This is a genomic window from Streptosporangium album (genome assembly GCF_014203795.1).
GTDB lineage: Bacteria > Actinomycetota > Actinomycetes > Streptosporangiales > Streptosporangiaceae > Streptosporangium > Streptosporangium album.
The window spans coordinates 4029532-4086761 of record NZ_JACHJU010000001.1; the positions used below are offsets into that span (position 1 = coordinate 4029532).

Annotated in this window: 54 protein-coding genes (2 of these 54 only partly in view); 32 read left to right on the plus strand and 22 right to left on the minus strand. The window is 69.9% G+C overall.

Annotation, left to right across the window (positions count from 1 at the left end):
* Both FHR32_RS19550 and guaA read left to right on the plus strand, forming a co-directional pair.
* Positions 1-46, plus strand: partial view of an amino acid ABC transporter ATP-binding protein gene (locus FHR32_RS19550; protein WP_184756596.1) — the end only. It extends 707 nt beyond the left edge of the window; the window shows 46 of its 753 coding nt (coding positions 708-753); its start codon lies off the left edge, out of view; it ends in the stop codon at positions 44-46.
* 93 nt (positions 47-139) lie between these two features.
* The gene (guaA, locus tag FHR32_RS19555; protein WP_376773340.1) at positions 140-1702 is read left to right on the plus strand and encodes a glutamine-hydrolyzing GMP synthase; all 1563 of its coding nucleotides are present in this window, start codon (positions 140-142) and stop codon (positions 1700-1702) included.
* A gap of 57 nt (positions 1703-1759) precedes the next feature.
* Here guaA and FHR32_RS19560 read toward each other — a convergent pair whose 3' ends face one another.
* Positions 1760-2179, minus strand: a complete 420-nt coding sequence (locus FHR32_RS19560) for a hypothetical protein (RefSeq protein ID WP_246466204.1) — start codon at positions 2177-2179, stop codon at positions 1760-1762.
* Positions 2180-2430: 251 nt separating this feature from the next.
* On the opposite strand from FHR32_RS19560, the gene FHR32_RS19565 reads away from it, so the two are divergent.
* Positions 2431-3690, plus strand: a complete 1260-nt coding sequence (locus FHR32_RS19565; RefSeq protein WP_312882477.1) for an acyltransferase family protein — start codon at positions 2431-2433, stop codon at positions 3688-3690.
* On the opposite strand, the gene FHR32_RS19570 is transcribed toward FHR32_RS19565, so the two are convergent.
* The gene (locus FHR32_RS19570) at positions 3597-4424 is read right to left on the minus strand and encodes a polysaccharide deacetylase family protein (protein ID WP_246466206.1); all 828 of its coding nucleotides are present in this window, start codon (positions 4422-4424) and stop codon (positions 3597-3599) included. The two genes, FHR32_RS19565 and FHR32_RS19570, sit on opposite strands and share 94 nt — an antisense overlap.
* Positions 4425-5065: 641 nt before the next feature.
* Here FHR32_RS19570 and FHR32_RS19575 point away from each other — a divergent pair.
* The 8 genes from FHR32_RS19575 to pseH all read left to right on the plus strand — a co-directional run bounded on the left by FHR32_RS19575 (position 5066) and on the right by pseH (position 9534).
* Entirely contained in the window at positions 5066-5296 is a 231-nt protein-coding gene (locus FHR32_RS19575; RefSeq protein ID WP_184755607.1) for a hypothetical protein, read from the plus strand.
* Between the two features lie 163 nt (positions 5297-5459).
* Positions 5460-5723, plus strand: a complete 264-nt coding sequence (locus FHR32_RS19580; RefSeq protein WP_184755608.1) for a hypothetical protein — start codon at positions 5460-5462, stop codon at positions 5721-5723.
* A gap of 12 nt (positions 5724-5735) precedes the next feature.
* Complete coding sequence (locus tag FHR32_RS19585; protein ID WP_184755609.1) at positions 5736-6659, plus strand: hypothetical protein; 924 nt, start codon at positions 5736-5738, stop codon at positions 6657-6659.
* Positions 6656-7045, plus strand: a complete 390-nt coding sequence (locus tag FHR32_RS19590) for a YbaB/EbfC family nucleoid-associated protein (protein ID WP_184755610.1) — start codon at positions 6656-6658, stop codon at positions 7043-7045. The genes FHR32_RS19585 and FHR32_RS19590 overlap by 4 nt, the downstream gene beginning before the upstream one ends.
* On the plus strand, positions 7038-7427 hold the full coding sequence (locus tag FHR32_RS19595; RefSeq protein ID WP_184755611.1) for a YbaB/EbfC family nucleoid-associated protein: 390 nt from the start codon (positions 7038-7040) through the stop codon (positions 7425-7427). The genes FHR32_RS19590 and FHR32_RS19595 overlap by 8 nt, the downstream gene beginning before the upstream one ends.
* A gap of 300 nt (positions 7428-7727) precedes the next feature.
* Positions 7728-7994 carry an acyl carrier protein gene (locus FHR32_RS19600; RefSeq protein ID WP_184755612.1) on the plus strand — a complete coding sequence of 89 codons (267 nt, stop codon included), beginning with the start codon at positions 7728-7730 and terminating at the stop codon, positions 7992-7994.
* A complete protein-coding gene (locus FHR32_RS19605; RefSeq protein ID WP_184755613.1) occupies positions 7991-9040 on the plus strand; it encodes an HAD-IIIC family phosphatase in 1050 nt (349 codons plus the stop codon). The genes FHR32_RS19600 and FHR32_RS19605 overlap by 4 nt, the downstream gene beginning before the upstream one ends.
* Before the next feature lie 5 nt (positions 9041-9045).
* The gene (gene pseH, locus FHR32_RS19610) at positions 9046-9534 is read left to right on the plus strand and encodes a UDP-4-amino-4,6-dideoxy-N-acetyl-beta-L-altrosamine N-acetyltransferase (protein WP_184755614.1); all 489 of its coding nucleotides are present in this window, start codon (positions 9046-9048) and stop codon (positions 9532-9534) included.
* Positions 9535-9551: 17 nt separating this feature from the next.
* Here pseH and FHR32_RS19615 read toward each other — a convergent pair whose 3' ends face one another.
* Entirely contained in the window at positions 9552-10580 is a 1029-nt protein-coding gene (locus tag FHR32_RS19615) for a PseG/SpsG family protein (protein WP_184755615.1), read from the minus strand.
* Positions 10580-11317, minus strand: a complete 738-nt coding sequence (locus FHR32_RS19620) for a cytidylyltransferase domain-containing protein (RefSeq protein WP_184755616.1) — start codon at positions 11315-11317, stop codon at positions 10580-10582. The genes FHR32_RS19615 and FHR32_RS19620 overlap by 1 nt, the downstream gene beginning before the upstream one ends.
* 104 nt (positions 11318-11421) lie before the next feature.
* On the opposite strand from FHR32_RS19620, the gene pseB reads away from it, so the two are divergent.
* From pseB to FHR32_RS19670, 10 genes are all read left to right on the plus strand, one after another.
* Positions 11422-12405 carry a UDP-N-acetylglucosamine 4,6-dehydratase (inverting) gene (gene pseB / locus FHR32_RS19625; protein ID WP_184755617.1) on the plus strand — a complete coding sequence of 328 codons (984 nt, stop codon included), beginning with the start codon at positions 11422-11424 and terminating at the stop codon, positions 12403-12405.
* On the plus strand, positions 12405-13529 hold the full coding sequence (locus tag FHR32_RS19630; RefSeq protein WP_184755618.1) for a DegT/DnrJ/EryC1/StrS family aminotransferase: 1125 nt from the start codon (positions 12405-12407) through the stop codon (positions 13527-13529). Before pseB ends, FHR32_RS19630 begins: the two co-directional genes overlap by 1 nt.
* A gap of 8 nt (positions 13530-13537) precedes the next feature.
* Positions 13538-14371 (plus strand): hypothetical protein, encoded by an 834-nt coding sequence (locus tag FHR32_RS19635; protein ID WP_246466209.1) that lies wholly within the window; start codon positions 13538-13540, stop codon positions 14369-14371.
* Positions 14361-16202, plus strand: coding sequence for a class I SAM-dependent methyltransferase (locus tag FHR32_RS19640; RefSeq protein WP_184755619.1), 1842 nt, complete (start codon positions 14361-14363; stop codon positions 16200-16202). Before FHR32_RS19635 ends, FHR32_RS19640 begins: the two co-directional genes overlap by 11 nt.
* A 92-nt stretch (positions 16203-16294) precedes the next feature.
* Positions 16295-18145 (plus strand): glycosyltransferase family 2 protein, encoded by a 1851-nt coding sequence (locus FHR32_RS19645; protein WP_184755620.1) that lies wholly within the window; start codon positions 16295-16297, stop codon positions 18143-18145.
* Positions 18135-19175, plus strand: a complete 1041-nt coding sequence (pseI, locus tag FHR32_RS19650) for a pseudaminic acid synthase (protein ID WP_184755621.1) — start codon at positions 18135-18137, stop codon at positions 19173-19175. The genes FHR32_RS19645 and pseI overlap by 11 nt, the downstream gene beginning before the upstream one ends.
* 349 nt (positions 19176-19524) lie before the next feature.
* Positions 19525-22995, plus strand: a complete 3471-nt coding sequence (locus FHR32_RS19655) for a bifunctional glycosyltransferase/CDP-glycerol:glycerophosphate glycerophosphotransferase (protein WP_184755622.1) — start codon at positions 19525-19527, stop codon at positions 22993-22995.
* A 149-nt stretch (positions 22996-23144) separates the two neighbouring features.
* On the plus strand, positions 23145-23975 hold the full coding sequence (locus FHR32_RS19660) for a CDP-alcohol phosphatidyltransferase family protein (RefSeq protein ID WP_246466213.1): 831 nt from the start codon (positions 23145-23147) through the stop codon (positions 23973-23975).
* Between the two features lie 25 nt (positions 23976-24000).
* On the plus strand, positions 24001-25011 hold the full coding sequence (locus tag FHR32_RS19665) for a sulfotransferase family protein (RefSeq protein WP_184755624.1): 1011 nt from the start codon (positions 24001-24003) through the stop codon (positions 25009-25011).
* 2 nt (positions 25012-25013) lie between these two features.
* Positions 25014-26057 carry a sulfotransferase family protein gene (locus tag FHR32_RS19670; protein WP_184755625.1) on the plus strand — a complete coding sequence of 348 codons (1044 nt, stop codon included), beginning with the start codon at positions 25014-25016 and terminating at the stop codon, positions 26055-26057.
* Between the two features lie 56 nt (positions 26058-26113).
* Here the strand turns inward: FHR32_RS19670 and FHR32_RS19675 are convergent, their stop codons facing one another.
* From FHR32_RS19675 to FHR32_RS19735, 13 genes are all read right to left on the minus strand, one after another.
* Complete coding sequence (locus FHR32_RS19675) at positions 26114-27202, minus strand: glycosyltransferase (protein ID WP_184755626.1); 1089 nt, start codon at positions 27200-27202, stop codon at positions 26114-26116.
* 8 nt (positions 27203-27210) lie between these two features.
* Positions 27211-30036, minus strand: a complete 2826-nt coding sequence (locus FHR32_RS46735) for a bifunctional glycosyltransferase/CDP-glycerol:glycerophosphate glycerophosphotransferase (protein WP_184755627.1) — start codon at positions 30034-30036, stop codon at positions 27211-27213.
* Between the two features lie 125 nt (positions 30037-30161).
* Positions 30162-31007 carry an SRPBCC family protein gene (locus tag FHR32_RS19685; protein WP_184755628.1) on the minus strand — a complete coding sequence of 282 codons (846 nt, stop codon included), beginning with the start codon at positions 31005-31007 and terminating at the stop codon, positions 30162-30164.
* A 163-nt stretch (positions 31008-31170) separates the two neighbouring features.
* Complete coding sequence (locus tag FHR32_RS19690; RefSeq protein WP_184755629.1) at positions 31171-32055, minus strand: FAD binding domain-containing protein; 885 nt, start codon at positions 32053-32055, stop codon at positions 31171-31173.
* Entirely contained in the window at positions 32052-34568 is a 2517-nt protein-coding gene (locus FHR32_RS19695) for a xanthine dehydrogenase family protein molybdopterin-binding subunit (RefSeq protein WP_246466215.1), read from the minus strand. The genes FHR32_RS19690 and FHR32_RS19695 overlap by 4 nt, the downstream gene beginning before the upstream one ends.
* Positions 34565-35062, minus strand: coding sequence for a (2Fe-2S)-binding protein (locus FHR32_RS19700; protein WP_184755630.1), 498 nt, complete (start codon positions 35060-35062; stop codon positions 34565-34567). Before FHR32_RS19700 ends, FHR32_RS19695 begins: the two co-directional genes overlap by 4 nt.
* 92 nt (positions 35063-35154) lie before the next feature.
* Entirely contained in the window at positions 35155-35580 is a 426-nt protein-coding gene (locus FHR32_RS19705; RefSeq protein WP_184755631.1) for a nuclear transport factor 2 family protein, read from the minus strand.
* On the minus strand, positions 35577-35768 hold the full coding sequence (locus FHR32_RS19710; protein WP_184755632.1) for a ferredoxin: 192 nt from the start codon (positions 35766-35768) through the stop codon (positions 35577-35579). Before FHR32_RS19710 ends, FHR32_RS19705 begins: the two co-directional genes overlap by 4 nt.
* Positions 35765-36703, minus strand: a complete 939-nt coding sequence (locus FHR32_RS19715) for a pyridoxamine 5'-phosphate oxidase family protein (RefSeq protein WP_184755633.1) — start codon at positions 36701-36703, stop codon at positions 35765-35767. Before FHR32_RS19715 ends, FHR32_RS19710 begins: the two co-directional genes overlap by 4 nt.
* A gap of 4 nt (positions 36704-36707) precedes the next feature.
* Positions 36708-37151: a VOC family protein gene (locus FHR32_RS19720; RefSeq protein ID WP_184755634.1), complete on the minus strand. Its 444-nt coding sequence runs from the start codon at positions 37149-37151 to the stop codon at positions 36708-36710.
* A gap of 249 nt (positions 37152-37400) precedes the next feature.
* Positions 37401-37976, minus strand: a complete 576-nt coding sequence (locus tag FHR32_RS19725; protein ID WP_184755635.1) for a CGNR zinc finger domain-containing protein — start codon at positions 37974-37976, stop codon at positions 37401-37403.
* A gap of 45 nt (positions 37977-38021) precedes the next feature.
* Complete coding sequence (locus FHR32_RS19730) at positions 38022-38228, minus strand: hypothetical protein (RefSeq protein WP_184755636.1); 207 nt, start codon at positions 38226-38228, stop codon at positions 38022-38024.
* Positions 38218-39846: a PspC domain-containing protein gene (locus FHR32_RS19735; RefSeq protein ID WP_184755637.1), complete on the minus strand. Its 1629-nt coding sequence runs from the start codon at positions 39844-39846 to the stop codon at positions 38218-38220. Before FHR32_RS19735 ends, FHR32_RS19730 begins: the two co-directional genes overlap by 11 nt.
* Before the next feature lie 142 nt (positions 39847-39988).
* Between FHR32_RS19735 and FHR32_RS19740 the strand changes: the two genes are divergently transcribed.
* The 6 genes from FHR32_RS19740 to FHR32_RS19765 all read left to right on the plus strand — a co-directional run bounded on the left by FHR32_RS19740 (position 39989) and on the right by FHR32_RS19765 (position 45429).
* The gene (locus FHR32_RS19740; RefSeq protein ID WP_184755638.1) at positions 39989-41203 is read left to right on the plus strand and encodes a PspC domain-containing protein; all 1215 of its coding nucleotides are present in this window, start codon (positions 39989-39991) and stop codon (positions 41201-41203) included.
* Positions 41204-41258: 55 nt separating this feature from the next.
* On the plus strand, positions 41259-41897 hold the full coding sequence (locus FHR32_RS19745) for a response regulator (RefSeq protein WP_184755639.1): 639 nt from the start codon (positions 41259-41261) through the stop codon (positions 41895-41897).
* A 38-nt stretch (positions 41898-41935) separates the two neighbouring features.
* Positions 41936-43405 carry a glutamate-cysteine ligase family protein gene (locus FHR32_RS19750; RefSeq protein ID WP_184755640.1) on the plus strand — a complete coding sequence of 490 codons (1470 nt, stop codon included), beginning with the start codon at positions 41936-41938 and terminating at the stop codon, positions 43403-43405.
* A 52-nt stretch (positions 43406-43457) separates the two neighbouring features.
* Entirely contained in the window at positions 43458-44129 is a 672-nt protein-coding gene (locus tag FHR32_RS19755; RefSeq protein WP_184755641.1) for a neutral zinc metallopeptidase, read from the plus strand.
* A 101-nt stretch (positions 44130-44230) separates the two neighbouring features.
* On the plus strand, positions 44231-44494 hold the full coding sequence (locus FHR32_RS19760) for a WhiB family transcriptional regulator (RefSeq protein WP_184755642.1): 264 nt from the start codon (positions 44231-44233) through the stop codon (positions 44492-44494).
* Between the two features lie 71 nt (positions 44495-44565).
* On the plus strand, positions 44566-45429 hold the full coding sequence (locus tag FHR32_RS19765) for a CPBP family intramembrane glutamic endopeptidase (protein WP_312882483.1): 864 nt from the start codon (positions 44566-44568) through the stop codon (positions 45427-45429).
* A gap of 44 nt (positions 45430-45473) precedes the next feature.
* Here FHR32_RS19765 and FHR32_RS19770 read toward each other — a convergent pair whose 3' ends face one another.
* Positions 45474-46214, minus strand: coding sequence for an ABC transporter permease (locus FHR32_RS19770; RefSeq protein ID WP_184755644.1), 741 nt, complete (start codon positions 46212-46214; stop codon positions 45474-45476).
* A 49-nt stretch (positions 46215-46263) separates the two neighbouring features.
* Positions 46264-46983, minus strand: a complete 720-nt coding sequence (locus tag FHR32_RS19775) for a PIG-L deacetylase family protein (RefSeq protein WP_184755645.1) — start codon at positions 46981-46983, stop codon at positions 46264-46266.
* A 123-nt stretch (positions 46984-47106) separates the two neighbouring features.
* On the opposite strand from FHR32_RS19775, the gene pcrA reads away from it, so the two are divergent.
* Entirely contained in the window at positions 47107-49365 is a 2259-nt protein-coding gene (gene pcrA / locus FHR32_RS19780) for a DNA helicase PcrA (protein WP_376773374.1), read from the plus strand.
* 45 nt (positions 49366-49410) lie between these two features.
* Here pcrA and FHR32_RS19785 read toward each other — a convergent pair whose 3' ends face one another.
* The 3 genes from FHR32_RS19785 to FHR32_RS19795 all read right to left on the minus strand — a co-directional run bounded on the left by FHR32_RS19785 (position 49411) and on the right by FHR32_RS19795 (position 52621).
* On the minus strand, positions 49411-50322 hold the full coding sequence (locus tag FHR32_RS19785) for a hypothetical protein (protein WP_184755646.1): 912 nt from the start codon (positions 50320-50322) through the stop codon (positions 49411-49413).
* A 154-nt stretch (positions 50323-50476) separates the two neighbouring features.
* Positions 50477-51355 (minus strand): hypothetical protein, encoded by an 879-nt coding sequence (locus FHR32_RS19790; protein ID WP_184755647.1) that lies wholly within the window; start codon positions 51353-51355, stop codon positions 50477-50479.
* A 471-nt stretch (positions 51356-51826) separates the two neighbouring features.
* Positions 51827-52621, minus strand: a complete 795-nt coding sequence (locus FHR32_RS19795) for a hypothetical protein (RefSeq protein ID WP_184755648.1) — start codon at positions 52619-52621, stop codon at positions 51827-51829.
* A gap of 239 nt (positions 52622-52860) precedes the next feature.
* Between FHR32_RS19795 and icmB the strand changes: the two genes are divergently transcribed.
* The 4 genes from icmB to FHR32_RS19815 form a co-directional block, all read left to right on the plus strand.
* Positions 52861-53268: a coenzyme B12-dependent isobutyryl CoA mutase small subunit gene (gene icmB, locus FHR32_RS19800; protein WP_184755649.1), complete on the plus strand. Its 408-nt coding sequence runs from the start codon at positions 52861-52863 to the stop codon at positions 53266-53268.
* A gap of 132 nt (positions 53269-53400) precedes the next feature.
* On the plus strand, positions 53401-54582 hold the full coding sequence (sucC, locus tag FHR32_RS19805) for an ADP-forming succinate--CoA ligase subunit beta (RefSeq protein WP_184755650.1): 1182 nt from the start codon (positions 53401-53403) through the stop codon (positions 54580-54582).
* Positions 54582-55457: a succinate--CoA ligase subunit alpha gene (gene sucD / locus FHR32_RS19810; protein WP_184755651.1), complete on the plus strand. Its 876-nt coding sequence runs from the start codon at positions 54582-54584 to the stop codon at positions 55455-55457. Before sucC ends, sucD begins: the two co-directional genes overlap by 1 nt.
* 130 nt (positions 55458-55587) lie before the next feature.
* Positions 55588-57230, plus strand: the 5' portion of a protein-coding gene (locus tag FHR32_RS19815) for a cell division protein PerM (RefSeq protein WP_184755652.1). Its footprint extends 16 nt past the window's final position; the window shows 1643 of its 1659 coding nt (coding positions 1-1643); it begins with the start codon at positions 55588-55590; its stop codon lies beyond the right edge, outside the window.

Genomic DNA, 57230 nt, shown 5'->3' on the forward strand with positions numbered 1-57230 from the left:
CCCGAGCAACCCGCGGACCAGGGCGTTCCTGAGCAGAGTTCTCTGACACCGGCCGGCAGCGGTCCCGTCGCCTCCTTTCCGACTCCGCGTAAGCACGCCGGCAGGCGCCGATAGACTGGATTCACCGCTTGCGTTTCCTTTGGGGGTCTTGGTGTCTGAGTTCGACACGGTCCTGGTCGTCGACTTCGGTGCGCAGTACGCGCAGCTGATCGCGCGACGGGTGCGTGAATGCCACGTCTACTCCGAGATCGTCCCCTCGACGATGCCGGTGGAGGAGATGATGGCCAAGAAGCCCAAGGCCATCATCCTGTCCGGCGGGCCCTCGTCGGTCTACGCCGAAGGCGCCCCCGCCGCGCCCGCCGGCCTGTTCGAGACCGGGGTGCCCACCTTCGGCATCTGCTATGGCTTCCAGGTCATGGCTCAGGCGCTCGGCGGCCAGGTGGCCAGGACCGGCCTCGCCGAGTACGGCGGGACCCAGCTCGACGTGGCCCAGGAAGGCGTGCTCTTCGCCGGCCTGCCGGCCAAGCAGTCGGTCTGGATGTCCCACGGCGACAGCGTCGCCGCCGCCCCCGAGGATTTCCTCGTCACCGCCGCGACCACGCAGACACCGGTCGCCGCCTTCGAGCACCCCGGCAAGGGCTTGTACGGCGTGCAGTTCCATCCCGAGGTCCTGCACTCCGAGCACGGTCAGGCCGTCCTGAAGCACTTCCTCGACGCGGCGGGCTGCCGTCCCTCCTGGACGATGCTCAACATCGTCGAGGACGCGGTGGAGGCGGTCCGCGCCCAGATCGGCCCAGAGGGGCGCGCCATCTGCGCGCTGTCGGGCGGGGTGGACTCCGCGGTCGCCGCCGCGATGGTGCAGCGGGCCATCGGTGAACGTCTGACCTGCGTGTTCGTCGACCACGGACTGCTGCGCAAGGGCGAGGCCGAGCAGGTCGAGCGTGACTTCGTGGCCGTCACCGGAGTGAAGCTCCGCGTGGTGAACGCCCAGGAACGCTTCCTCAAGGCACTCGACGGAGTCGTCGACCCGGAGGAGAAGCGCAAGATCATCGGTCGTGAGTTCATCCGGGTCTTCGAGGACGAGCAGCGCGCCATCCTCGCCGACGGCCCGGTCGACTTCCTCGTTCAGGGCACCCTCTATCCTGACGTGGTCGAGTCCGGGGGCGGCACCGGCACCGCCAACATCAAGTCGCACCACAACGTGGGCGGCCTCCCGGACGACCTGCGGTTCTCGCTGGTGGAGCCGTTGCGAGCGCTTTTCAAGGACGAGGTCCGCCGCGCGGGCGAGGAGCTCGGCCTGCCCCCCGCGATGGTCTGGCGCCAGCCGTTCCCCGGCCCCGGCCTGGGCATCCGCATCATCGGCGCGGTCACGCACGACCGCCTGGAGATCCTCCGCGAGGCGGACGCCATCGCCCGCGAGGAGCTCTCCCGCGCGGGTCTGGACCGGGAGATCTGGCAGTGCCCGGTCGTCCTGCTGGCCGACGTCCGTTCGGTGGGCGTCCAGGGCGACGGCCGCACCTACGGCCATCCGGTCGTCCTGCGTCCGGTCTCCAGCGAGGACGCCATGACCGCCGACTGGTCCCGCGTCCCCTACGACGTGCTCGCCCGCATCTCCACCCGGATCACCAACGAGGTCCGGGAGGTCAACCGCGTGGCCCTCGACGTGACCAGCAAGCCCCCGGGCACCATCGAATGGGAGTAGGAACGACGGCGCGGCCCCGCGGAGCATCCCTCCGCGGGGCCGCGCTGTTCTCCGTCATCACCGGGACGCGCGGAGGCCGAGATACTGCAGGGCGGCGAAGCCGCCGACGGTGACCGCCTGCAGGAGGACCCAGACGGTGCCGAGGGCCGTGACCTCCAGGCCGCCGATCGCGAGTTCGCCGACGCTGACCACGGTCCACAGGGTGTTGAGGACGACGGCGGCCAGGGCGGCGGTCCGGTTGATCGCGGCAGGCCGGGCGGCCAGCCAGATCGCGACGCCGTAGACGGTGAGGAACACGCCGATGCCGTACTGGAGGGTGACAGGCAGGCCGAGCAGGTCGTTGATCGGGCCCGCCAGGGCCAGGTAGGCCAGGCCGTTGACGGTGGTGACGACGGAGTCCAGGCGCAGCGCCAGTCGCAGGAGCCGGTGGGGGTCGGTGGCGGTATTGCCGGTCATGGCGGTGACCTTGTCGGTCATTTCGTCGTCTCCTTGTTTCCTGCGGTTGTTCCTGCAGGTCACAAAGGTACGGAGATCGGCGGAGCGTGGAATCTGTCATCCACCGGTACTTATCGGATCCTCTATAGGTCGGCTCGGGTATGCCCCGCTCTCGGGCGGCGCTGACCGGGCACACGGGCTTCCGGCCTGACGGACGAGGTGGGCGGCAGCCGTATCGGTGTGGATGACGACTGCGCCGGTTTTGCAGTCTCCATACAGGTAGGTTGGGCGGGGTGTCCTCGTCAGTCATCGGTCCCGGATCTTCCACGGTCACGCCCGCCGCCCGGCTGGCCTGGCTGGACGCGCTGCGCGGGATCGCCGCCGTCGCGGTGTTGCTGGAACATCTGCTGCCCTGGTTCATGCCCGCGCTCCGGCCCTACTGGTTCAACCTCGGGATGTACGGCGTCCTGGTGTTCTTCCTGGTCAGCGGCTATATCATCCCGGTCTCGCTGGAAGGTCGCGGCGACGTCCGCGCCTTCTGGATCAGCCGCGTGTTCCGGCTCTACCCGGTCTACCTGCTGGTCGCGGCCTCCGTCCTGCTCATGGCCTTCTGGATGCCGGTCCGCGAGCAGGTGCCCCGCGACCTGTCGTCGGTGTCCGCGCACGTCACGATGCTGCTGGACGTGGTCCACCTCGGCGGGCTGGCCGACACCATGTGGACGCTCTCCTACGAGATGGTCTTCTACCTGGTGGTGACCGCGCTGTTCGTCCGCGGCCTGCACCGCCGGAGCGGCACCTTCGCCGTGGGGTTCGGTGCCGTGGCGGTCGTCGCCGGGCTGACGCTGACCGCGCCGCTGCTCAGCGGCCCCTGGCCCGCCTACGTGTCGGGCGTGCTCTTCCTCGTGGGCATGGCGTGCCTGATCGGCGGCCGGTTCCGGACCACCGCCGCCTACGTCCTCGGCGGCATGTCCGTGGTGTTGCTGCTCTTCGGCAGCTTCGTGCCATGGCTCGGGGCGGCGATCCTCGCGGTGATGTTCGCCGGGACCGCGATCCGTCGCTGGGAGCAGGGGACGGGCGGGCTCTGGCCGGTGGCGGCCGTCACCGTTCTCGTGGCCCTGGCCCCGGTGTGGGCGTCCCAGGCGGGCTGGTGGTGGGTCCAGCCGGGCGTGTGGTTCACCACGATCGCGCTCGCGGGGGCGACGTTCGCGGGCGCGATGGCCCTGCGCCGCCGCCGCCTGCCTCTCTTCCTCGTCCGGCTCGGCCTGATCAGTTACTCGCTCTACCTCCTGCACCACCCGCTGCTGAGGCTCGTCAACGCTCTCGTCGGAGACGTGCGTGCCATGCAGCCGGTGGTGCAGGTGTCGCTGTCAGCGGGTTTCGTCACCGTGGTGATCGGCCTGAGCCGGCTCACCTACCGCTACGTCGAGCTGCCGATGCAGCGGCTGGGCAGGCGGCTGGCTCAGAGACCGTCGGCGGGCGACTCGGCGCTCTCGGCGCCGTCGAGCGGGGTGTCCGACGTCAAGCCGTCGTCCTTCTCGCTGCCGACGGGGTAGATGTCGCCGGCCTTGAGCTCCTTGGCACCGCGCAGGGAGGAGACCGCCACGATGTGGTAGCCCTGCTTCTGCAGCGCGGTCAGCAGTTTCGGCATGACCGTGACGGTCTGCGCGACCCAGTCGTGCATGAGGATGACGCCGTCACGCTTGGCGTTCTTGAGCACCTCGTCGTAGATGGCCTTCTCGTTCTTGGTCGCCCAGTCGCGGGAGCCGCCGTTCCACAGCATGATCGGCATGTTCATCTCGGCCGCGATCGCCTTGACCCGATCGTCCAGCTCGCCGTACGGCGGGCGGATCATGGTCGGCGCCTTGCCGGTGACCTGCTTGACGAGGTCCTGGGTCTTGGTCAGCTCCTCGCGGATCTTGGCCTCGTCCAGCTCGCGCAGGTGCGGGTGGGTGTAGCTGTGGTTGCCGAGGTCGTGTCCCTCGACGGCCATCCGCTTGGCGAAGGCCGGACGCGACTTCACGTACTGACCCTCAAGGAGGAAGGTGGCCTTGGACTTGTACTTCTTGAGGGTGTCGAGCAGCTTGTCGGCGTATTTTCCGGGGCCGTCGTCGAAGGTCAGCGCGATGCACTTGACCTTCGCGCAGTCCACGGGCGCGACCTTGGCGGCGGACTTGGCCTTGTCCGCCGCAGTGGTCTTGGCCGTGGTGGTGGGCTTTGGCTGGTCCGCGCTCCAGGCGGCGGTCGGCGTGGCCATTAAGGCGAGCGCGCAGGGGACGGCCAGCAGCATTCGGGCAGGAGACTTCATGAGGGGAGCTCCGGGTGTTACGAGAGATGCGGGCGGGACAGAAAAAAGCATCCTATCCGGACACTTCGCCCGAAGTAGGGTTGATTGGTTGTCTGCCAGCCGATCTTCAGGCTTCTACCAGCGAGCACACAGGGACGGAAGTTTTCTGACACCTGCGCACCCAGCCCGGATCCGCGCGCCTTGGGCGTTGTCTCGATGTGGGGCTGTGACCGGCGCGGCTCACGGCGCCCCCATGGCCGCGTTACCCGTCCCATCGGATCCTTAAAAGGGGTAGACGAAGCACTGTCGCGCGCTCTTGCCCGGGTGCCCGAAACAACCGGCCCGTTTGGGCTTCGGGGTGACGGTCTACGGACCTCCCCCTGGACCGAACAGGCGAGGTGGGCGCACGTACAACGCACATGGACGTCGACAATGATCGTCCAGTAGATTATGGCCCCGCTCTTAACCGGAGGTTACAAGTATCGAATTGGAGCATGATCGTTGCAGATCGCAACGTACTCATTACATCTCCTCTGTTGCTCGGCGCATTTGCACAGGTAGCGAGGAGACGGCGCGCTCCTGTCGCGGTTCCCCGATCGTCGGCCGACTGTCGCTGAAGCTGTGTCGCCCTATCTGCTGAGCACATGGAAGGTGTATCGCGTGCCCGACGGCATCTCTCCGAGCCCGACATATCCGGACTCATCCGCCAGTCCGTCCCCGAGTGGCTCTGGGGCGTCCAGTCCGTCCCCGAGTGGCTCTGGGGCGTCCAGTCCGTCCCCGAGTCCTTCGACCGGCAGCCCGAGCCCTTCTCCGTCGGATCTCACCCCATGCCCGCACGATCCCCCGTGCCGGATTCGCCCGTGCCTGCCGGATGACGACGAAATAGCGCGTACCCGGCCTATCAACGAAGATCGTGGCCCCAGTCCTCTTTTGGCTGGCTCAAACGACCGGGTTCCGACCCCGGCCCCGTTCGAGCCTGCCCCAGATGGCAAGGATGGCTACGAAGCACGGACCGACAAGATCGTCATATTCGCCAACGTGATGCTTGAGGCCGAGGCGAACGTCGGCAATCTCAAGACCAAGGCCGTCACGGCCGACCACTGGAACCCAGTGCTCGGCGTCCCCCCCCTCCCTGGTGTTTATCTCAGAAAGCTCAACGGCTATATCGAGGAATGGGTCGACGCCGCGGGAACCCTGCAGAAAGTGCTCGGGGACGACGCGCCAAAGCTCATAGGCGTGGCGAAGAGGTACGCCGCCGCCCACAAGGACGCTGAAGAAGCCGTCCATCAGATCAACCCGTGAAGGATGCCCTAGATGTCAAACTCCAGCGATCGCCTACATAGGCGAGCAGCGCGGTTACAAGCTGATGCTGAGAAGGCCAGGGCTGCTGAGCTGGCTGAGAAGGCCAGGGTTGCTGAGCAGGCCAGGGTTGCTCAGCTGGCTGAGCAGGCCAGGGCTGCTGAGCAGGCCAGGGTTGTTCAAGCTCGTTGGTCCATGATGGGCCGGGAACGTGAGTGGAATACAGCTGGCCAGGTCAAGGCTGACCAGGCCAAGGTGGATGCGAAGTTCTTCGATAGATTGTGGAAAGAGCTCACACCTGCTCATCGGAAAGTCTTGAAGGGGCTGACCTATGCCGGCCTTGTCGTAGGCATTCCGATGGTCGGTTACGCCGTTTGGCACGTGGGCGATCCCATCAATTACTTCGATGGCCGGAATACGTGGAACGAAATGCTGAGTGATCTCAAGGACAGCGCCTGGGATGTATGGATCACTTACTTCAGCGAGGTCTCACCGTACTGGATGGGTCACGCGTCCGAAACGGTCCAGCGCTATCTCAGATTCGAGTTGATCGGCATGTTCGACGAGCTCGGCCGTATCGCCGTTGAGATAAGCACCACCATGTCCAGCCTGGCCTGGGATATCACGGATTACAACATTAGTCTCGTCGATCTGATGACGGTTTTCGGCCCCACCCTCATGATAATCATGCCGTTCGCTGGGACTTTGCCCGGCAGGGCCGTCCTGGTGGCGGCCTGCTTCGCGTTCCTTAAATTTCTCTGGGGGCTGATAAAGGAGCTCATCAGCAAGATGAAAGCACTCGACGGCAAGTTGCAAGCTCTCAACCACAAGATGAACGAACTCCAAGGGCTCTTCAACGTGGGTGACAACAAATTGCACCTGAAGCCGGTAGGCAGCGACGTCAACTTCTGGGTGCCCCTCTCCAAGGAAACCCAGTGACGCACATCGGCGCGGGCAACGAGGAAGACCTCCCACGGTTGTTCCGCGAGGTCGAGCGTATGGCCGACACGTTCACAGACGGGATGCGAGAGCTGGACGAGCGGAGGGTGACAGGTGCCGACAGCACTGGCCGAGTGGTGGCCACGGTGACGGGCTCGGCGCAGCTTCTGCACGTGCGCATCGACCCTCGGGCGATGCGCGACCTCGACCATGTGACGCTGAGCCAGGCCGTGCTGGACGCGGTCGGAGCGGCGCGCCAGACTGCGGCGGAAGGGCTGGACGAGCTCCTGGGCAGGCTGAACGGTGGCCGGCCGCAGCCCGCCCCGGAGGATAATCCGTTCACGCGTTACTTCGATGAGTTTCTGCGGGAGAGCGGGCATGGATGAGACGGACAGGCTGCGGATGCTCACAGAGCGGCTGGAGCAGTTGGAGCGGCGGTCGGCGACTCTGGCTGAGGCCGGCGCGGCTGCGGAGCAGTGGGTCACGCGGGAGTTCACCGGCAAGGTAGACAAGGGTGGGATCACGGCGACCGTGGACGCCTCGGGAAACCTGCTGGCCCTCGACATCAGCCAGCTGAGCAAACGGCGGCATGACGGCGTGACGCTCGGCGACGCGGTGCTCGAGGCGATCCACAAGGCCGAGCAGGCCGCGAGCGAGGCGAGGGCCACGCTGATGGGCGACCTGGGCGTCGACTTGGGCGTCGACTTGGGAGACCTGTTCGGCGACGCCAAACGCTTCTTCGAGGCTGATGGCGGCCCGCACCGTTAGGACGTCGTTACGTTGCCTCTGGTGGGTGGTGTTCTGGCTGGACTGAGATGGGCGTGTCGCGATGGCAGGTCGGGCACGCGCCGGTCCATGCGCGTATGAGGTCCTGGAGTATGGCCAGGACTTGATAGAAGGTCAGACCGGCGCTGGGGCTCTGGGTCCAGGCGGACGGGTCGGTGGCCGTGGGCCGGTCCGACGGGAACACGGGCGCACGGACCCTCACACTTCGCTTCGCTACACTACGCTGTCGCGACGATACCGTGAGCTACTCCACTGCCTGCCGTGACCGAAGGGGCGAAATCGGTGCAAGATCATATCGACACGCGGATCAGGGCGTTCATCGAACCTCGCTTCCCCGGCCGGAGCTGGACCGACGACGACGACATCTTCGCCCTGGGGTTCGTCGACTCGATGTTCGCGATGGAGGTGGTGATGTTCGTCGAGCGGACCTTCGCGGTGACGGTGCCCAACGACGAGCTTCACATGGACAACTTCCGCAGCGTCCGCTCCATGGCCGCGCTGGTCCGGCGGGTCTCCGCCGGCCCGCAGCCAGGGGCGGTGCCCGCGTGACCGCGAGCGTCGAGAGGCGGGGGACCGGCCCGATCAAGTGCGTCGTCTGGGACCTGGACAACACGCTGTGGGACGGCGTGCTCCTGGAGGATGGAGAGGTCACCCTCCGGCCCGGAGTCGCGGAGGTCGTCCGGGTGCTCGACGAGCGGGGAATCCTGCAGTCGATCGCCAGCCGGAACCACAGTGAGGCCGCCATCGAGCAACTGGAGCGGTTCGGCCTGCGTGACTACTTCCTCGCCCCCCAGATCGGCTGGAACCCGAAGTCCGAGTCCGTGGCGGCCATCGCGGAGACCCTGAACATCGGGATCGACACGCTGGCGCTGATCGACGATCAGTCGTTCGAGCGGGAGGAGGTGTCCTTCAGCCACCCCGGGGTGCTCTGCCTGGACGCCCGAGACGTGGCCGGGATTCCGGAGATGCCGGTCTTCACGCCGAGATTCGTCACCGAGGACTCCCGCAACCGGCGGTCGATGTATCTGGGATCCGAGCTCAGGGACGCCGCCCAGCGCGAGTTCGGCGGGACGAGCGAGGATTTCCTGGCCACGCTCGACATGACCTTCGTGATCACCCCGGCGGCGGAGGCCGACCTGCGGCGCGCCGAGGAGCTCAGCGTCCGCACCAACCAGCTCAACTCCACCGGGATCACCTACTCCTACGAGGAACTGCGTGAGTTCGTACGGTCCCCCGACCACCTGCTGCTGGTGGCCGGCCTTGACGACAGGTTCGGGTCCTACGGGAAGATCGGCCTCGGCCTCGTCGAGCGCGGGGCCGAGATCTGGACGCTCAAGCTCCTGCTCATGTCCTGCCGGGTGATGTCACGGGGCGTCGGGACGGTCCTGCTGAACCACATCATGCGGCTGGCACGGGACGCCGGTGTGCGGCTCCAGGCGGAGTTCCTGCCCAACGACCGCAACCGGGTGATGTTCGTGACCTACCGCTTCGCGGGCTTCCAGGAGGTCGGGACCCGGGACGGGCTTCAGATCCTGGAGTCCGATCTCGGCCACATCCAGGATCCTCCCGCCTACCTGACGGTCCGGACCGGCTGACCGCCATGCTCAGGAGAGCCTTCGAGCACGAGAGCGAGATGATCCGGCGGTGGCGCAACCACCCGCGGGTGCGCGGGGTCAGCCTCACCGACCACGAGATCGACGAGGCGGAACACCATAGGTGGTGGCGCGCGACGATGGCCGACCACACACGCCGGATCCTGGTCTACGAGCACGGCGGCGTGCCGAGCGGGGTGGTGAACATCTCCGGCCACGACGTCCGGGCGCGGCAGGCCGGCTGGGGTTTCTACCTCGACGTGGACGGGCTGTCCCGGCGCGGGGAGCTGCTGGCCGCCTGGATGCGGATCGAGGGCGAGGCGGTCGAGTATGCCTTCACCGAGCTGGGGATCGACACCCTGCGCGGTGAGGTCCTGGCCCGCAACGAGGCGGTCAGGGCCCTGCACCGCCGCCACGGGTTCGCCGAGGTCGGCACCTACACGCGCCAGGTGGCCGGGGTGGAGGAGCCCGTCGTCGTCATCGAGATGACCAGATGATCAGGGTTTCCCGGTGGTCACGGCGAGAGCAGCACGTCGGCGACCCGCACCCTGCCCTCGCCGTCGACCAGGGCGGGCCCGCGCGCGCCGAGCTCCGCGCGGGTGCGGGCGCGGGTGAGCAGCTCTCGCAGGCACGCGCGGGCGGGACCGTCCGCGCGGGTCACACCGTCGAGATGACCGAGCCCGGCCGCCAGCCCGTGTGAGACCACCTCCTCGTAGGCCGGCCGCTGGTTCTCCGCCACCCAGACGAGCGCGGCGGCCTTACCCAGGTAGAGGAGCTCCCACATGCTGCTGCCCGCCGCCGTGACGACGAGGTCCGCCGCCGCGACCAGGCGGGGGAGGTCGTCGGTGGGAGGGATCCGGTGGATCGTCTGGCCGTCCGCCGGCCCGAGACGGTCCAGCGCTCCCTCGCGCGGCGTGACCACCGTCGCCAGGAACGGCGCGCCCGTCGCGACGAGTTCCCCCGCGATGACGGGGGCCGCTCCTGCCGCGTCGGTGCCACCGAAGAAACAGAGCACTCGGGGCGGTTGCCCCGGCTCCCCCGTCCACCGTCCACCGGGCTCGGCCGGCTCCCGCCGGCGCAGCCGCCGTACGTCGTCCCGGAGCAGGGCGTAGCGCACCCCGGCGAGCCGGACCGATCCGGCGGGGGAGCCGCCCGGCCCGCGCTCGGCGCCGAGGTTCTGGTCCAGATAGATGTCGGCGTCCTGGCCTCGGTCGTCCTCGTCGACGATGGCCAGCACTCTGACGCCCGCCTCGCGCAGCGCTCCCGAGCAGCGGGGGTCGAGGGCGTAGGAGTCGATGACCACGGCGTCGAGGGCGAGGCGGCGGGCGGTCCGGACCATGGCGGCCGGGCCGTCCGGTCCGGGCAGCAGTGGCAGGCCCCGCCTGGCCAGCTGCCGCCTCGCCCAGTCCAGCCCCCCGACGTCGCCGAGGACGACGACCTCCAGGCATCGCTCCCGCAGCTCCTCCGCGAGGGCCAGGCAGCGCATCAGGTGGCCGACGCCGAGGTCGGTGCTCGCGTCACAGCGGATGCCGACGCGGTTCATCACGCCTCCTCCAGCGCCTTCTGCTCTATGGCGGCGTTGAGCGCCACGACCTCGGGCCGCTCCCGCAGCCATCCGGCCAGGGTCCGCAGCGGCACCGGCCCGTCCCCGAAGTGGTCGACGACCGCTCTGATCAGCTCCCAGTCCTCCGGGGTGTCGAGCGTGACGCGCAGATCGGCGTCGCCCGGCGGGAACATGAGACCGATGATCCGGAAACGCTCGGCGTGCGTGTAGAGGTAGGACGTCACATGGGTGCGGTGGTAGCCCGTGGCCACCGTGTCGAGGCCGCGGAGCGCCTGCGCGGAGACGATCTCCACGTCCAGTCCTCTGGGCAGGGTCCTGGGCTGCGGGCTGGTGCTCAGGTAGTCGAGCGCGGGCGCGGCCCGCCACATGCCCGCGGCCATCGCGATGACCTCCGGGTCGAGCAGCGGGCAGTCGGCGGTGAGGCGCATGACCGCGTCGCAGCCCAACCGGTCGAGAGCGCCGAGGAAGCGGGTCAGCACGTCGTCCACCGGGCCTCGGTACCAGGAGACTCCGAGCCGCTCGCACTCCGCGACGACGGCGTCGTCGGCGGGTTCGGTGGTGGTGGCCACGACGAGGTCGTCGAGGGCGTCGCCGCAGGAGGCCGCGCGCACGACCCGTTCCAGAACGGTGCGTCCGCCCAGCGTCCGCAGGACCTTTCCCGGCAGGCGGGTGGACCCCATGCGGGCTTGAATGACTCCGGCGATGTGAACGGCCAAAACATTTCCTAACTCGGCTGAGTGATGGTGACGCTACGTTATGCTACAAACTCGTCACTGAATGACTACCGTAAGTTACGGAAGTCTTGTATGGGGGGACTCGGGTGGGAGAGCTTGAGGGGTCATCGATTCTTATCACCGGCGGGACGGGATCGTTTGGAAAGGCTTTCATCCGGCACGTGCTCGACCACCACGACCCCCGGCGGGTGGTCGTGTTCTCAAGGGACGAGCTCAAGCAGTATGAGGTCAGGCAGCTGTTCGCCGACGACTCCAGGCTGCGGTGGTTCATCGGTGACGTGCGCGATCGTAGCCGCCTGACCCGTGCCATGCACGGTGTCGACCATGTGGTGCACGCGGCCGCGCTCAAACAGGTCGACACGGCCGAATACAACCCGTTCGAATATGTTCTGACCAATGTCAGTGGTTCCCAGAATGTCGTGGAAGCGGCCATTGACTGCGGTGTCAGAAAGGTGATCGCCCTCTCGACGGACAAAGCCTCCAGCCCTATCAATCTTTATGGAGCGACCAAGCTGGTAGCGGACAAATTGCTGGTGTCTGCCAATCATTACGCTTCTCACCATGTGACCCGGTTCGCTGTGGTCAGATACGGCAACGTCATGGGCAGCCGGGGCTCGGTGATCCCCTTCTTCCAGAAGCTGGCGGCCGAGGACAAGAGCCTGCCGATCACCGACAAGCGGATGACCCGCTTCTGGATCACCCTGGACCAGGCCGTCCGGTTCGTGACCGAGTCCTTCGACCTGATGCAGGGCGGCGAGCTCTACGTCCCCCGCATCCCCAGCATGCGGATCACGGATCTGGCCGAGGCCGTCGCCCCGGGCGCCCCGCTGCACGAGGTCGGCGTCCGACCCGGGGAGAAGCTCCACGAGGAGATGATCGCCGCCGACGACAGCCGCAGGACGATCCGTCTGGCCAGCCGCTACGTGGTGCAGCCCACCATCGCGACCTGGGGCTACGTCCCGTCGCCCGGTGGCCAGGGCGTCCCCGAGGGCTTCTCCTACCGCTCCGACACCAACGACCAGTGGCTGTCGGTCGAGGGGATCCGCGAGTTGCTCGCGGTGAGGGTCTGATGCTTCCGTACGGCAGGCAGTCGATCGATGAGCGTGACATCGAGGGTGTCCTCGGTGTCCTGCGAGGGGAGTGGCTGACCACCGGTCCGGCCGTCGGCGCGTTCGAGGAGGAGCTCGCGGCCTGGACCGGGGGTGTGCCGTGCGTGTCGGTGACCTCGGGAACGGCCGCGCTGCACACGGCCTATGCGGCGGCCGGCGTCGGCCCGGGGGACGAGGTGGTCACCTCGCCGATCACCTTCGTCGCCACCGCGGCCACGGCCGCGATGCTCGGTGCGCGCGTCGTCTTCGCCGACGTGGAGGAGGACACGGCCAACCTCGACCCCGCCGCCGTGGAGGCGGTGGTCGGTCCGCGCACGCGGGCCGTCACCGCCGTCGACTACGCCGGCCACCCGGCCGAGTACGACGTTCTGCGCAAGATCGCCTCAAGTGTCGAGGCCGTGGTCGTGGGTGACGCCGCGCATTCCGTCGGGTCGCGCTACCACGACCGTCCGGTGGGCGCACTCGCCGACCTGACGACCTTCTCCTTCTTCCCGACGAAGACGATCACGACGGCCGAGGGCGGCGCGGTCGCCACGGCCGACGTGGAGCTTCTCCGGCGCGCCCGGCGATTCAGGAACCACGGGCTGGTCCGGGACCCACAGGAGCTACGCGACCCGGATGAGGGGGGCTGGCACCAGGAGGTTCACGCGTTCGGCCTGAACTACCGCCTGCCCGATGTGCTGTGCGCCCTCGGCGTCAGCCAGCTCCGGCGGTTGGGCGCGTTCAGGGAGCGGCGGGCCCGCCTCGTCGAACGCTACAACAAGGCTCTTCAGGGCCTGGCCGGGCTGCGGTTGCCCACCCGGCGTCCCCACGCCGACCCCGCCTGGCACCTGTACTCCGTGGGAGTGCTCGGCGGGCGGCGACGCGAGGCGTACGAGCGGATGCGGGCGGCGGGCATCGGTGTCCAGGTGAACTACCTGCCCGCCTACTGGCATCCCGTCTTCGCGGACATGGGTTACCGGCGCGGCATGTGCCCGGTCGCCGAGGAGTTCTACGCGCGGCAGCTGTCGCTGCCCCTGTTCCCCGACCTCACCGACTCGGAGCAGGACCGGGTCGTCGAAGCTCTCCACGCGATCCTCGGCTGAGCGGAGGCATGATGCACCACACGAACCACTTCTACGGGCACGCCCATGTCTTCGCCCGGTTCTGCGGGCTGGAAGGGCGGAGGCCGCCGCGCATCAACGGATATCTCCAGCACGGATGGAACGCCCTGGACGGGTTCGGTCCCCGGGAGAAATACGTTCCGGGGACGCCGAAGTTCGTCTGGACGGACACGATGCGCCGCCGTGGCTGGGCGCGAGGGCGCCGCCACTACTACCCGATCGGTGCTCCGTGGCTCTACCTGACGCAGATGGAGCCCGAGGAGCCGGGCACGGTGCGGGAGGGCACGATCTGGTACCCCTTCCACGGCTGGGAACGCCAGCACGTGGACGGCAGCCACCAGCGGCTGATCGACGAGATACGCGAGGTCGAGCAGGGGCCGGTCACCGTCTGCCTCTACTGGCTGGAGTTCGGCATGCCCGAGATCCGGAGCCTCTATGAGGACGCGGGGTTCCGGGTGATCAGCCATGGCGCTCGTGGCTGGATGAGGAAGGGGACCGATCCGCTCTTCCCGCACCGGCAGCTCACCGAGCTCCGCCGCCACCGGCGGGTGGCGTCCAACCGGCTGAGCACCGCCGTGTTCCACGGCATCGCGGCCGGGTGCGAACCGGCCGTGTACGGCAACCCCATGGTCCTGGCGGACGAGGACCCGCTGCACGGCGGGGTCGCCCGCATCCGGCGGCTGTGGCCGGAGCTTCACGGCGCCGAGGTCAATCTCGCCACCGCCCGGGAGATCGCCGATGACGAGCTGGGGGTCACCTACCGGGTGTCCCCCGAAGAGATCAGAACCGTTTTCGGATGGCCGGGGGAGACCGATGATCTGTGACGACGCCGTGGCCCGGGTGCGTCTGATAGGGGGAGAGATGCTTGAGTGGTCCGACACCGAACGGGACGGATCTCCCGGCGCCGGAGTGCTCGGCGAGCTGTTGCGCCCTCTCCTGCCCAGCGGTGCCCGGGTCCTGGTCGCGGGGCCGCACCCGGCCGCTCTCCTCGACGAGCCGGTCGCCGGCGCGTGCGAGCTGAGCGTGCTGCTGCGCTCCTACTCCGACGCCTGCCGTCTGGCGGAACAGCATGAGGTGACGGTCTACTGCGGGAGCCTGGAGAAGGCGGCGTTCTCCGAGGGGTTCGACGTGGTGATCGCCCTCGACGGGGTCGAGCGCCTGATGTCGTTCGACCACGCGGGCAGCTCCTGGGCGGAGGCGCTGAGGCGGCTCGTCGGGATGCTCGCTCCGGGGGGGACACTCGTGCTGGGTGTGGAGAACCCGCTGGGCGTCCACCGGTTCGCCGGAGACCCGTCGGAGGTTCACGAGCGCGCGGACGACGACTGGGCCGCCGCGGAGCTGGACCAGTCCCGGCCGGTGAACCTGGAGCAGCTCACGGACCTCCTGGACGGCTCCGGCCTCACGCTGGGCAGGAGCTACGCGGCGTACGGCCATCCGTCCGGGCCGCACCTCCTGCTGGACGTCTCCGCCCTGGAGACCGCCTCGGCGCCGACCGCCCTCGCCGTGGCGGCCTGTGCGGGGGTCTTCGGCACGCCCCCGGCGGGTTATGACTCGCGGCACCTGTGCCGCATGGCGATAGCGGGCGGGCTCGGGGCCCGGATCGCGACGCGCTGGGTGGTCGTGGCGCATGCCGCCGGTGGCCGCTCCGCGACCACTCCGGTGGCGCTGACCATGGACGCCGACGCCGCTCCCTACTGGCGGCTGCCCTGTGAGCTGGCTCCGGCGGCGCGGGGGGGATGGGTCCGCAGGGCGCGGGGGGACAGGACGCTGCGCGTGTCGGGACGGGTGATACGGACGCCCGGGCTGCTCGACGGGCCGATCCCCGAGGGCCGGTTCCTGGCCGAGATCCTCATGGCCGCCTGCACGCGCAACGACGTCGTCGCGATCCGCGAGGTCCTCGGCCTCTTCCTGTGGTGGATGGAGAGCCAGGGCGCCGACGGGAAGGTGCCGGGATGGACCGCCTTCGCCGTGGCCGACAACGTGATCTTCGACGGCACCCGGTTCGCGCTGCTGGACGCCAGCTGGCAGCTTCCCGGAGAGCTCGACACCGATGTGGTCCTGGCCAGGGTCATGCGCCACTTCGCCGTGCGGCTGCTGGACTCGGGGCAGTGGCACCCGTGGTCCTGGCAGCTCGGTACCGACCGGTTGACGCTGACGCTGCTGTCGATGATGGGCAGGACGGCCGACCTGGAGATCGTCCGCCGGGGCGCGGAGCTGGACGCGGAGATCGATGCCGATCTGGCGGGCTCCCGGGAGGACGGCGCCCAGGACGGGGTGAGCGGCGAGGACAGGCCGGTCCAGGACGAGGCCGTTCCGGACGAGCCGGGTCAGGAAGAGCCGGGCCAGCCGGGGCAGGGCCGCGGCGCGCCGGGCAGGTGGCGGGAGAGCTACCGGGAGCTGTACGCCGCGAGGGGACGGCTGCGCGCGAAGCTGGAGGAGGCCCAGCAGAAGATCACCGTGCTTGAGCGTGACCTGGACACCGCCGAGGCGAAGTTGCTGAAGGCCGTCCGCGCGGTGAAGCAGGCGGAGCGGCGTGACGAGAGGATCCGGTCGTCGGCGGGTTTCCGGGTGGGGCGCGTGATCACCGCTTCGGCGGCGGCCCTGCGGCCGGTGCGGCGGATGTTCGGTGCCGGTCCGGAGCGGGGCGCCGACTAGGGACGCCGATCAGGTCTGAACCGCCGGTCTGTCCGGAGGCGGGCTCGGGCGGAGCGCCGCACGTCAGTTCAACATCTCTGGGGGCGAGCCGTATGCCACAACTCAGCGTGATCGTTCCATACCACAATGTGGAGCCGTACTTTGAAGAATGCCTGGCGTCGATCCGGGACCAGACATTCGACGATCTCGAGGTCATCTGCGTGGACGACGGATCGCTGGACGCGAGTGCGGTCATAGCCAAGGACTACGCGGCGCGGGACCCGCGTTTCCGGCTGGTGGTCCAGGAGAACCAGGGCCTCGGTCCCGCCCGGAACACCGGGGTGAAGTACGCGTCGGGGCGTTACCTGGCGTTCGCCGACAGCGACGACATCGTCCCTCCCCGTGCCTACGAGCTCCTGGTGGGCTCCCTGGAGCGGAGCGGATCCGACATCGCCTCGGGCAACGTGCAGCGGCTCACCTCCGAAGGGCTGGTCCAGTCCTGGGCGCACCGCAACGCCTTCAGAAAGAACCAGACCGGCACGCACATCACCAGGAACGTGCATCTGCTCTTCGACCGTTCGGTATGGAACAAGGTCTTCCGGCGCTCGTTCTGGGACACCCTGGGCATGGAGTTCCCCGCCAGGCTGTACGAGGACATGCCGGTGACCATCCCCGCCCACGTGCGCGCCCGGGCCGTGGACGTGCTCTCCGAGGTCGTCTACATCTGGCGCCTGCGCGAGGGGTCCATCACCGAGCGCCGCTTCCGCGCGGAGAACGTCACCGACCTCATGATCTCCGTCTCGGAGACCGCGCGGTTCCTTGAGGAGCACACACCCGGGCTGCGCCGTGTCTACGAACGCGACACCCTCTTCAACGACCTCCGGGTGGCGGTCGAGGCGCTCGCGGCGGGCGTCGAGCCTGATCTCCTGCTGGAGGTCGTCTGCTCCTACCTCGACACCGTCGGACGGAAGGCGCACCTGGAGCTGCCCGCGATCCGCCGGCTGCAGATCCAGTTGATGCACCGGCGCATGGTCACGGAACTGGCCGAGGCGGTCCGGTTCGAGCGGGACAGCATGGAGGACGCCCGCGTACGGCGGGGCCTGCTGTTACGGCGCAAATGGTATGCCGACTATCCCTTCCGGCGCGGGTACGGGATCCCCCGCTGGGTCTTCGACGTCTCGCGAGAGCTCACGATGACCGGGCGGCTGGAGAGCTGGGAGTGGGGAGAGGACCGGTTGCGCGGTGAGGGCAGGGTGAAGCTGCCCGGTGTCATGGTGGGGGCGGCGGCGTCGTGCGCGATCGACCTGTGGCTGTACGACCGCTCCACCGGCACGGTGTTGCCGTTGCCGGTGGAGCGGGACGACCTCGGGTTCGCCTTCGACTGCGACCTCGGATCGCTCCCCGGGCAGGTCTGCAGGTGGGAGCTGTGGGTCAGGTTCACCGTGGACGGGATCATCCGGGAGGCGCGGCTGCGCAACCACGGTCCGGTGCCCGCCCCCCGCGAGGCCGACGACGGGATGTGGATTCAGCCGCTCACGGACGACAAGGGGTTCGCGGTCCTCACGGTGAGGCGTCCGAGGGCGGCGGTGACCGGGTGCGAGCCGGACGGGGACCGGCTGCGGATCCTCGGATGGCACGCCGAGCAGGAGAACGCCGAGGGCGTCACCCTGGTGATGAGCGTCATGGACGGCCTCGTGCGGACCTATCCCGTCGAGACCGCCCCGGCGCGAGACGGCCGCAGGGAGTTCGTCGTGGGCCTGCCCGCCGAGGACCTGCGGGTCGAGCAGGAGACAGCCACCTGGAACATGTTCCTGTCCGGAATGGCCGACGGGAAGCCGCTGCGGATGCCCGTGGCCCTCCAGGATCTTCCCGAGTGGGAGATGGACGGGTGGGAGATCCAGGTGGCGCGCACATCGCGCGGAAACATGGCGCTGAGAGTCCAGTGGAGCGAAAATGATCATTGATGGACGACCCGTCGGCGTCGAGGTCGCGCCGTACGTCATCGCGGAGATGTCCGGGAACCACGACGGCGAGCTCGCCACGGCGATGAAGATCGTCGATGCGGTGGCGGCGTCGGGAGCGCACGCGCTCAAACTTCAGACCTACCGCGCGGACACGATCACCATCGATGCCGACGGACCGGAGTTCCGGGTGTCCCGGGGGCACGACCTGTGGGGTGGCGAGCGTCTCTACGATCTCTACGAGCGCGCGCACACGCCCTGGGAGTGGCACGGGCCGATCTTCGAGCGGGCGCGGTCGATGGGGCTGACCGTCTTCTCCAGCCCGTTCGACCCGACGGCCGTGGACCTTCTGGAGAGCCTGGGAGCGCCCGCCTACAAGATCGCCTCGTCGGAGATCGTGGACCTGCCGCTGATCCGCCGGGTGGCGCGGACCGGGAAGCCTCTGATCATCTCGACCGGGATGGCGAGCCTGGGGGAGATGGACGCGGCGGTTCAGGCGGCCAGGGGCGCCGGGTGCGGGCACCTGGTCCTGCTGGGGTGCACGGCGGCCTATCCGGCGGCGGTGTCCGACAGCAACCTGCGCAGGCTGCCCGCGCTGGCGGAGGCGTTCGGGGTGCCGGTCGGGCTGTCGGACCACACTCCGGGCATCGGCGCCGCGGTGGCCGCGGTCGCGCTCGGTGCGTGCGTCATCGAGAAGCACGTGACGCTCGACAGGGCGGGCGGCGGCGTCGACGCGGCGTTCTCGCTGGAGCCGGACGAGCTGTCGGCCCTCGTCGTCGAGAGCGACCGCGCCTGGCAGGCACTCGGCAGCGCCGTGGTCCGTCCCGTGTCCGCGGAGAGTGAGGGGATGCGCTTCCGCCGATCCCTGTACGTCGTGGCCGACGTCCGCGCCGGCGACGTGGTGTCGGAGAGCAACGTCCGTTCGATCCGTCCTGCGGGAGGGCTTCCACCGGACGCGATCACGACGGTGGCCGGCCGGACGTTCCGTCGCGACGCCGTCCGGGGGACCCCGCTCACCTGGGATCTGATCTGACCGGCTCACGACGGGGACCCGGCGTGGCCGCAAGGCCCGCCGGTCCGCGAGGTGGCCGAGCCGAGGGTCCGCCGGTCCGCGAGGCGGCGGAGCCGAGGGCCTTTGGGGCCTCCCGGCGGTGTCATCGGAGCGCCGGGCCGCCCACAGTGGTCAAGGATCGGCCAGACTCGCGTCATTTAAACGCATGCTTCAGGCGTCTATCCGGCATTCTCCTCATTCTCGTGGAGAGGGAGCGCGCCCGGACCCGCTCCGGATCCCGTCTGGATCACCCAGGTCGGTCCGGATTCTGAGGATGTTGGAGGCTGACGCTTTGTCGCCGCTTCTGAGTATTGTTGTCCCTTTTTTTAACGTGGAACCTTATTTTGAGGAATGCCTGACCTCGATCGCCAGGCAGACGCTCCGCGATCTCGAAGTCATCTGCGTGGATGACGGGTCACTCGACGGCAGCGCCGTCATCGCCAAGGCGTTCGCCGAGAAGGACGGCCGCTTCCGGGTCGTCCACCAGGAGAACGCCGGGCTGGGGCCGGCCAGGAACATCGGGGCGCTCCACGCGACCGGTGAGTACCTGTGTTTCATGGACAGCGACGACGTGCTGCCCGTCGACGCCTACGAGCTGCTGGTCTCCTCGCTGCGCGAGTCGGGTTCGGACCTCGCGTGCGGCAACGTCCTCTTCCTCAACTCCACCGAGACCTGGCGCTCCGGCCTGCACTTCCGGCCCTTCCGGGAGACCGTGCGGCAGACGCACATCACCGCGCGCCCCGAGCTGCTCCTGGACCGCACGGCCTGGAACAAGGTCTTCCGTCATGACTTCTACCGGGAGCACGGCTTCGGATTCCCCTCCGGGCTCTACGAGGACGCACCCGTCACCGTCCCGGCCCATGTGCTGGCGCGCTCGGTCGACGTGCTCGGCGACGTGGTCTACTGCTGGCGGCAGCGGGAGGCCGGAGACCCGTCGATCACGCAGAGCCGTACCGTCCCCGGCAACCTGGAGGACCGGGTCGCGTCGATCACACGGGTCCAGGCGTTCCTGGCCGATCACGCCGCTCCCGCGCTCCGGCGTCAGTTCGACGAGTTCGTCCTCCGCAGTGACCTCACCCTCTACGTCAACGCGGTCCTGGACGCCGGCGAGGACTACCGGAGGCGGCTGGTGGAGAACGCGGGAGCGCTCGTCGAGCGCATGGACCCCGGCATCCTGTCCGAGCTCCCCTGGGAGCAGCGCCTGGTGTTCGAGCTGCTGAGACGCCGCAAGCCGGACGAGCTCACCGAGGTGCTGGCCGATCGGCGGGAGGGCGTTTCCCACGGGATGACACGCCGCATGTTCGGCTGGTACGCCGACCACCCGATGATGCGCAGGAGCGTGCTGCCCAGAGAGGTCTTCCGCGCGGGCGACGGTGACCTTCCCCTGATCTGCCGGGCCGACCAGATCGAGCTGCCGGACGGCGGAGACCACCTCCGGGTGTCCGGCCGCGCCTACATCAAGGGCATCGACCTGCCGCAGAAGGAGTCGTCGGCCGTCACGGCGACGTTGCGCAACATCCGGACCGATCGCGTGATCGACCTGCCGGTCCGGCGGCTGCTCCGCACGGACGTGACCGCGGCACCCCACCGCGAGGCGACCTGCTACGACTGGTCGGGGTTCGAGGTCGACCTCGACCTCGCCGTGCTGACCCAGCCCGCCCGGAAGACCAGATGGCAACTGGAGATCCAGGTCACCGCGCAGGCCGTACGGCGATCCGGCCCGCTGACCGCCACCGTGAGCAGCGACGTCCGCCGGCTCCCCGGCATCGCGGTACCCCCCCGAGGCACCCTGCACGTGGACGTGAACGCCGACGACGAGGTCCTGCTGCGGGTCCAGCGGATCCAGGGTGAGGCGGAGGTCCGGGCCGAAGACGAGGGGGCGTTCGAGGTGTCGGGCTGGGTGGCGTCCGACGGCCAGGCCGGGTCGGGCGGGACACTGCTGGCACGGCTGCGCCGGGGCGGCAGGGAGTTCGGCGTCCCCGCGCTCTGCACGCCCCTCGGCGGCGGGCGGATCGGTTTCAGGGCCCGCCTGCCCGTCGCGGGACTGCTCCCGGCGGATCTGCTCGGGGAGGACACGGCCGGTCCGCAGATCGACCCCGATCCCCGATGGGATCTGTTCCTCGTCACCGGATCCGATCTGCACCGCAGGCTGACGGCCGGGCCCGTGGCCGCCGAGGCGTACGTGACCGCGGGGGAGCGCGAGGTCGGTGTCGTCGCGACCGGGTTCGGTCCCCTCAGCGCGGTGGTCCGCCCGATCCGGCCGGTGGTGACCGAGATCGACTGGGTCGCCGACGAGGTCGTCCGCGTGGCGGGACAGTGCGCCAGGGGCGCGGACCCGCGCCGGGAGCTCGTCCTGCGTGAGGTGGGCGGCGGTGGGACGCACCACGTGCCGCTGGAGTGGGAGGGGGAGCGGTTCTCCTGCGCGTTCCCGCTGACCCGTTTCGAGCTGTACGGCGAGCAGGTGCCGCTCACCGGCGGCCGATGGGAGATCCTGGTCGGGTCCGGAGAGGAGCTGTATCCCGTCAGGCCGGCCAGGAGCCTGCTCACCGATCTGCCCGCCATCCGGACCGCCGGGATGCACACGTTCCGGGTGCGGACGTACCGGACGAACGGCGTCGCCGTCGACGTCCGGCCGGCGCTCGGCACCGACGCGGGCAACCATGCCCAGCGCTGTCTGGCCGAGCGGGACTACCCGGCCTTCAGGAAGGAGCCGCTGAAGGAGCTCGTGGTGTTCGAGTCCTGGCAGGGCCGTCACTACTCCGGCAGCCCGCGCGCGATATACGAGGAACTGCGGCGCAGGGGTGACGGCCGCGAGTGTGTGTGGATCTCCGCCGACGGCCTGGTACGGCCGCCCGAGGGAGCGCGCGTCGTGCTGCGCGACAGCCGGGAGCACTACGAGGCTCTGGCCCGTGCCGGCCACGTCATCTCCAACGGGAAGGCGCCGGACTGGTTCACCAAGCGTGAGGGTCAGACCTACGTCCGCGCCTGGCACGGCACGCCGCTCAAACGCGTCGCCCACGACGTCGCCGAGGGCCGTTTCAACAGCCGGGCGGACCGGCTGCGCAGGCTCGCCCCGGAGGTGGCCAGGTGGGATCTGCTGATCTCATCCAGTTCCTTCGCCACCTCGGTCCTGCCCGGCGCCCTCCGGTACGGCGGCCCCGTTCTCGAATCCGGCCGGCCCGGCAACGACCTGCTGCACCGGCCCGGCGGCGGCGAGGAGGCCGCGCGGGTACGCCGGGCGCTGGGCATCCCGCCGGGCAGGCGCGTGGTGCTGCACGCGCCCACCTGGCGGGACGACCAGGTGCTCTCGGGGGGCAGGCACCACCCGGGCCTCCGGCTGGACGTGGACCGGGCGCTCCAGGCACTCGGCGACGACTACGTCTTCCTGTTCCGGGACCACCCGCACACGGCCGGGACGCCCAGGCCCATCAGCCTGAACCCCCGTTTCACCGACGTCACCCGCTACCCGGACGTCACCGACCTGTTGCTCGTCGCCGACGTCCTCATCACCGACTACTCGTCGCTGGTGTTCGACTACGCGGGCACCGGCCGCCCGATGATCTTCTTCACCTACGACCTGGAGCACTACCGCGAGCGGCTGCGCGGCTTCTACCTCGATCCGGTGGAGCACGCTCCGGGGCCTCTGCTGGAGACCGCCGACGAGGTGATCGACGCGCTGGCCCGCGTCGACGGAACCGCCTCGGCCCATACCCCGGCCTACCGCGGCTTCAGGGAACGGTTCTGCCGTCTCGACGACGGGAACGCCTCCGCTCGCGTCGTCGACCACGTGTTCCCGGACTGACCCGGCGAGAACGGCCTTCCGTGCCGCGGGGAAGGCCGCGGGTGCCGGTCGCCTCCGGATGACGCTGCTGGTCAAAACCCGGTATGGAGATCCTCTCTTGGCGCCCGAGTGTCATCCATCGATCACGCAGAGTGGTCATGCTGGAACGCATGAGGGCCTATTCGTTGAACGACGTTCACGCGACCCGCAAACGAAAAGACTCCTGGTGGACGGTTTACATGGTCGATCCGGTGGCGTGCAGGCTCACCCTGCTCGTCGCCAACCACACGGACATCACCCCCAACGGGCTGACGCGTCTGTCGCTGGTTCTCGGGATGGGGTCGGCGGTCTGCTTCGCGTTCGGACAGCTCGTGGCGGGGGCCGCGCTGTTCTACGTGAGCTTCGTGGTCGACTGCATGGACGGGAAGATCGCCCGCCTCAAGGAGACGGGGACCGCGTTCGGCCTCTGGCTCGACTACGTGGGCGACCGGATCAGGGTGGTCTGCTGCGCGATCGGACTGGCGATCGGCCAGTACGCGGCGACGGGGGACGACGCCTACATCATGCTCGGGGCCGGGGTCGCCGTTCTTGACCTGTTCCGCTATGTGAACGCACCGCAGATGAAGCGCGTGCGAGAGGTGGTCAAGGAGAACAGGCTGGAGTCCCGGGCGAACGCCGGACCGGTGGTGCCCCGGCAGCCCAGGCCACCCGGGATGCCCCGCCCGCCCCGCCCGCCCCGGGTGCTCACCGTGCGACGCAGGCTCGGCCGGTTCCTCATCCGCCATCGGGTGCGGACCCATCTGATCAGCGGCATCGAGTTCCACGCCGCGGTGTTCGTGGTCGCTCCACTGGTCGGGGTGGCTGCGCTGCTGCCCGTCTCCATCGTGGCGGGAACGCTGCTCCTGCTGAACGAAGTCTTTTTGATCTACCGAATGTGGCTGTTCACGCGGGCCGTGCCTCCTGTGCCACGCCCGGAGAACGCGCAACGCGTACCTGCTTGATCATCTTTTACGGGGGTTCGTTGTCATGCAGTCCGACCGACCGATCTTTGTGATCGGCTGCCCACGCTCCGGCACCACGATGTTGCAGCTCATGTTGCATTCGCATCCGCGTATCGCGGTGCCTCCGGAGACGCGGTTCCTGGTGCCCGGCTACTACCGCAGGTTCGTCTTCGGCGACCTGCGCGAGCAGGGGAACCGGCGCAGGCTGGGCCGGTGGATCGTGAGCGACAAGGACACCAAGTTCAAGGAGCTCAAGCTTGACGGGGAAGCGCTGATCGAGAACATCGCGGCCGGACCGCCGACACTGGGCTCGGCGATGGGGATCGCCTTCCGTTCCTACGCCGAGCAGCACAGCAAGTCGCGCTGGGGCGACAAGCGGCCGAGCTACTTCCACCATGTGGACCTCCTGATGCGGCTCTTCCCTGACGCCCAGTTCGTCCATCTGATCAGGGACGGCCGCGACTGCGTCGCTTCGCTGAAGGAGATGCCCTGGTACACCAAGGACGTCTTCCACGCGGTGACCAACTGGGCCGAGGCGATCGACTACGGCCGCAGGCACGCCAAGAACCTCCCGGCCGACAGCTACTACGAGCTGCGCTACGAGGACCTGACGGCTTACCCGGAGACCGAACTCGGCAAGCTGTGCGACTTCCTGGGCGAGGACTACGACCCGGCGATGAGCGAGCCGTACCACGTGGGCAGGGTGGCGATCCCGGAGCACAAGGTCTGGCACAGCAACACCCACGGCGACGTGACCACCGCCCGGTCCGGCTCGTGGAAGACGAGGCTGGAGCCGTGGGAGGTCGCGGTCTGCGAGACCGTACTGGCCGACCGGCTGACCGCCAACGGCTACGAGCTGACCGGAGCCCCCAAGGCGTCCAAGGAGCACGTCGAGGCGTGCGAGAAGGCGGCGTCCAAACGGCGCTGGGCCCGCCGGCGCAAGGAGTTCCGTGACCGGCTGAACCGCTTCCGTGAGCCGAGCCCGGTTGCCGCGCAGCTCACCACCCGGCAACTGGGCGAGCTGGCGAAGGTCTGACAATGCAATCGGATCGACCGATCTTCATCGTGGGCTGTCCCCGCTCGGGGACGACGATGCTGCAGCTCATGACACATGCCCACGCCCGCATCGCGATTCCCCCGGAGACCCGGTTCATGGTCGCCGCCTACCAGCGGCGGCTGCATTTCGGCGATCTGAACGACCCGGCGCGGAGGCGGGAACTGGCCGAGTGGGTGGTGGGCCGCCGCCAGTCGCGCTTCCACGACCTGGGTCTGGACGGCGAGGAGGTCACCCGCCAGATCGTCGCCGGACCGCCGACGCTCGGCTCGGCGCTGGGCATCGTGCTCCGCTCCTACGCGGTCCAGCACGGCAAGCCGCGCTGGGGCGACAAGCGGCCGTCCTACTTCCAGAACATCGACGTGCTGCTCCGGCTCTTCCCGGACGCCCAGTTCGTCCATCTGATCAGGGACGGCCGCGACTGCGTGGCGTCGCTGAAGGAGATGCCCTGGTACAACGGGAACGCCTACAGCGCGGTCGCCGCCTGGGCCGAGGCGATCGACTTCGCCCGGCACGGCGCGCCCAAGCTCCCCGAGGGCAGCTACCACGAACTGCGCTACGAGGACCTGACGACGGATCCCGAGGCCCATCTGCGCAGGCTGTGCGAGTTCCTCGGTGAGGACTTCGACCCCGCCATGTGCGAGCCGAAGTCGCTGGCCGACATCGCCTGCCCCGCGCGCAAGACCTGGCACTCGCTCACCCACGAGGACGTGACCACCTCGCGGTCGGGCTCATGGAAGAAGCGGCTCGACCCCTGGGAGATCTCGCTGTGCGAGAGCATCCTCGGAGACCGGCTGGAGACCTACGGCTACGAGCTCAGCGGGGCGCCGAAGACCGAGACCTCGCGGATGGTCGCCTACGAGCGGACCGCGGCCAAGCGGAAGCTGGCCCGGGTCAAGCGGGTGGCCTTCGACCGGCTGATACGGCTCCGCGAGCCGAATCCGCTGGGCGCCCGGCTCACCTCAGGCCAGCTCGTCCTGGCCGGAGTGCCCCAGCCGCGCACCGAACCCGTCACAGCCGACAGGTGAGCTGATCGAAGAGGCCGTCCCCGTCCGGCCGGACGCCCCTCCCACCGGTCCGGAGATCAGCGGGCGACCTCGTCGAACAGGGCCTCCCACCGGTCCAGGACCCGCTCCAGCCGGAACGCCTCGACGTGTGCCCGAGCGGCGGCGCCCATCCGCCGCCGCTCCCGCACCGAGCACATCAGCCCGGCCAGCGCCACCGTGAATGCCGGCACATCGGCCGGTGGCGCCAGCAGGCCGGTCTCCCCGTCCAGGACCAGCGACCGCACCCCGCCCGACACGTCGAACGCCACCGAGGGCACCCCGTGGGAGGCGGCCTCACCGAGGACCAGGGGCAGCCCCTCGTGCTCGCTGGACAGCGCGAGCACGGACCCGTCCAGGTATTCGCGGCTCATCCCGGCGGCGGGCACCATACCGCGGAACACCACCCGCTCCGCCACCCCGCACGCCCGCGCGTGGAGGCGGAGCCGCTCCAGCTCCGCGCCCTCGCCGAGCAGGTGCAGCTCCCAGCCCTCGCCCGTCGTACGGCAGGCCTCCGCGAAGGCGGAGATCAACCGGTCGAACCGCTTGACGCCCTCCAGCCTGCCGACCCCGAGGACCCGGTGACCGGTCAGGCCGGCGGTCCGTGCCGGCCAGGTGGGCAGCGGATTGGGGATGGCCCAGGTGTTGGGCAGCAGCGCCCGCTCGGAGAACAGCCACGCGTCCTCCTCGCTGAGGAACACCGCCTTCTCCAGCTCGCCGTAGTGCTTCCTGACGGACGTGAAGTGCCAGGACCCCCGTGCGTGTCCGTAGGAGCCGTGGTACTGGCCGATCGGCAGCAGATGCTCCGGCAGCAGGGTTCTCAGCCGGGACACCACGCCCGGTGAGGAGAGCACCGCGTAACCGGCCCCCAGCTCCCGGAACAGCCCTCCGAGCCTGCGGCGTTCCCGGCGCGTGTTCAGCGGGGAGAGCCCGCCGACCGGCCTGCGGTGGATCACGTGGTGCCGGTATCCGGGCTGTTCCACGTAGCGGAACGGGTTCTCGGCCCGGTGCAGCCCGACCACGTGCACGTCGTGTCCCCGCCCGGCCAGCCCCTGTGCCAGGGTGTGGGTGACCCGTTGGATCCCGCCGAGCGTGTCGGCGTCCATGCAGGCGAACATCACGGAACTCATCTCGTCGCTCACCGCCGCCGTTCCGGAGGGGACAGCCGGTCCGGCGGTCGTGCGGCGACGGGCGAAGGCAGCCGGATCGGCCGCCGTGTGGGGGCGGGGGCGGCCCGTGCGGACGGCCGGGCCGGCACCTCGCCGAAGAAGGCATCCACCACCTTCGCCGAGGCGTGTCCCTTCTCCCGGGCACACCACGTCCTGCGGAACTCGATGTAGGTGGCGGCGAACGACGCGGCCACCCCGTTGAGGTCGCGCAACGCCTCGACCAGCTCCTCCGTGGTGGTCAGGCAGGGGCCGGGGGCGATCGCCGGAAGGTCGTGGTAGACCCCCCTCTCGTTGTCGCGGTACTCGTCCCAGTCGTCGATCAGGAACAGCATCGGCCGGCCGGTGATCGCGTAGTCGCACATCAGCGAGGAGTAGTCGGTCAGCAGCGCGTCGGAGGCCAGCATCAGGTCGTTGACCTCGGGATAGACGTCGGCCGGGCGGACGAAGTGACGCAGGTGCCGCGGCACCTTGTAGCGTTCGACCGGGTGGGGCCGGAGGATCACCACCCACTCGCCGGCGAGCGCCTCGGCCATCATGTCCAGGTCGGCCCGGATCGACCGCCCCGAGGACCTGGCCCGGTCCCGGTAGGTGGGCGCGTAGAGCAGCACCCTGCGTCCCGGGGAGATCTCCAACCGGTCCTTCGCCCGCCGTACCGCCTCGTCGTCGCCGTTGACGAGCACGTCGCACCGGGGCGAGCCGTACCGCAGCAGCGGCCCCTCGTATCCGTGGGAGGGGAGGAAGACCCTTTCGAACTCGGCGCTGGGCGCGACCAGCGTGTCCCACCGCGCCACCGCCGCCCGCCACTGCGCCCGCGGCCCGGGGAAGTCGGCGCGCAGGTCCGGCGCGTTGAAACCGACCGACTTGATGCCCTGGCCGTGCCAGGTCTGCAGGTAGCGGGTCCGCGCCGGTTTGGGATAGTCCAACGGCATGCCGTGGCTGTCCACCCAGTAGCCGGCCCTGGCCATGGTCCACAGATGGCGCCAGCTCATCCGCCGCACCAGCCTGGTGCCCGCGGGGAAGTTCCGCCGGTTCCCGGCGACGGACCAGACCATGTCGAGGGGGGCCCGCCGCCGCCTGAGCTCCTCGTAGACGTAGCGGGGATTGCCGGTGTAGCCGGCGCCGGCGTCGGCTTCGAAGAGCACCAGGTCCGGACGGGGCGGCATGATTCTGAGCAGCCCCTTGTAGGCGCGGAGCTTCACCTCCGGCCGGCCCGCCCACCTGATCGCCCTGCGGACGATCCGCCCGAGCAGGGGGACGGGACGGAGCAGGCTCCGGCGCTCCCACCGCACCCGCAGGAACGCCGCCGTTCCCTCCGCCATGACGGTGACCCGCTGGCCGGGGACGAGAGCGCTGAACGGCTCGGCGGCCGGCTCGGCGAGCAGCACGTCGGCGGTCACCCGCCCGTCGGCGCGGGCGATCCCCACCAGCGGGTCGTACCGGCCCTCGAAACCCAGGCGGCGGTAACGGCCGTGCCTGAGCGTGGCGAGGTCGACGGTCGCCTCGCTCAGGTGGCTGCCGTCGTCCTGCTCGCGCGGCGCCAGCGGCACCCGGTGGTCCTTGAACCGCAGGAACGCGGTCCAGCCGGGGTTGGCGGCGAGCACCCCGAACGGATCGTAGGTCCTGATCGTCAGCGTGACCCGGGTGCCCTCGCCGGTGAAGGTGGCCTCATGGCGGAGCCGGGACTCGGTGTAGGGCAGCTCGGCCATCCGCAGCGAGGTGATGTCCATCTTCTCGGCGGCGGCGGTGCCCCAGTAGGTCCGCCCACCCTCCTGCAGGGTGGAGCGCGGAGCGGCCTTCGGCTCGTTCAGGGACCGGGCGGCGACCACGAGCTCGTCCGCCCGGCCGTTGAGGATCAGGCCGCAGCAGACCCGGATGACCGGCTCGACCGAGGTGAAGGAACTCGGGTCGATCTCCTCCAGGTAGGGGCGGACCAGACAGGAGAACTCCTCGGCCCACACCGGGTCCCGTGAGGGCAGCGGGTTCAGGTAGACCCGCAGGTCCTGGCGGAGGAAGCGGCGCTGGCGCTCGGGGACCAGATGGGCGAGACCGTTGTCGCGCAGGATGCCGTCACTCAGCCGGGCCGCCCGGATCCGCTGCCGGACGTTGTCCATCTCCCTGATGCTCAGCGAGATGGACAGCCGCGTCTCGCTCTCCTCCGGGGACCGGTGCCACAGGTAGACGGTCCACGGGACCACGGCGAACCGCCGTGCGGCGCAGTACAGCTCGGTGGTGAAGACGTGGTCCTCGTAGTGCAGGTCCTCCCGGAAGGGCAGCCGCCGCAGCAGCTCGGCCGGGTAGAGCTTGTTGGTGCTGAAGGAGTCGAGGAACAGCTCGGGCTCCCGCGCGATCCCCTCGACGGTCCTGCGCCGGGCGAACAGCTCGGGGTAGTAGCGCTGCGTCTTGCCGTTCCACTCGTACAGCCGGGAGATCTGCCCGGTGACGAAGTCGGCGCCGGTCCGCTCGATCTCCAGGATCATGCTCTTGCAGGCATGCCTGGTCAGCCGGTCGTCGCTGTCCAGAAACATGACGTACGGCGCGCGAGCCGCCGCCACCCCCCTGTTGCGCGGTCCCCCGCAGCCACCGCTGTTGACGTCGGTGCGCAGGTAACGGACCCGGGGGTCCTCCCGCTGGAGCGCCCGCACGACCCGCTCGGTGCCGTCGGTGCTCCCGTCATCCGAAATGATCACCTCGACGTTCCGCAGTGACTGCTCCAGTACGGACCGCACGGCCCTGGGCAGCCGTGCGGCGTCGTTGTAGGTGATGACCACCACACTGCAGTCCGGCGAGTTGATCACATTTTGAGATGTTCCCGTAACTAAGGGTGGTCTTGTCTGGCTTGTTGAGTGATGACAGTTTTTTTGGCTTTATACGGAAGAAGAGGATTCCGGCTTCCGCCGGACGGGCCGGACAGGTGCGTCCGCTAGCGGCGGCGCAGGGTCCGCCGGACCAGCCAGCCGGCCAGGACGAGCCCGGCCAGGCCGGCGGCCACCAGGGCGGCGCGCTTCAGCAGGGGGATGCCCGCGATCTTCATGAGGTCGAGCGCCTCCTCCTCGGGGCTGAGGGAGGTGCGGGAGGTGCCGGCCGGGTGGGTGTCGAGGCCACGGATCTTCTCCGCCATCGCCACCTCCGGCGAGGAGGGGACGGCGGTGAGATGGCGGACCGGCTCGTTCTTCTCGAAGAACTCGTCGTACTCGCTGAAGTCCTCGCCCTCCGAGTCCGTGGCGTCCTGCGACCTCATCGGCACCTCCGCGCCCTCGGTGATCTGCTCAGCCGTGCCCTGCACGGGGACCAGCGAGGGAAGGCCCGAGACGCCCGGGCTCTCCTTGAGCAGCTCGGCGAGGTTGGCCGCGAACCTGTCGATCAGCTTGCCGCCGATCTCGGCCATCACACCCCGGCCGAACTGGGCCGGGCGGCCGGTCACGCTGAAGGTGGTCTCGACCGTGACCCTGGTGTCCGCACCGGCCGGGTGCAGCCGCGCGGTGACCTTGGCTCCGGCGGTGCCCGCCCCCCGCGACTCCTTGCCGGAGGCGTTGATGGTCAGGACATGCCCGTCCTTGTCCACGTCTTCGAACGTGGCGTCACCCAGGTAGGTCACCGTGATCGGCCCGACCTTCACCTTCATCCGGCCGGTGAAGGAGTCGCCGTTCACCTCGTCGACGGCGGCCCCCGGAAGGCAGGGCGCGACCCGTTCGACGTCGAGCAGCACCGACCACGCCTGCTCGACCGGCACCGGAACCGTGAACTCGTGCTCGAATCGCATCGCCATCGATCCGCTCCCTGTCCATCGTCCGTTTCCGCGACACTACCGGCCGCACATGGCGGCACTACCAGTCTGCCTGCCCAGCAGGCCGGGAGACGAACTCCCGGCCTGCGAAACGCCGCTCAGCCGTCCGTCGCTCAGCCGTCCACCGCTCTGGCGGCCACGTCGCTCAGCCGCCCGCAGCCCTGACCGCCCGGCCGGTCAGCACCCGCGCCAGGTGGCGGCGGTATTCGGGGCCGGCGTGCAGGTCGGCAGGGGGGGAGGTACCGGAGTCGGCCTCACCGCAGGCGTCCCTGACCGCGTCCCGCGCGCCGTTCTCACCCGCCGGCGCGGAGCTCGCCCCGCGCAGCGCGTCCTCCACCAGCCGCGCCCGCACCGGGGTCGGCCCCATGTTGGTCAGCGCGATCCGCGCCTCCCCGATGGTGCCGTTGTCACGCCGTACGGCAGCCGCCACCCCGACGATCGCCCAGGACTGCGCCGTCCGGTGGAACTTCTCGTAGTGGAAGCCCCAGCCGGGGCCGAGCTTGGGCACCCGGACGCCCAGCAGCACCTCGCCGGGTTCGAGCGCCGACTCCAGATAGTCGACGAAGAACTCACCCGCCGGGATGTCCCGCTCGCCCTCGCTGGAGCGGACGACGAACACGCAGTCCAGTGCCAGTGCGACGGCGGGCAGGTCCCCGGCGGGGTCGGCGTGGACCATCGACCCGCCGAACGTGCCGCGGTGCCGTACGGCGGGGTCGGCCACCGTGGCGGTGGCCAGTGCCAGGAGCGGGACCTGCTCCCTGACCACGCCGGAGCGGAGCACCTCGTCGTGCGTGGTGAGCGCGCCGACGAACACGTGGTCGCCCCGATCCTCCACGCCCCGCAGCCCGGGCAGCCGGCCGAGGTCCACCAGCGCGGTGGGATAGGCGAGCCGCAGGCGCAGCAGCGGCAGCAGGGACTGGCCGCCGGCCAGCACCTTGACCTCCTCGCCGGAGGAATCGGCCTCGGCGAGGAGGTGGCAGGCCTCCTCCAGAGAGGTGGGCCGGACGTAGTCGAACGGTGCGGGGATCATCGGGCCCCTCCCTCGGACGCGGGCGCGGACATCGGTGCGGGCGTCTGCCCCGACACGGGTGCGGGAGCCGGACCGGATGCGGGCACGGTCGCCCGTCCGGGTACCGGCGCGGCCGGTCCCGCCTCGGAGATCACGCGCCAGATCCGCTCGGGTGTGCACGGCATCCGCACGTCGCGCACGCCGTAGGGGCGCAGCGCGTCCACGATCGCGTTGACGACGGCCGGGGTGGAGGCGATCGTGCCCGCCTCGCCCACGCCCTTGACGCCCAGCGGGTTACTGGTCGCCGGGGTCTCGGTGCGGCCGGTGGTGAAGCCGGGCAGGTCGGCCGCCGACGGGATCAGGTAGTCGGCCATCGTCGTGGTGAGCAGGTTGCCCTCGGCGTCGTGGACCGCCTCCTCGAACAGCGCCTGGGCGATGCCCTGCGCGATGCCGCCGTGCACCTGGCCCTCGACGATCAGCGGGTTGACCACGGAGCCCACGTCGTCCACGGCCACGTAGGAGCGGATCGTGGGCTTGCCGGTCTCGGTGTCCACCTCGATCGCGCACAGGTGGGTGCCGTGCGGGAAGGAGAAGTTGTCCGGATCGAAGGTCGCGTCGGCGTCCAGCCCGGGTTCGACGCCGTCGGGGAGGTCGTGCGCGGCGAAGGTGGCCAGCGCGAGCTCCTGGATGGTCCTTCCCTCGGCCGTCCCCCGCACCGTGAACGACCCGCCGGCGAACTCGATGTCGTCGGGGGAGGCCTCAAGCATGTGCGCGGCGAGCCGGCGGGCCTTGTCCTTCACCTTCTCGCAGGCCGCCAGGACGGCGACGCCGCCCACGACCAGCGAGCGTGAGCCGTAGGTGTCCATGCCCTTGTGGGAGACCGCGGTGTCGCCGTGCAGCACGGCGATGTCGCCGAACGGGACGCCCAGCGCGTCGGCCACGATCTGGCTCCAGGCCGTCTCGTGTCCCTGCCCGTGCGGGCTCGTCCCGGTGACCACCTCGACCTTGCCGGTGGGCAGCATCCGGACCGTGGCGTGCTCCCAGCCGCCCGCGCCGTAACTGAGCGAGCCCAGCACGCGCGACGGCGCCAGCCCGCACATCTCGGTGTACGTCGAGACCCCGATGCCGAGCTGCACCGGGTCCCGCCGCTCCCGCCGGTCGGCCTGCTCGGCCCGGAGCTTGTCGTAGCCGAACAGCGCGAGGGCCTTCTCCGTCGCGGCCTCGTAGTTGCCCGAGTCGTAGGTGAGCCCGCAGACCGTCTCGTAGGGGAACTCCTCGTGGGTGATCCAGTTGCGGCGCCGTACCTCGACGGGGTCCAGGCCGAGCTCGTCCGCCAGCTCGTCCACGGCCCGCTCGATGGCGAACGTCGCCTCGGGGCGTCCGGCGCCCCGGTAGGCGTCGGTGGGCATCTTGGTGGTGAAGACGCCGGTGCAGGTGAAGTCGTAGGCGTCCACCTTGTATATGCCGCTGTACATGAACGCGCCGAGTATCGGTATGCCGGGCGTGACCAGCATCAGGTAGGCGCCCATGTCGGCGAGCAGGTCCACCCGGACACCCCTGATGCGCCCGTCCCGGTCGGCGGCCAGGGAGATCCGCTGGAGCTGGTCGCGGCCGTGGTGCACGGTCAGGTTGCCCTCGGACCGTGACTCGGTCCACTTCACCGGCCTGCCCAGCCGTCTGGTGATGAGCAGGCCGAGCACCTCTTCGGCGGTGACCTGGAGCTTGGAGCCGAAACCGCCGCCCACGTCGGGGGCGACCACACGCAGCTTGTGCTCGGGGATGCCGGTCGTCAGCGCGAGCATGACGCGCAGCACGTGCGGGATCTGCGTGGAGGAGTAGAGGGTGAAGTCGTCGCCGTCGGTGGTGGCCACGACCGCGCGGGGCTCCATGGCGGTCGGGATGAGCCGCTGCTGCACGTAGGTGCGGTCGATCACCACGGGGGCGTCGCGGAACGCCGCGTCGATGTCGCCTCCGGCGAACTTCCAGGTGAAGGCCCGGTTGCCCGCCTCGTGGACCTTGGGGCTGCCCTCGGCGAGCGCCTCGGTCATGTCGATCACCGCGTCCAGCGGCTCGTAGTCGACCTCGATCGCCTCCAGGGCGTCGGCGGCCTTGTAGCGGTCGGTGGCGACCACGCAGGCCACCGCCTCGCCGGCGTAGCGGACCTCGCTCACCGCCATGGGCGGGTGGTCGGGGATGACGATGTCCTCGGTGACCGGCCACGCGCATGGCAGGCTGCCCTGCTCGCCGGCGAAGTCCGCTCCGGTGTAGACCGCGACCACGCCGGGCTGGGCGCGAGCGGCCGAGGCGTCCACCCGGGTGATCCGGGCGTGCGCCATCGGGCTGCGCAGGAACGCCACATGCAGCATGCCGGGGAGCTGGATGTTGTCGGTCCACGTGGTCCGGCCGGTGACCAGCCGGGCGTCCTCCTTGCGCCTGCGGGCCCTGCCGACCTCGCGGGCGTCCGTGGGCTCGCCGAGCCGGCCGCTCTCGGCGATCTGCTCGTCGATCAGGCCGGCGTCGAGTTGCTCGCTCATGGCGCGGGCACCTCCTGCGGCTCCCGGGCCTTCGACATCTCCGCCGCGCCACGCCGTACCGCCCGGACGATGGTGCAGTAGCCGGTGCACCGGCAGAGGTTGCCTTCGAGCCCCCGGCGGACGGCCTCCTCCGACGGGTCCGGGTCGTCGCGGAGGAGGTCGATCGCGGCCATGATCATGCCTGGGGTGCAGTATCCGCACTGCAGGGCGTGTTCGGTGTGGAAGGCCTTCTGCATGGGGTGCCATTCGTTCCCCTGCGCCAGGCCCTCGACCGTGACGACGTCGCTCCCGTCGGCCTGTACGGCGAGCACGGAGCAGCTCTTGGCGCTCCTGCCGTCGAGCATCACGGTGCAGGCGCCGCAGTTGCTGGTGTCACACCCGATGGGTGTCCCGGTCCTGCCGAGCCGGTCTCTCAGCAGATGGACGAGGAGGAGACGCGGCTCGACCTCCTCCTCATAGGTGACGCCGTCGACGGTGACGGTGATTCGGGGCATACGTCCTCCAAGAACACCCTTGGGGCATAGGAGAAGTGAGAACCGACAAAAGCGAACGTACGCCCCTGTTCTTCCCGGTCAACCCCCTGACATCACGCCAACGGAAGTTCCTTCGGTCTGCGGTCGCCGAGGATGCGACGGTCCGCCTCGTCGATCCGGACGTCGTTGATGCTCGCCTCACGGCGCCGCATCAGCCCGTCGTCGGCGAACTCCCACAGCTCGTTACCGTAACTGCGCCACCACTGACCGTCCGCGTCGTGCCACTCGTACTGGAACCGTACGGCGATGCGGTTGCCGCCGAACGTCCACAGATCCTTGCGGAGCGCGTAGTCCCGTTCCCCGGCCCACTTGCGGGTGAGGAACTCCCTGATCTCCTCGCGCCCGGTCAGGAACTCGTCCCGGTTGCGCCAGACCGAGTCGGGCGTGTAGGCGAGCGAGACCCGTTCGGGATCCCGCGTGTTCCAGGCGTCCTCGGCGGCCCGCACCTTCGCCCTGGCCGTCTCCTCGGTGAAATTCACACTTCCTCCAGAAATATCGCCTGCACGGGGCAGGCCCGCGCGGCCTCCTCGACTGCGTCGATCAGTCCGTCGCCCGGTTCGGCGACGTAGACCAGTCGGTCGTCGTCATCCAGCTCGAACACCTCGGGCGCGGCGAACACGCACTGCGCGTGCGTCCGGCACAGCGCCCGGTCCACGACCACCCTCATCGTGGATTTCCTTCCCGATCAGGTCCCGTCGCAAGCCCGGCCGTCACCGCTCCCTCGGGGGCGTGGACCGGCGGGTTGAACCGGGAGTACTTCTCGAACGTCCAGCGGAGCGGGCTCGCCCCCCGGACGTGGACGGCCCGGTCCATCTCGAACCCGACCAGCCGCTGCGCTCCCGGGACATCTCCCGGATCCCAGTCGACGCGGGCCCGCCCGGTCAGCTGGAGCGTGTCGCCGCTCTCCCAGTCGAGGAAGAGCAGGCCGCAGCCGCTGTCCAGTTCCAGGTTCCCCAGCGTCATGTACATCGAGTTGCCGACGTAGTCGGGCCAGACCAGCCGCCGCTCGCCGGTCACCCGGACGGTCCCCGGGTTGCCGCCCCGGTGGGACAGGTCGGCGCCGAGCCCCGGAGCCCGGGTGGCGACGAAGAACGTGTCGGCGCCCTCGATCCAGGCCCGGTGCTCCGTGGTGAACGACTCCGCCACCGAGACGAGCGAGGGAGCTTCGGAGATCTCGCCCGAGATGTCGCGTGTCTGGATGTATTTGGGGCAGTTCGCATACGTCTGCTCGGTGTGGACGATCAACCGCCCGCCCTCCCGCCGGACCGTGCCGTTGATCCGCATCCTGCGCCTGCTCCGGGGTTCGATCGCGAGCATCCCGATCTCGCCGCCGGACAGCCCGGCCAGCGGATCGTGCTCGCCCGGCACCGCGTCGATCACGACCGTCCGCTCGTCGACGGCCTCGGCGAACCCCGCCGCCCCCGTCAGTGCGCTCGCCCACGGCCGTCCGCCCGGATCGGCGGCCCCGACCAGCAGCATCCGCTGCCGCCGGAGGAAGTCGGCGGCAACGGACGGAATCTCCGGTGTGGCCGAGGCCGAGCCCCACGCCCCGGCGCGCACCCCGGCCCGCCGCTGCACCGCCAGCTCTCCCGCGTGTTTCACGGTCTTAGAAGAATCCGCAGGTGGGGGCGCCGGTAGTCGGGGCGGGCCGCTCGCCGGCCCCGCTGGGCGCGAAGATCTCCAGCCGGATCCCGTCCGGGTCCTCGAAGAACACGCCGCCCGAGGACGCCCCCTCGCCGTGCGGCACCACGCCGTCGTGGTGGAGCGTGGCCCCGATCTCACGGATCACGGCCTCGGCCCGGTGGACCGCCTCGATGTCCGGCACCTGGAAGGACAGGTGGTGCAGCCCCGGCAGTCCGGTGGCGGCGCGGCCCTCGCTCTGCTGCCACAGGGTCAGCACGAGCTCGCCGTCGAGGCCGAGGAAGGCGTAGCGGCGGTCCGGCCGGTCCGACTCGCCGAACACCTCGAAGCCGAAGATCTTCAGGTAGAAGTCCCTGGACCTGTCGAGGTCGGAGACGTTGAGGCCGATGTGGCCGGTCTGGAAGGTCATGTCTTCTCCCGCTGTCGTCCCTAACGGGTGGAACCGTTAGGTGCCTGGGAGTAATATAACGGAATCTAAGCTCTTTTGTCGTTAGAAAAATGTGACCCGGATCACTTACAATCCTGTCGCGCGCGTGCATGAAGAAGCCGTACGGCCGGCGGGCACGGCGTACGGCAGGCGGGGCGGTGGGTGGGCCGGAGGGTCAGGTGGCCGACGTCGTCGGGCGCCGCCGTTCCGCCGCGCGGACGGGCGCGGGGGTCACCGGCCCTTGTGCTGGTGGTAGTGGCGGGCGGCGCGGGCCCGGTTGCCGCAGGCGACCGAGCACCACTCCTGGCGGGGGTGCTCCTTGGTGAAGTAGAGCACGCAGCGGGGGGCGGGGCAGGCGCGCAGCTGCTCGCGGTGCGGGCCGGTCAGCAGCTCTATCGCCGACGCCGCCAGGGCGGCGCGGATGCGGGAGGACTCCTCCGCCTCGCCCGCCGGGACGCTCGTGGCCGACGGGTCGCCCTCGGCCGGCCAGTCCAGCCGCGGGGCGAGCGGTGCGGCGAGCGCCGCGGCGTTGACCAGGTCGACCGACGCGGTGAATCCCGGCAGCCGGTCGGCGTCCGCGCTGCTCACCGGGCCGGGCACGACGGCCTTCGCGAGCAGGGCACGCACGGCCTGCCGTAGCTCGACCACCTCGCGCCGCAAGGCTTCTGTCGCGGTGAAGTCCGTGGAAAGACCCAGCTCCGCGACGTGTGCCCGGCCCCAATCGGTCATGCCCGCGACGTCGGAGAGCGTATCCAGCGGCCCGCTCCGGGTCGCGCGGACCGTGCTCACGAACTCCAGAACCAGCATCCCCCAAGTCTAACGCTTAGGAGGCCATGAAGCCGTGAGGCCGACTCAGCGCCGGATCGCGCGGGTGAGGATGGCGATCAGGCCGGCGAAGCCCAGGCCGCCCAGCAGGATCGGGATCATGATCAGTGGTTCGACGGTCGGATCGACGATGAACATGATCCCCGTCCCGACGAACAGCATGCCGCTGAGCAGGGCCATCCAGTCCGTGCGATGCCATCTGCCGGGACCGGTCCGCTCGACCTCAGGCCGCACGGCGCACCTCCACGTCTCCGATGCCCGCCTTGATGTTCAGGACGATGGTCGCCACGTCGCCCTCCGGGGTCACCTCGGGCTCCAGGACCTTGTTGTGCCGGACGTCGGCCCCGCCCTTCACCGAATGGTCGATCTTCACATCGCCCAGTTTGGTGTATCCGTTGACCTCGACGCGTGCCGTCGGCGGCAGGAGCACACTGATCTGGCCGACCGAGACGGACGCCGAGAGGACCGTCCGCGAGCCCGGTGGGAACGTCAGGTCGCTGAGGTCGAGGGTGCCCTCGCCGACGCCCACCGCGTAGCCGTCGGTGACCTCGGAGATCGTGGTCGGGTCCCAGTGGTAGCTGCCGAACCTCTTCGGCATGCCGGTCAGCGCGGACCCCGCGACCAGGGCGGTCGCGATGATCATGCCTACCGCGACCAGGGCCGCGCCCCGGCCGAACCAGGCGGCGACCATGAGGCCGCCGCCGATGGTGACCAGCGCCGCGCCTCCGACGACCGTCATGTTGACCGATCCCGAGGTGGCTTGGATCGCCATGATGATCCCTCCAACGATCATGGCCAGGCACAGGGTGACGGCTCCGATGAACGATCGGGGCCGCTTCGGCCGGGGTGCGCTCCGGACCTGCCCGCCGTACTCGGAGAGGTCATAGGGGGAGTACGGCTGCTGCCGCCTGCGCGGGTCCAGCGGCTGGTAGGGGCCGTAGGGCGAGAACGGCTCACCCGAGGAGTCGTAGGACGGCCTGGTGGCGGTGCGGGGGGCCGACGGCATGCTCGTGGTCGGCGACGTGCTCCGGAACGGGGTGTTCCCGGCCGTCGGCGAGGGGCCCGGGTACGGGGGCGCGTCTCCGGAGGACGGCGTGCTCGCCGCGGAGGGCGTGCCCGCGGAGGGCGGTCCGTCACCGGCGGACGGCGTCCTCTCCGGGGACGGGACCTCTCCGGCCGCCGGCGTCTCCCCGCTTGACGGGACGGGACCCGGAGCCGGGCCCGCGGGCGGGCTCTGCGCCGCGGGTGGGGCGGTGGGCATCGCGCCGGTCCGTGACCGCATGGACGGGTAGGGCTCCGCGGCGGCCGGCCCGGTGGTGCCGAAGGCCGTGGGCGGCTGCCCGTGAGCGGGGGGAACGCGACGGCCGCGTAGCCGGTCGGGCAGGGAACGGGTCACGGCCAGCAGGTCGACGCCGCGCGCGTGGGCGGTGAGCAGGGCGATGGCGAACAGCGTGCCGACCACGACCGTTCCGGTGTCGATGCCCCCCGAGGACACGTTGATGACCAGGCCGAGGGCGAAAACGCCGGTCAGCAATGCCAGCACGGTCTCGTTGTCGAAGGTGCGGCGGGTCCACTGCTCCATGTATCCCGGACCGCCGTCCGTCTCCCGCATCAGCAGGAACGCCGCGACGTAGAGCATGATGCCGATGCCCGAGCCGAGGACCAGCACCGCGAAGCCGACCCGGAACAGCACCGGATCGATCCCGGCGTAGCGGCCCAGACCCGCGCAGACGCCGGTGAGCATACGGCCCTCGTTGCTACGGTGGAGCAGACGCTCCCCGGTGAGGGCGGATGCGGGCGGCGAGTCGGACGGGGTGCTCGCCGGGCCGTGCGGGTTCCCGGTGTCGGTCATGTTCCCATCGTGGGGCTTCTCCGCCACCGGCCGCATCCGGGACACCCCTGAGTCCTCCCGGAGGGCGCGGGCCCGCCTCAGGGTCGTGTCAGGGGAACGCCTGATGCGCGGAGGGGCTCCGACATGTGACGATGCTGACGATATGGCTGAGCGACAGACAATTCACGACGCGGCGCCCGCGACACCCGAGGAGGCCGCCTTCCCCCGGCTGATGAGGCTGGTGGAGGGCCGCCTGGTCGCCGGCGTGGCTCAGGGCGCCGCCGCGCAACTCCGGCTCGACCCGGTCGTGCTGCGGCTGGCATTCGTGCTGCTCACCGTGCTGGACGGGATCGGCGCGGTGGCCTACGCGGCATTGTGGATGTTCACCCCGCGCGAGCCGTACGAGGGCAGGGAGCCCGGCCGCGACTGGAGCCAGCTCGCCGCCTACGGCGCGATAGCGCTGGCGCTGACGGCCCTGGGCTGGCTCACCGGCGCCTCGACGGGCGGGATCGGCGCCTGGCCGATCGCGGTCGGCGGGATCGGCTCGCTGATCCTGTGGCAGCAGGCCGATCCGGACCGGCGGCGGCGCTGGGTGAACACCACGGTCGGGCAGGTCCGCCAGAACCGGGTCCGCACGTTCGCCGGCCTGGTGCTCGTCGTCGTCGGCGCGATCGGCTTCCTGGTGGCGAACGACGAGCTGGTCAAGGCCCGTTCCGGCATCGTGTTCACGCTGGTGGTCGTGGGCGGCGTCGGGCTCATCGCGGCGCCCTGGCTGGCCGGTCTGTGGAAGGAACTGCAGCGGGAGCGCCGCGAGCGCATCCGCCAGGAGGAGCGCGCCGAGGTGGCCGCGCACGTGCACGACTCCGTGCTGCACACGCTCACGCTGATCCAGCGCAACGCCCAGGACTCCCGCGAGGTGATGCGGCTCGCCCGCTCCCAGGAGCGTGAGTTGCGCAACTGGCTCTACCAGCCCAAACAGGACGCCGACGCGTCGCTGGCCGCCGCGGTGCGCCGGGTGGCCGCCGAGGAGGAGGACGCGCACGGGGTGCCGATCGAGGTCGTCTGCGTGGGCGACTGCCCGCTGACCCCGGAGCTGTCCGCGATGATGCAGGCCGCCCGGCAGGCTATGGTCAACGCCGCGAAATACTCTGAGTCGTCGGTCGTCTCCGTCTACGCCGAGGCGGAGCCGGAGGAGGTCACCGTCTTCATCCGGGACCGTGGCATCGGGTTCGACATGGCAGAGGTGGCCGACGACCGGATGGGCATCCGCCAGTCGATCATCGGCAGGATGGAGCGCCACGGCGGCAGCGCCCGGGTACGGACCGGACCCGGCGAGGGGACGGAAGTGATGTTGACCATGAAGCTGGAGAAGGCGTGAGCGAGCGAGTCGGGAAGTACGGCAGTGCGGCAGTGCGAGCGGTGAGGGAGGGGTCATGAGCAGCGTGCGGGTTCTGATCGTCGACGACCACAGGCTTTTCCGCTCCGGCGTCCGCGCCGAGCTGGGCGACTCGATCGAGGTGATCGGGGAGGCCGAGGACGTGGAGTCCGCGGTCAGGACGATCGCCGAGCTCCAGCCCGACGTGGTCCTGCTGGACGTGCACATGCCCGGCGGGGGCGGCCAGGAGGTGCTCCGCCGCGTTCTCGGAGCCGGCTCCCAGGTCCGTTTCCTCGCGCTGTCGGTCTCCGACGCCGCCGAGGACGTCATCGGGGTGATCCGCGGCGGCGCCCGGGGCTACGTCACCAAGACCATCAGCGGCCGCGAGCTCACCGACGCGATCCGCCGGGTGGCCGAGGGCGACGCGGTGTTCTCCCCGAGGCTGGCCGGCTTCGTGCTGGACGCCTTCGCCTCCAGCGAGGCCCCGCCGATCGACCCCGAGCTCGACTCGCTGACCCAGCGCGAACGTGAGGTCCTGCGCCTGATCGCCCGGGGCTACGCCTACAAGGAGATCGCCAAGGAGCTGTTCATCTCGGTCAAGACCGTGGAGACCCACGTGTCGTCCGTGCTGCGCAAGCTCCAGCTCTCCAACCGCCACGAACTCTCCCGGTGGGCCACCGCGCGACGTCTTGTCTGATCTGTACTATCTGTAACTTATGTGCGACTCTGCGAAGTATGGGTCGCGATGTACCTGCGATGGTGTTCAGCCGGGAGGACCGACGCCGCTACCGGGACAAGGTCCGCCGATGCCTCGACGTCCTGGCGCAGATGCTGCGCGAGTCCCGGTTCGATTCCGACCGGCCGAAAGCCGGGCTGGAGATCGAGCTCCACCTCGTGGACGACCGCGGCGAGCCCACCATGAAGAACGCCGAGGTGCTGGCGGCGATCGCCGAGCCGGACTGGGCCACCGAGCTCGGCCAGTTCAACGTGGAGATCAACGTCATTCCGGAGCTCCTGGAGGGGGAGGGCTCCGTGCGGCTGGAGAAGGTGGTGCGGGACCGGCTCAACCACGGGGAGGAGCGGGCCCGCACGGTCGGCGGCCACCTGGTGATGATCGGTGTCCTGCCCACGCTGCGTGAGAGCGACGTGCACGAGGGCACGCTGTCGGCCAACCCGCGCTACAAGCTGCTCAACGAGCAGATCTTCCAGGCCAGGGGCGAGGACCTGCATCTGGCGATCGAGGGTGAGGAGACGCTCGACACCTACGCCGACAGCATCACCCCCGAGGCGGCCTGCACGAGCCTCCAGCTCCACCTCCAGGTCAGTCCGGCGGAGTTCGCCGCCCACTGGAACGCCGCGCAGGCCATCGCGGGCGCCCAGGTGGCGGTGGCGGCCAACTCCCCGTTCCTGTTCGGCCGGCAGCTCTGGCAGGAGACCAGGATCCCGCTGTTCGAGCAGGCCACCGACACCCGGCCGGTGGAGCTGAAGACCCAGGGCGTGCGGCCGAGGGTCTGGTTCGGCGAGCGGTGGATCACCTCGGTCTTCGACCTGTTCGAGGAGAACGCCCGCTACTTCCCCGCGCTGCTGCCCCTGTGCGAGGACGTCGACCCGCGCGAGCAGCTCGCCCGCGGGGTGGTCCCCGAACTCGCCGAGCTGACCCTGCACAACGGCACCGTCTACCGGTGGAACCGGCCGGTCTACGCCGTCACGGACGGGGTTCCGCACCTGCGGGTGGAGAACCGGGTGCTGCCCGCGGGGCCGTCGGTCGCCGACGTCGCCGCCAACGCCGCGTTCTACTACGGCCTCATGCGCGTCCTTCCCCACGCCGAACGGCCGATCTGGACGCGTATGTCCTTCGCCGCCGCGGCGGACAACCTGCACGCCGCCGCCCGCCACGGACTGGAGGCGCGCCTCTACTGGCCGGGCGTCGGAGAGGTGGCCGCCGCCGAGCTGATCCTGCGCCGCCTGCTGCCGCTGGCCTACGAGGGACTCGATCTGTGGGGGGTGAACCCCGGGCGCAGGGACCGGCTGCTGGGGATCATCGAACGGCGGTGCGTGACCGGCCGGACCGGGGCGACCTGGCAGATCGACGCCGTGAACGCGATGGACGGCCTCGACCGGCACGAGGCGCTGCGCCGGATGACGCTGCGTTACATCGAGTACATGCACACCAACGAACCCGTCCACACCTGGCCGCTGTCATGAGCCCGCCGGGTTTCCGCCCCCGGAGGCGCCCGGCTGGGTCAGGATGAACCGCATGAAAGCCTTCTGCTGCCTCCTTGTGCTCCTGATGGTCACGGTGTCGGCCTGTGGAAGTGACCGGCCGGGCACCGACGCCGCCACCCCGGACCCCCCGGCGCGGACCTCCGCCCCCCTGGGCCAGACGTTCGAATCCGACCTCCGGCTGGCCAAGGAGCTCAGCGAGTCCTACTGGCAGCAGACCTTCTCCGCGGACGGGCTGGCCTACCGCCCGGTCACCGCGTTCACCCCCTACCGGGGGGCCGGCGGCCCCGACTGCGGCGGCGAGCCCTCGATACCGAACAACGCCTTCTACTGCCCGATCGGGCACTTCATCGCCTACGACGCGGACTGGATGCGCAAGCTCTACGACGAGATGGGGGACGGGGCGATCTACGTGATCATCCCGCACGAGCTCGGCCATGCCGTACAGGCGCAGCTGAACAGCGACTTCCGGCTCGGCGTGGAGCGAGAGCTCCAGGCGGACTGTTACGCCGGGGGCACCCTGAGCGCGCTCGTCAGGAGCGGGGCGCTGCAGACCGAGCCCGGCGACAGGGACGAACTGCTGTTCAACCTCGCCGCGGCGGGGGATCCCACCGACGACTGGCTGCGCCCCGACGCCCACGGTACGGCGGAGCAGCGTCAGGCGGTCTTCGCCCGGGGATACAACGAGGGCACCCGCGCCTGCTGAGATACATCCAGCCGGTTACCGGGAAATCCACCGGAAGGCTGATGCCGCGCCGTGGGGATCCGCCTAGTCTGAGGACCGGTGATCCACCAGGGGGTGATGTCATGCGGAGGATGGTTCGCGAGATCGGCTGGGCCATACGGGGCGCCTGCCGCGCGAGCGACCCCGAACTGTTCTTTCCACTGGCGCAGTCGGTCGACCAGGAGGCGCGGGCGAAGGCGGTCTGCGCGGGGTGTCCGGTGCTGGCCGACTGCCGGGCCTACGCCGTGCGGGCGGCGGAGCCGGAGGGGATCTGGGGAGGGCTCACCGTCCAGGAACGGCGCAGCCTGCGCTTCCCGTCCGGATGGCGGCAGCCCGCCGCGGGATGAGCCCGCCGCGCGTAGTGTCGAACCCGGCAGACCGAGGCGGATCAGGGCGTACGCGCCCGGGGCGGAGCGCGGTGGGTGGGGCTGACGGCGAGGCGGGGGAGCGGACCCCGGTGGGTGGGGCCGTGACGGCCGGGCGGAGGGTCACGCTCGCGGGCGCGGTGGCCGTCCTGGTGGCGGCCAACGTGCTCAACAACCGTCTCGCGCCGCGCCTGGCCCCGCTGACCTCCGCCGTCGCCACCGGCGCGCTGCTCGCCCTGGCCCGCCGTTCCGGGCTGTCCTGGTCCGAGCTGGGGTTCCACCGGCGCTCGCGCGGACTGCGGATCGGCGGCGCCCTCGCCTCGGCCGTCGCCGCGGTCTACGGCGCCGGGATCGCGATCCCCGCCACCCGCCGCTTCTTCCGTGACGAGCGGGCGCTGTCGCTCTCCACCGCCCGCGCCTTCGAGGAGGCCCTGCTCCAGGTGCCGATCGGCACGGTCCTGCTGGAGGAGGTCGGCTTCCGCGGGGTGCTGCACGCACTCCTGGCCCGCTCTTACGGCCCGCGCCCGGCCGTCGTCGTCTCCTCGGCCCTGTTCGGACTCTGGCACGTGCTCCCGGCGATGGACATGGCGACCGCCAACCCCGCGCTGAGCGGTCTGGCGTCGGGGGAGGCGCCCGGTGGGGGAGCGTCCGGCGACGGGCCGCGCGGTGGAGGCGGCGGTGACGGGCGTCCGGCTGATCCGCGGCTGGAGGTGTCGCGGGTGGTGGTGGGCTCGGTGGCCGCCACGGGGCTCGCGGGGGCGGTGTTCTGCGAGCTCCGCCGCCGGGGAGGCCTGGCCGCGCCGGCGCTGCTGCACGTCGCGACGAACTCGCTGGGCTACCTTTTCGCCCGCCTCGCCCCGGCGGAGCCCTTCCGGCAGGGGGAGCGCCCCGTCCCCGCGCCGGAGCACCCCGCCTGACGGCCGGCCGGGCCCGGCGGATCCCGGCCGGCCGAACGCCCGGCTCACCGCCGCGCCGGGAACCGCCCCCGGGTCGCGAGTTCGATCGTGACGAGTACGGCCACCGCCTCGGCGGCCAGCAGCGCGACCAGCACGACGAGCTGCACCACTCCGGCCTGGATCGGGCTCGCCCCGCCGAGCAGCATTCCCACGAACGCCCCGGGCAGCGTGACCAGCCCAACGGTCGAGGTCTGGTCCAGTGCGGGCACCAGCGCCTGAGCGGCCGCCGGGCGGCAGATCTCCAGGGCCGCGTCCCGCTCCGGCAGCCCCAGCGCGAGCGCCGCCTCGACCTCCCCGCGCCGGTGGAGGAGCTCCTCCACCGCCCGCCGGCCCGCGAGCGCCGTGGCCGTCAGACACCCCCCGAGCAGGATGCCCGCGACGGGGATCAGCGTGATGCCCTTCAACGGCACGGTCCCGGTGGCGACGAGCAGCACGAGGACCGGCAGCGTCCCCGCCGCTATGGGTACGGCGGCCCACCAGACCGCCCGGCCCGAGGTGATCCTGCGCCCCGCGGTCAGGCTCGCCACGCCGTACATGACGAGCACGAAGGCGGCCACGGCGAGCGGTCGCTGGACGGCCCAGACGATGATCAGCGCCACCGCGCCGAGCTGCACGACCGCCCGCAGGCACGCGACGACGATGGCGCGGGCGTGCCCGAGACGGCCGAGCAGGGCGACGGCGGCGCCCAGCAGGGTCAGCAGGACGACGACGGCGGCGGTGATCGGGGACAGGGCGATGGTGCTCACGGAGATGAGCTTTCCCTAGGGGCGGGCCGTTCTCCGCCGCCGGGGAGGCTCACGCGGTGGGGACCCGCTGGAAGGCCTCGGCGTAGCGGCCCTCACCGAGGCCCGCCTCGGCCGCGACCTGGGAGAACCGGGTCCGGAGGAAGTCCTCGAACCCTTCGTTGTGGCTGGTCTGGCTCACGTGGGCGCGCAGCGCGGAGAGCTTGCGCTCGAAGGTGGCGGTGATGTCGACGTGATGGTCGGGGGTCTGGCCGCCGTTGAGCCAGACCTCCCGGACCGTCCACGCCTCAAGACCCTCGTCGGCCAGGAGCGTGGGGAAGGTGTAGGGGTTGCGCGCGTCGGGGTAGACGGCGTCGAGGGTGCAGCCGCCGACCGCGCGGTGGTCGGGGTGGCTGGGGGAGACGAACCGGTAGTTGCGCTCCGGGGTGTGGGTGATCACCAGGTCGGGTCTGACCTGGCGGATGACCCGGGTGATGTCGCGCCGCAGGTCCAGGCTCTGCACCACGGTCCCGTCGTGGTAGCCGAGGAAGCGTATGTCGCTCACGCCGACGATCTTCGCCGCGTTGGTCTGCTCGGTACGGCGCAGCTCTGCCATGCCCCCGTTGTCCAGCTCGCGGTCGAAGCCGCCGGCGTCCCCGTCGGTGACGACGCAGTAGGTCACCTCGACGCCCCGGTCGGTGAACCCCGCGATCGAACCCGCGGCGGCGAAGTCGACGTCATCCGGGTGCGCCGCTACCACGAGCACTCGGTTGATCTCGTTCTCGGACAGCATGAGAGGCCCTTCTTTTCTTCCACGTGTCGATCGATTCTGACAACCGACGACGTGTCCGTCCGCATTCCTCCCCGTGGCTGGACCCGGTTGTCGGTGGACCGCCCTAACCTAGGGAGCGTGTCGATCCCAGCCGCTTCCCTGACCCACCCGTTGCTCGACGGGCTCAACCCCCAGCAGCGTGAGGCCGTCGTGCACCACGGCAGCCCCCTGCTCATCGTCGCGGGCGCCGGTTCGGGCAAGACACGGGTGCTGACCCATCGCATCGCCTATCTGCTGGCCGAGCGGGGCGCGCAGCCGCAGGAGATCCTGGCGATCACCTTCACCAACAAGGCCGCGCGGGAGATGAAGGACCGGGTCGACGCCCTCATCGGCCCCCGTTCGGCGGCGATGTGGGTGATGACCTTCCACAGCGCGTGCGTCCGGATCCTGCGCCGCGAGGCCAAGCGGCTGGGGTTCCCGTCGAGCTTCTCCATCTACGACCAGGCCGACTCCCAGCGGCTGATGGCGATGGTCTGCCGGGAGATGGACCTCGACCCCAAGCGTTACCCGCCACGCTCCTTCTCCGCCCAGGTCAGCAACTTCAAGAACGAGCTGATCGACTACGAGACGGCGTCCGACCAGGCCTCCACCCATCTGGAGCGCACGCTCGCCGAGGCTTACCGGGCCTACCAGCAGAAGCTGACCGAGGCCGGTGCGATGGACTTCGACGACCTCATCATGCTGACGGTCACGCTGCTGCAGATCTTCCCCGACGTGGCCGAGCACTACCGCCGCCGCTGGCGGCACGTCATGGTGGACGAATACCAGGACACCAACCACGCGCAGTACACCCTGATCCGTGAGCTCGTCGGCGCCCCCGAACTGCGCACCGCCGAGGGAGACCTGGTCAGGGAGGGCACGGTCGCCCCCGCCGAGCTGTGCGTGGTCGGTGACGCCGACCAGTCGATCTACGCCTTCCGGGGCGCGACGATCCGCAACATCCTGGAGTTCGAGCGCGACTACCCCAACGCCAGGACGATCCTGCTGGAGCAGAACTACCGCTCCACCCAGACGATCCTGAGCGCGGCCAACGCGGTGATCTCCCGCAACGAGAGCCGTAAGCCGAAGAACCTCTGGTCCGACCAGGGCGCCGGGCCGAAGATCATCGGATATGTCGCCGACAACGAGCACGACGAGGCCATGTTCGTCGCGCAGGAGGTCGACAAGCTCACCGACGACGAGGGCGTCGTGCCCGGTCAGGTGGCGGTGTTCTACCGGACCAACGCGGCCTCCCGGGTGTTCGAGGAGATCTTCATCCGGACCGGCCTGCCGTACAAGGTGGTCGGAGGGGTGCGCTTCTACGAGCGCAAGGAGGTCAGGGACCTGCTGGCCTACCTGAGGATGCTGGCCAACCCGGGCGACGTGGTGTCGCTGCGCCGGATCCTCAACGTCCCCAAGCGCGGCATCGGCGACCGGGCCGAGGCGATGGTGGAGGCGTTCGCGTCCCGCGAGCGGATCTCGTTCTGGCAGGGGCTCCGCCGGGCGGACGAGGCGCCGGGCATGGCCACCCGGTCGCTCAACGCCATCAAGGAGTTCGTCGCGCTGATGGACGGGCTGACGGTCAGGGCCGGTGAGATATCGCCGTCGGAGCTGGCGCGGGAGGTGCTGGAGAGCACCGGCTACCGGGCGGAGCTCGCGACCTCCGGCGACCCGCAGGACGAGAGCCGGCTGGAGAACCTGGACGAGATGATCTCGGTGGCCTCGGAGTTCGAGGAGGCCAACCCCGAGGGCACGCTCGTGGAGTTCCTGGAGCAGGTGTCCCTGGTGGCCGACGCCGACCAGATCCCGGCAGGCGACGGCGGCCAGGGTGTGGTCACGCTGATGACCCTGCACACCGCCAAGGGCCTGGAGTTCCCCGTGGTGTTCCTCACCGGCCTGGAGGACGGCGTCTTCCCGCACACGCGTTCGCTGGGCGAGCCCAAGGAGCTGGAGGAGGAGCGCCGCCTGGCCTACGTCGGCATCACGCGGGCGGAGAAGCGCCTCTACATCTCCAGAGCGGCCGTCCGCAGCTCCTGGGGGTCGCCCGCGTTCAACCCGGCCTCCCGGTTCGTCGCCGAGATCCCGGCCGAGCTGCTCGACTGGCGCAGCGACCCGGGTAAGACCGCCTGGAGCGCCGCCGCCGGCGCCTCCCGCCGCGAGTCCCGCCCGGCCGTCGCGAAGAAGCCCGGCGGGCGGGCGATCCCCAACCTGTCCCCGGGCGACCGGGTCACCCACGACTCCTTCGGCCTGGGCACCGTCGTCTTGGTGGACGGCGTGGCCGAGAAGACCAAAGTCAAGATCGACTTCGGCAGCGGCGGTGAGAAGACCCTGCTGCTGGCGTACGCGCCGCTGGAGAAGCTCTGACCCACTCCGGGACGCCGTGCGGCGTCCCGGAGTTCCGGAGTCCGGTCAGTCCTTGAAGACCTTGACGAACGGGTCCTCGCTCTGCTCCTCGCCGAGGTTCAGCTCGTCGAAGTCCGCCACCTGGGAGGCGGGCGGCGCCTTGATGGCCGATTTCGCGCCCCAGCCGGAGTAGCGGCTGTCGTTCAGGTAGGTCATGTCCAGGCTGGTCAGGCCCCGCAGGGACTGCGTCCAGGAGGAGACGGCCCGCCGTACGAGCTTGTCGGAGCCGAGATAGATCTTCCAGGTCACCGGCAGCGTGGCGGACGTGGCCGAGGGCTTGGCGGCCAGCAGCGACCGGACCGTGGGGGAGACCTTGTAGAGCTCGCCCAGGGTGATCGTGCCCGAGTGGACGACCGTCCGGACACCGTCCCAGGTGCCGCCGGGACGCCTGGCCGTGGTGTGGGCCAGCGTCGCCTTCAGGGTGGCGGGCTCAAGGGGATCGATGATCTTCTGGGCGGGGTTGCCCATGGTCACCACGTCGCCCTTGGTGCGCAGCCACTTCTTCCCCTCGGGCAGGGCGTCGCCGTAGAACCCGCCGGAGGTGTAGGAGGTGCCCTTCACCGTGATCGTGCGGGAGGGGCCGAACAGGCCCTTGAGCTCCTTTTCGGCTCCGGGCAGGGTGAACTTGTCGGTGACGTCCGAGGCCGTCACCCCTGATGTGCCGAACTCCAGCACGCCGTTGCGCCGGCTGAAGATCGCACGGTTGTTCTTGCCCTCGCCGATGATCTTCGCGTTCTCGGAGAGCTTGACGCTGCGGTGCCGTTTGAACTGGCCCTTCAACGCCGATACCGGGTCGGACTGTGCGGCCCGGGCGCTGGCCGGGGCGGCCTGGGCACTCGCCGGACCGGCGGCCACGAGCACGGGCGCGATCAGCGCCACCGCGGCGGCACCGGTCAGAGTGGCGATCGTTCGCCTCATTTAGGGCGTCCTCCTGTGGGGGTCCTCGCGTCCTCGCGGAGCGATCATCGAGATTCTTTCTCAAGTCGCCATATGCGGCATCAAAAACGGATTAATAGAACGTGCCCGGCAGGCGAGGCCTGCCGGGCACGGGAGTGTGATCAGCGCAGGGCGATCAGTTGCCGAGCAGCGGGATCGAGGTGGCCTCCTCCCCGCCCTCCTGCAGCTCCTTCAGCTCGGCGACCTCCTCGGCGGCCGGGGCCTTGACCGTCACCTTGGAGCCCCAGCCGGTGTAGCGGGTGTCGACCGTCATGGTCGAGCCGCTCATACCGGGCATGGCGTAGGTGGTCGTCAGCCGGGTGGCGAGCCGGTCGGCGCCGAGGAACAGCTTCCAGCTCACCACGGTCTTGGCGGCCTTCCCGGACCCCCGGCCGGGCATCGAGGCCCGGAACCACGGCGAGACCTTGTCGAGCTCACCGAAAGTGATCTTCCCGCCGTAGAGCCCGGCGCGCTTGGTGGTGGCGTGCGCCAGCAGGGCCTTGAGCGTCGCCGGCTCGGCCGCGTTGACGTACTGGCTCACCGAGCCGACCATGCCCATCATGGGCATGGGGAGGCGGACCCAGGTCTTTTCCGCGGGGATGAACTCGCCCAGCATGCCGCCGGAGACGTAGGACGTGTTCTTGATGCGGATGACCCGCTCGGGCTTGGCCATTCCGGCGAGCATCTTGGAGAAGGTGTCATCCTCCTCGCCGTCGCTTTCCTCCAGGGCCCCGCCGAGATCGCTCTGCTTGATCCGCAGTTTTCCGGTCTGGTCGGATGCGCTGATCCCGGAGGTGCCGAACTGGAATACGCCCTTGCGCTGGGCGACGACCGCGTTCCCGCCGGAGCTGTGAATTTTGGTGGTTTCGGCGAAGCTCACGCCGCGTCCACTGGTGAACTCGCCCTTCAGTGCGGTCACCGGATCGGCGGCCTGTGCGTGCGCGGCCGATGCGAACGTGGAAACGCTCAGCACGGCCGTTGCGGCGCATGCCAGTCCGGCGATGTGTCGCTTCAAAGGAATTCCTCCTGAATGACCCTTCCACCCCGTGTGGGAGGGTTCAGGCATTCTTACGATCCAAGATCACGATGGAATCTCATATGCGGAGAGATGCCTTGCGGGAAATGTAGATATTTTGTGCAGAGCGTGTTCCGCTCTTCTCCGGGAAGGGTGGGGAAACCTCGAAAAGGCGGAGTGCCGACCATCTGGCCTGCTGATTCTTCAAGACTCGGAGCGTGCGGCGATGGAATCGGCGGTCAGATCGGCGGCCGGATCGTCTCCGCTGAATGTGATGGACGTCACAGCGATATTCGGCGAACGGTATCGGTCCGCACGGAAATACGGCGAGGACCGGGTCCGGCTCCAACCGTCCCTATTCGAAATGGACGGGAGCCCGGCGGCCGATCGGCGTTACGCCGTTGGGGAGGCCGGCGCCGACCCGGCCGGAGCGGGGGTCTCCGGCCCGGATCGTGGCGGAGCGGGCGTCCGTCAGGCCGCCGGTTCCTCGATCGGCGGCGCGGTGAGCTTCACCGGAGCTCCCCACGAGGCGAACCGCACGTCGCTGACGCGCGTGACCTTCATGCTGAGCGGCGGCTCCGCCCACGAGGTGACCAGCCTGAGGGGGAGCCCGTCGCCGCCGAGCCACAGCCGCCAGGTCACCGTCATGGCCGCGACCCTGGCGCTGGGCCGCCCGTGCAGACCCGCCCGGTAGGACGGCGAGGCGTGGTAGAGCGCGCCGAAGGTGACCGTGCCCGTGTGCAGGGCCGCGCCGGGCTTCTTGGCCTTGCTGGTGGCCAGCAGGGTCTTCAGCGTGGCCGGCTCCAGGACGAGGACCGGGGTCTGGAAGGGCGACAGATCGCGGATCTTGCCGGGAGCCCTCATCCACTTCCTGCCGTCGGGGAGGCCTTCGCCGACCAGGCCGCCGCTGATGTACACGTTGCCGTCGATGGCGAGGTTGCGCACCGGCTTGGCGTTCTCCCCGGAGAGGGCCGACGCGGTCAGGATGTCGTATCCCGCCACACCCGAGACGTCGAACTGCGCGACACCGCGGCGCTTCTGCGCGGACAGGGGCTTTCCGTCGGAGTTCGTCCTGCTGATCTCGGCGATCTTCACGCCGCGGCCGGCGGCGAACTGCGCCGTCAGCGCGGCCACCGGATCGGTGGGCGCCGCCTGGGCGCTCGCGGCGGCGGTCCGGGCGTCCGCCATGGCGGTCTGGGCGTTCACGGGGGCGACGGCCGCGGTTGCGACCAGGACGCCGGACATCACGGTGATCCATCGCTTCACGGGGATCCCCCTCCCGAGGATAGAAGATCAAAAACTGTAGGGCATGTCATACCGGAACGTGAACTTATGCCAATAAAGGATGAAAACAGTCTTCCAAGAGAAGATTTCATGAAAATTGAGCCACCATGATCATCCCTGTGATGTGATCCGTACCGGCCTGGGATGTGACCGGGCGGCGCGGGCGGTTACGCTGCGGACAGCTCTCACGTTGCGAGTGGGGCGCAGACAAGGAGGTCTGGATGGATGCCGTGTCGAGGATCCGCGTCGTCATCGCCAAGCCCGGGCTCGACGGGCACGACCGTGGCGTGAAGATCGTGGCGCGGGCGCTGCGGGACGCCGGGATGGAGGTCGTCTACACCGGCCTGCACCAGACACCCGAGCAGATCGTCCGCACCGCCATCCAGGAGGACGCGGCGGCGATCGGGCTGTCCATCCTCTCCGGGGCGCACATGACGCTCTTCGCGAAGGTCATCGAGCTCCTGAAGGAGAACGACGCCGCCGACATCGTGGTGTTCGGCGGCGGGATCATCCCGGACGCCGACATGCCCGAGCTCCGGCAGATGGGCGTGGCCCAGATCTTCACGCCGGGCGCCACCACCCAGGAGATCGTCGAGTGGGTGCGCGGTGCCGTTCCCGCCCGCGTTTGACGACCCAGTGACCTGGTCATCCCCCTGTGGGGGCTAGGCTTCATTGGCGCAAAACCGCCGGGCTCCCTCTTCGATCATGGAGCCGGCCCGCCGATATCTGTACACCAGCCGGACAAGCAAGGACGGACCCTCGTGGACCTGTTCGAACATCAGGCGAAGGAGCTCTTCGCGGAGTACGGCATCCCGGTGCCGCGTGGCATTGTCGCGCACACCGTGGAGGAGGCACGCGCGGCAGCCGAGCAGCTGACCGGCCGTGTCGTCGTCAAGGCACAGGTCAAGACCGGTGGCCGGGGCAAGGCCGGCGGCGTGAAGGTCGCCGACGACGCCGCCGACGCCGAGCAGAAGGCCACCCAGATCCTTGGCATGGACATCAAGGGCCACACGGTCCACAAGGTTCTGATCGAGGAGGCCAGCGCGATCGCGGAGGAGTACTACTTCTCCTTCCTGCTCGACCGTGCGAACCGCACCTTCCTCGCCATCTGCTCCGCCGCGGGCGGCATGGACATCGAAGAGGTCGCACACAGCGCCCCGGAGAAGGTCGCCAAGATCCCGGTCTCCCCCCTGGACGGGGTCGACCGCGCCAAGGCCCGCGAGATCGCCCAGGCGGGCGGTCTGCCGGAGGTCGCGCTCGACGGCGCCGCCGAGCTCATCGAGAAGCTCTGGTGCGCCTTCGTCGACGAGGACGCCTCCCTGGTCGAGGTCAACCCGATGATCCTGTCCGCCGACGGCCAGGTCAAGGCCCTCGACGGCAAGGTCACCCTCGACGACAACGCGACCTTCCGCCAGGCCGACCACGCGGTCTTCGAGGACAAGGACGCGGAGGACCCTCTGGAGGCCGCGGCCAAGGAGAAGCACCTCAACTACGTCAAGCTCGACGGCAACGTGGGAATCATCGGCAACGGCGCGGGTCTGGTCATGTCGACCCTCGACGTGGTCGCCTACGCCGGCGAGGCGTTCCCGGGGCAGCCCAAGCCCGCCAACTTCCTCGACATCGGCGGCGGTGCCTCGGCAGAGGTCATGGCGGCCGGTCTGGAGATCATCATCTCCGACCCGTCCGTGAAGTCGATCTTCGTGAACGTCTTCGGCGGCATCACCGCCTGTGACGCGGTCGCCAACGGCATCGTCTCCGCCTTCCAGCTGCTGGAGAGTCGCGGCGAGGCCGTCAGCCGCCCGCTCGTCGTCCGGCTGGACGGCAACAACGCCGAACTCGGGCGGCGGATTCTCGCCGACGCCAAGCTTTCCGGCGTCGAACTGGTGGACACGATGGACGATGCGGCCAAGCGGGCCGCCGAACTCGCCGCGGTAGGTGCGTAATGGCTATCTGGCTCACCGAGAAAAGCAAGATCATTGTTCAGGGCATGACCGGTGGTGAGGGCACCAAGCACACCCGCCGCATGCTCGCCTCCGGCGCCCGCGTCGTCGGCGGCGTCAACGCCCGCAAGGCCGGCACCACCCACGAGGGCCTGCCCGTCTTCGGCACCGTCGTCGAGGCCGTCAAGGAGACCGGTGCCGACGTGTCGGTCGTCTTCGTGCCCCCGGCGTTCACCAAGGACGCCGTCAAGGAGGCCATCGACGCCGAGATCCCGCTCTGCGTGGTGATCACCGAGGGTGTCCCGATCCACGACACCACCGAGTTCTGGGCCTACGCGGTCGCCAAGGGCAACAAGACCCGCATCGTCGGGCCGAACTGCCCCGGCATCGCCTCGCCCGGTGCCTCCAACGCCGGCATCATCCCCGCCGACATCACCACCGCAGGCCGTATCGGCCTGGTGTCGAAGTCCGGGACGCTGACCTACCAGCTCATGTACGAGCTGCGGGACTTCGGCTTCTCCACCGCCGTCGGCATCGGCGGTGACCCCGTCATCGGCACCACGCACATCGACGCCCTCCAGGCGTTCCAGGACGACCCGGCCACCGACGCGATCGTGATGATCGGTGAGATCGGCGGCGACGCCGAGGAGCGCGCCGCCGCCTACATCGAGCAGCACGTGACCAAGCCGGTCGTCGCCTACGTCGCGGGCTTCACCGCCCCCGAGGGCAAGACCATGGGTCACGCGGGCGCGATCGTGTCCGGCTCGGCCGGCACCGCCCAGGCGAAGAAGGAGGCTCTGGAGAAGGTCGGCGTCCGCGTCGGCAAGACCCCGAGCGAGACCGCCCGCCTGATGCGCGAGGTCATGCAGGCCCGCTAGTTCCGCGGGGGAAGGCGCCCGGTGTCCTGCCGGGCGCCTTCCCCGTTCTCCGGCAGCCTCTCGTACGGCATGCGACACGCGGGGCGATGGAGTCCCGTCCACGCGGAAGATCCTGAGACCATCGACTATTGTGACGGCCCTTCTCGATCAGCTCCGGACGGTTCCCCGTAACGTCCTCAGCCGTATCCCCCTGCCCGGCGTCACGGGTGACGACGACGTCCGGCGGCCGCTCCCCGTCTCCGGGATGCTCGCCGCCGCCTGGACGCTCGGCGTGGGTCTGGCGGTGCTCACCACCCTCACCCTGGTCGGCTGGATCGCCTCCCCCAAGGGGTCGCTCGGCCCGGGACTGCCCGGGGTCTTCCGCACCGCGGCACAGCTCTGGCTGGCGGCCCATCACGCGGGGTTCGCGATCCCGGGTGGCTCGGTCGGGCTGCTCCCGCTCGGGCTGACCGTGCTTCCGGCCTTGCTGCTGTACCGCGCCGGGATCTGGATGGCCAGGGACGCGGACCTGCGGCTGCGCCTCCCCGCCCGGCTGCCCAAGAACAGCCCCAAGGACGAGGCCAACGCCCGGCGCCGGGCCCAGCTCGTGCTGGTCGCCCAGGCGGGCGTCTCGCTGGCCGCGCCGTACGCGCTGCTGGCCGGGGGCATCGCGCTGGTCACCAGGAACGAGATCACCCAGCCGTTCCTCGGCGACGTCCTGATCAGCCACCTGGTGCTGGCCTTCCTGGCGGGCTCGCTGGCCACCGCCCGCACGATCGGGCCGTGGCGGTCGATGCTGCGCCTGCTGCCCGAACGGCTGCGCTCCGTCGTGGTCGCCTCGGCGGCCGCGCTGGGCATCATGCTCGTGGCGGGCGCCCTCCTCGTGCTCGGCGCCGTCGTGATGAACTTCGGGCAGGTCCAGGAGCTCTCCGGCGTCCTGTCGCCGGGTTTCGTCGGCGGCCTGCTGCTCCTGCTCATCCAGGGGCTCTACCTGCTCAACGCGGTCATCTGGGGGGTGGCCTACATCGCCGGTCCGGGCTTCGCGGTCGGCGCCGGCACTCTGGTCGCGCCGACGGGCGTCCAGCTCGGGACCGTGCCGAGCCTGCCGATCCTGGGGGCACTGCCGGAGACGGGCCCCACCCCGGCATGGGTGATGGTGGTGATCGCGCTGCCGTTCGCGGCAGGGGCGGTGGCGGGCGTCCTGGGCGTCAGGATCGCGCCGTCGCCCTCCTACGAGGGGGCGCCGCTGTGGGGGTTCGTCTGCGGGCTGGTGACCGGTGCGGCGGCCGGAGTGCTGACCGCGCTGTCCGGTGGCTCGCTGGGGGGGACGAAGCTCTCCGCGGTCGGCCCGGCGGCCTGGGAGGTCATGCTCTCGGTGTCGCTGGAGGTGGGTGTCGCCGCGGGCATCTCGGCGGGACTGGCCAACTGGTGGCTGATCTTCCGGGGGCACAACACGGTCGTGGCCAAGGCCGCCGCCAGGGTCGGCACGGCCACCGAGCCGGTCCGCAGGGCAGGGGCCAGGATCGCCAAGGCGGCGGGGACGGTGGCCGGCAAGGTCGGATTCGCCGAGCCCGACGGGCCCCGCACGCTCCCGGGCCACTGGATGGACGCCACGGAGTGCGAGACCCAGCCGATCCCGGTCATCAGGGACGACTGGGAGGACGAGCACGCCTCGGCGGCGGCGGAGAACCCGCCCGCGGCCCGCCACGACGGACCGCCGCGCCCGCCCCGGCGCGACATCGTCGACGAGTCCGACGACAAGGGCGGCCACGTGATCTACGTGGATCCCTACGC

Bases quoted from the DNA above. Each gene is read 5' to 3' on its own strand.
- icmB (WP_184755649.1), top strand. From the start codon at position 52,861: ATGGATGCCGTGTCGAGGATCCGCGTCGTCATCGCCAAGCCCGGGCTC.
- FHR32_RS19735 (WP_184755637.1), bottom strand. From the start codon at position 39,846: ATGACCGACACCGGGAACCCGCACGGCCCGGCGAGCACCCCGTCCGAC.
- FHR32_RS19710 (WP_184755632.1), bottom strand. From the start codon at position 35,768: ATGAGGGTGGTCGTGGACCGGGCGCTGTGCCGGACGCACGCGCAGTGC.
- FHR32_RS19745 (WP_184755639.1), top strand. From the start codon at position 41,259: ATGAGCAGCGTGCGGGTTCTGATCGTCGACGACCACAGGCTTTTCCGC.
- FHR32_RS19560 (WP_246466204.1), bottom strand. From the start codon at position 2,179: ATGACCGACAAGGTCACCGCCATGACCGGCAATACCGCCACCGACCCC.
- pseH (WP_184755614.1), top strand. From the start codon at position 9,046: ATGCTCAGGAGAGCCTTCGAGCACGAGAGCGAGATGATCCGGCGGTGG.
- FHR32_RS19660 (WP_246466213.1), top strand. From the start codon at position 23,145: ATGAGGGCCTATTCGTTGAACGACGTTCACGCGACCCGCAAACGAAAA.
- FHR32_RS19575 (WP_184755607.1), top strand. From the start codon at position 5,066: ATGGAAGGTGTATCGCGTGCCCGACGGCATCTCTCCGAGCCCGACATA.
- sucD (WP_184755651.1), top strand. From the start codon at position 54,582: ATGGCTATCTGGCTCACCGAGAAAAGCAAGATCATTGTTCAGGGCATG.
- FHR32_RS19740 (WP_184755638.1), top strand. From the start codon at position 39,989: ATGGCTGAGCGACAGACAATTCACGACGCGGCGCCCGCGACACCCGAG.
- FHR32_RS19750 (WP_184755640.1), top strand. From the start codon at position 41,936: ATGGGTCGCGATGTACCTGCGATGGTGTTCAGCCGGGAGGACCGACGC.
- FHR32_RS19725 (WP_184755635.1), bottom strand. From the start codon at position 37,976: ATGCTGGTTCTGGAGTTCGTGAGCACGGTCCGCGCGACCCGGAGCGGG.
- FHR32_RS19595 (WP_184755611.1), top strand. From the start codon at position 7,038: ATGGATGAGACGGACAGGCTGCGGATGCTCACAGAGCGGCTGGAGCAG.
- FHR32_RS19665 (WP_184755624.1), top strand. From the start codon at position 24,001: ATGCAGTCCGACCGACCGATCTTTGTGATCGGCTGCCCACGCTCCGGC.
- FHR32_RS19585 (WP_184755609.1), top strand. From the start codon at position 5,736: ATGTCAAACTCCAGCGATCGCCTACATAGGCGAGCAGCGCGGTTACAA.
- pseI (WP_184755621.1), top strand. From the start codon at position 18,135: ATGATCATTGATGGACGACCCGTCGGCGTCGAGGTCGCGCCGTACGTC.
- FHR32_RS19640 (WP_184755619.1), top strand. From the start codon at position 14,361: ATGATCTGTGACGACGCCGTGGCCCGGGTGCGTCTGATAGGGGGAGAG.
- FHR32_RS19675 (WP_184755626.1), bottom strand. From the start codon at position 27,202: ATGAGTTCCGTGATGTTCGCCTGCATGGACGCCGACACGCTCGGCGGG.
- FHR32_RS19755 (WP_184755641.1), top strand. From the start codon at position 43,458: ATGAAAGCCTTCTGCTGCCTCCTTGTGCTCCTGATGGTCACGGTGTCG.
- FHR32_RS19775 (WP_184755645.1), bottom strand. From the start codon at position 46,983: ATGCTGTCCGAGAACGAGATCAACCGAGTGCTCGTGGTAGCGGCGCAC.
- FHR32_RS19785 (WP_184755646.1), bottom strand. From the start codon at position 50,322: ATGAGGCGAACGATCGCCACTCTGACCGGTGCCGCCGCGGTGGCGCTG.
- FHR32_RS19700 (WP_184755630.1), bottom strand. From the start codon at position 35,062: ATGCCCCGAATCACCGTCACCGTCGACGGCGTCACCTATGAGGAGGAG.
- FHR32_RS19695 (WP_246466215.1), bottom strand. From the start codon at position 34,568: ATGAGCGAGCAACTCGACGCCGGCCTGATCGACGAGCAGATCGCCGAG.
- FHR32_RS19615 (WP_184755615.1), bottom strand. From the start codon at position 10,580: ATGAACCGCGTCGGCATCCGCTGTGACGCGAGCACCGACCTCGGCGTC.
- FHR32_RS19720 (WP_184755634.1), bottom strand. From the start codon at position 37,151: ATGACCTTCCAGACCGGCCACATCGGCCTCAACGTCTCCGACCTCGAC.
- FHR32_RS19670 (WP_184755625.1), top strand. From the start codon at position 25,014: ATGCAATCGGATCGACCGATCTTCATCGTGGGCTGTCCCCGCTCGGGG.
- FHR32_RS19760 (WP_184755642.1), top strand. From the start codon at position 44,231: ATGCGGAGGATGGTTCGCGAGATCGGCTGGGCCATACGGGGCGCCTGC.
- FHR32_RS19570 (WP_246466206.1), bottom strand. From the start codon at position 4,424: ATGCTGCTGGCCGTCCCCTGCGCGCTCGCCTTAATGGCCACGCCGACC.
- FHR32_RS19690 (WP_184755629.1), bottom strand. From the start codon at position 32,055: ATGATCCCCGCACCGTTCGACTACGTCCGGCCCACCTCTCTGGAGGAG.
- FHR32_RS19645 (WP_184755620.1), top strand. From the start codon at position 16,295: ATGCCACAACTCAGCGTGATCGTTCCATACCACAATGTGGAGCCGTAC.
- FHR32_RS19685 (WP_184755628.1), bottom strand. From the start codon at position 31,007: ATGGCGATGCGATTCGAGCACGAGTTCACGGTTCCGGTGCCGGTCGAG.
- FHR32_RS19635 (WP_246466209.1), top strand. From the start codon at position 13,538: ATGATGCACCACACGAACCACTTCTACGGGCACGCCCATGTCTTCGCC.
- FHR32_RS19630 (WP_184755618.1), top strand. From the start codon at position 12,405: ATGCTTCCGTACGGCAGGCAGTCGATCGATGAGCGTGACATCGAGGGT.